General features: G+C 62.1%; 38 protein-coding genes, 2 pseudogenes and 1 riboswitch (1 of these 41 running past the window's edge). Of the genes and pseudogenes, 20 read left to right on the top strand and 20 right to left on the bottom strand.

The window, feature by feature from the left end; translation table 11 throughout:
* The 4 genes from iolD to iolC all read right to left on the bottom strand — a co-directional run.
* Positions 1–691, bottom strand: partial view of a 3D-(3,5/4)-trihydroxycyclohexane-1,2-dione acylhydrolase (decyclizing) gene (gene iolD / locus HBO24_RS24535; protein ID WP_170060494.1) — the beginning only. Its footprint begins 1,241 nt before the window's first position; 691 of the gene's 1,932 nt are visible here — the first part of the coding sequence; it begins with the start codon at positions 689–691; its stop codon lies off the left edge, out of view.
* Positions 692–716: 25 nt separating this feature from the next.
* Positions 717–1,511, bottom strand: coding sequence for a 5-deoxy-glucuronate isomerase (gene iolB / locus HBO24_RS24530; protein ID WP_057959196.1), 795 nt, complete (start codon positions 1,509–1,511; stop codon positions 717–719).
* Positions 1,508–2,401 carry a myo-inosose-2 dehydratase gene (gene iolE, locus HBO24_RS24525; protein WP_057439070.1) on the bottom strand — a complete coding sequence of 298 codons (894 nt, stop codon included), beginning with the start codon at positions 2,399–2,401 and terminating at the stop codon, positions 1,508–1,510. Before iolE ends, iolB begins: the two co-directional genes overlap by 4 nt.
* 87 nt (positions 2,402–2,488) lie before the next feature.
* Positions 2,489–4,426 carry a 5-dehydro-2-deoxygluconokinase gene (gene iolC / locus HBO24_RS24520; RefSeq protein WP_170060493.1) on the bottom strand — a complete coding sequence of 646 codons (1,938 nt, stop codon included), beginning with the start codon at positions 4,424–4,426 and terminating at the stop codon, positions 2,489–2,491.
* Between the two features lie 241 nt (positions 4,427–4,667).
* On the opposite strand from iolC, the gene HBO24_RS24515 reads away from it, so the two are divergent.
* A complete protein-coding gene (locus tag HBO24_RS24515; RefSeq protein WP_057444762.1) occupies positions 4,668–5,588 on the top strand; it encodes a MurR/RpiR family transcriptional regulator in 921 nt (306 codons plus the stop codon).
* A gap of 141 nt (positions 5,589–5,729) precedes the next feature.
* Here HBO24_RS24515 and HBO24_RS24510 read toward each other — a convergent pair whose 3' ends face one another.
* On the bottom strand, positions 5,730–6,617 hold the full coding sequence (locus tag HBO24_RS24510; protein WP_057959194.1) for a hypothetical protein: 888 nt from the start codon (positions 6,615–6,617) through the stop codon (positions 5,730–5,732).
* Positions 6,618–7,014: 397 nt separating this feature from the next.
* Here HBO24_RS24510 and HBO24_RS24505 point away from each other — a divergent pair, with 397 nt between their 5' ends.
* Together HBO24_RS24505 and HBO24_RS24500 are read left to right on the top strand one after the other, a co-directional pair.
* Entirely contained in the window at positions 7,015–7,698 is a 684-nt protein-coding gene (locus tag HBO24_RS24505) for a response regulator transcription factor (protein WP_170060492.1), read from the top strand.
* Entirely contained in the window at positions 7,676–9,061 is a 1,386-nt protein-coding gene (locus tag HBO24_RS24500; protein ID WP_170060491.1) for a HAMP domain-containing sensor histidine kinase, read from the top strand. Before HBO24_RS24505 ends, HBO24_RS24500 begins: the two co-directional genes overlap by 23 nt.
* 19 nt (positions 9,062–9,080) lie before the next feature.
* On the opposite strand, the gene HBO24_RS24495 is transcribed toward HBO24_RS24500, so the two are convergent.
* The 4 genes from HBO24_RS24495 to HBO24_RS24480 form a co-directional block, all read right to left on the bottom strand.
* Positions 9,081–9,497 (bottom strand): SRPBCC family protein, encoded by a 417-nt coding sequence (locus HBO24_RS24495; RefSeq protein WP_057439074.1) that lies wholly within the window; start codon positions 9,495–9,497, stop codon positions 9,081–9,083.
* 71 nt (positions 9,498–9,568) lie between these two features.
* The gene (locus tag HBO24_RS24490) at positions 9,569–9,739 is read right to left on the bottom strand and encodes a metallothionein (protein WP_081044213.1); all 171 of its coding nucleotides are present in this window, start codon (positions 9,737–9,739) and stop codon (positions 9,569–9,571) included.
* A gap of 90 nt (positions 9,740–9,829) precedes the next feature.
* The gene (locus HBO24_RS24485; RefSeq protein ID WP_057439075.1) at positions 9,830–10,285 is read right to left on the bottom strand and encodes a DMT family transporter; all 456 of its coding nucleotides are present in this window, start codon (positions 10,283–10,285) and stop codon (positions 9,830–9,832) included.
* A 4-nt stretch (positions 10,286–10,289) separates the two neighbouring features.
* Entirely contained in the window at positions 10,290–10,775 is a 486-nt protein-coding gene (locus tag HBO24_RS24480) for a DMT family transporter (RefSeq protein WP_170060490.1), read from the bottom strand.
* A gap of 114 nt (positions 10,776–10,889) precedes the next feature.
* Between HBO24_RS24480 and HBO24_RS24475 the strand changes: the two genes are divergently transcribed.
* Positions 10,890–11,822 carry a LysR family transcriptional regulator gene (locus HBO24_RS24475; RefSeq protein ID WP_170060489.1) on the top strand — a complete coding sequence of 311 codons (933 nt, stop codon included), beginning with the start codon at positions 10,890–10,892 and terminating at the stop codon, positions 11,820–11,822.
* A gap of 1 nt (position 11,823) precedes the next feature.
* Here the strand turns inward: HBO24_RS24475 and HBO24_RS24470 are convergent, their stop codons facing one another.
* The 3 genes and pseudogenes from HBO24_RS24470 to HBO24_RS24460 all read right to left on the bottom strand — a co-directional run.
* Positions 11,824–13,143, bottom strand: coding sequence for an Nramp family divalent metal transporter (locus HBO24_RS24470; RefSeq protein ID WP_057444760.1), 1,320 nt, complete (start codon positions 13,141–13,143; stop codon positions 11,824–11,826).
* Between the two features lie 38 nt (positions 13,144–13,181).
* Positions 13,182–14,738: a DUF726 domain-containing protein gene (locus HBO24_RS24465; protein WP_170060502.1), complete on the bottom strand. Its 1,557-nt coding sequence runs from the start codon at positions 14,736–14,738 to the stop codon at positions 13,182–13,184.
* A 93-nt stretch (positions 14,739–14,831) separates the two neighbouring features.
* Positions 14,832–15,050, bottom strand: a pseudogene (locus tag HBO24_RS24460) (helix-turn-helix domain-containing protein); the annotation flags it as partial.
* A gap of 40 nt (positions 15,051–15,090) precedes the next feature.
* On the opposite strand from HBO24_RS24460, the gene HBO24_RS24455 reads away from it, so the two are divergent.
* Together HBO24_RS24455 and HBO24_RS24450 are read left to right on the top strand one after the other, a co-directional pair.
* Positions 15,091–16,899 carry a monovalent cation:proton antiporter-2 (CPA2) family protein gene (locus tag HBO24_RS24455; protein ID WP_170060488.1) on the top strand — a complete coding sequence of 603 codons (1,809 nt, stop codon included), beginning with the start codon at positions 15,091–15,093 and terminating at the stop codon, positions 16,897–16,899.
* A gap of 73 nt (positions 16,900–16,972) precedes the next feature.
* Positions 16,973–17,557 (top strand): hypothetical protein, encoded by a 585-nt coding sequence (locus HBO24_RS24450; protein WP_057439079.1) that lies wholly within the window; start codon positions 16,973–16,975, stop codon positions 17,555–17,557.
* Positions 17,558–17,692: 135 nt separating this feature from the next.
* Here the strand turns inward: HBO24_RS24450 and cobF are convergent, their stop codons facing one another.
* On the bottom strand, positions 17,693–18,451 hold the full coding sequence (cobF, locus tag HBO24_RS24445) for a precorrin-6A synthase (deacetylating) (protein WP_115127943.1): 759 nt from the start codon (positions 18,449–18,451) through the stop codon (positions 17,693–17,695).
* A gap of 47 nt (positions 18,452–18,498) precedes the next feature.
* Entirely contained in the window at positions 18,499–19,065 is a 567-nt protein-coding gene (locus HBO24_RS24440) for a histidine phosphatase family protein (RefSeq protein ID WP_120732530.1), read from the bottom strand.
* Positions 19,066–19,292: 227 nt separating this feature from the next.
* On the opposite strand from HBO24_RS24440, the gene HBO24_RS24435 reads away from it, so the two are divergent.
* The 5 genes from HBO24_RS24435 (at position 19,293) to dkgB (ending at position 28,178) form a co-directional block, all read left to right on the top strand.
* Positions 19,293–23,687: a hypothetical protein gene (locus HBO24_RS24435; protein ID WP_170060487.1), complete on the top strand. Its 4,395-nt coding sequence runs from the start codon at positions 19,293–19,295 to the stop codon at positions 23,685–23,687.
* A 66-nt stretch (positions 23,688–23,753) separates the two neighbouring features.
* Positions 23,754–23,959: riboswitch (cobalamin riboswitch) on the top strand.
* A gap of 90 nt (positions 23,960–24,049) precedes the next feature.
* Positions 24,050–25,990, top strand: a complete 1,941-nt coding sequence (locus HBO24_RS24430; RefSeq protein ID WP_170060486.1) for a TonB-dependent receptor — start codon at positions 24,050–24,052, stop codon at positions 25,988–25,990.
* A complete protein-coding gene (locus tag HBO24_RS24425; RefSeq protein ID WP_057439082.1) occupies positions 25,990–26,349 on the top strand; it encodes a (2Fe-2S) ferredoxin domain-containing protein in 360 nt (119 codons plus the stop codon). The genes HBO24_RS24430 and HBO24_RS24425 overlap by 1 nt, the downstream gene beginning before the upstream one ends.
* Positions 26,346–27,260 carry an ABC transporter substrate-binding protein gene (locus HBO24_RS24420; protein WP_170060485.1) on the top strand — a complete coding sequence of 305 codons (915 nt, stop codon included), beginning with the start codon at positions 26,346–26,348 and terminating at the stop codon, positions 27,258–27,260. Before HBO24_RS24425 ends, HBO24_RS24420 begins: the two co-directional genes overlap by 4 nt.
* Positions 27,261–27,374: 114 nt before the next feature.
* On the top strand, positions 27,375–28,178 hold the full coding sequence (gene dkgB, locus HBO24_RS24415; protein WP_057959183.1) for a 2,5-didehydrogluconate reductase DkgB: 804 nt from the start codon (positions 27,375–27,377) through the stop codon (positions 28,176–28,178).
* A gap of 1 nt (position 28,179) precedes the next feature.
* Here dkgB and HBO24_RS24410 read toward each other — a convergent pair whose 3' ends face one another.
* From HBO24_RS24410 to HBO24_RS24390, 5 genes and pseudogenes are all read right to left on the bottom strand, one after another.
* Complete coding sequence (locus HBO24_RS24410) at positions 28,180–28,614, bottom strand: hypothetical protein (protein WP_057959182.1); 435 nt, start codon at positions 28,612–28,614, stop codon at positions 28,180–28,182.
* Positions 28,615–28,748: 134 nt separating this feature from the next.
* On the bottom strand, positions 28,749–32,387 hold the full coding sequence (locus HBO24_RS24405) for a transporter substrate-binding domain-containing protein (RefSeq protein WP_170060484.1): 3,639 nt from the start codon (positions 32,385–32,387) through the stop codon (positions 28,749–28,751).
* A 1-nt stretch (position 32,388) separates the two neighbouring features.
* A pseudogene (locus tag HBO24_RS24400) lies at positions 32,389–33,014 on the bottom strand (response regulator transcription factor).
* A 326-nt stretch (positions 33,015–33,340) separates the two neighbouring features.
* Entirely contained in the window at positions 33,341–34,057 is a 717-nt protein-coding gene (locus HBO24_RS24395) for an MgtC/SapB family protein (protein WP_057444753.1), read from the bottom strand.
* Positions 34,058–34,380: 323 nt separating this feature from the next.
* Positions 34,381–35,718, bottom strand: a complete 1,338-nt coding sequence (locus HBO24_RS24390) for a SidA/IucD/PvdA family monooxygenase (protein ID WP_170060483.1) — start codon at positions 35,716–35,718, stop codon at positions 34,381–34,383.
* Positions 35,719–36,104: 386 nt separating this feature from the next.
* Here HBO24_RS24390 and HBO24_RS24385 point away from each other — a divergent pair, with 386 nt between their 5' ends.
* The 3 genes from HBO24_RS24385 to HBO24_RS24375 are packed head-to-tail and all read left to right on the top strand — an operon-like array spanning position 36,105 to position 40,665.
* The gene (locus tag HBO24_RS24385; RefSeq protein ID WP_170060482.1) at positions 36,105–37,277 is read left to right on the top strand and encodes an efflux RND transporter periplasmic adaptor subunit; all 1,173 of its coding nucleotides are present in this window, start codon (positions 36,105–36,107) and stop codon (positions 37,275–37,277) included.
* The gene (locus tag HBO24_RS24380; RefSeq protein WP_115127937.1) at positions 37,278–39,251 is read left to right on the top strand and encodes a MacB family efflux pump subunit; all 1,974 of its coding nucleotides are present in this window, start codon (positions 37,278–37,280) and stop codon (positions 39,249–39,251) included.
* Positions 39,252–39,258: 7 nt separating this feature from the next.
* Entirely contained in the window at positions 39,259–40,665 is a 1,407-nt protein-coding gene (locus tag HBO24_RS24375) for an efflux transporter outer membrane subunit (RefSeq protein WP_170060481.1), read from the top strand.
* A 71-nt stretch (positions 40,666–40,736) separates the two neighbouring features.
* On the opposite strand, the gene HBO24_RS24370 is transcribed toward HBO24_RS24375, so the two are convergent.
* Positions 40,737–42,365 carry a PvdJ/PvdD/PvdP-like protein gene (locus HBO24_RS24370; RefSeq protein ID WP_170060480.1) on the bottom strand — a complete coding sequence of 543 codons (1,629 nt, stop codon included), beginning with the start codon at positions 42,363–42,365 and terminating at the stop codon, positions 40,737–40,739.
* 263 nt (positions 42,366–42,628) lie between these two features.
* Here HBO24_RS24370 and pvdM point away from each other — a divergent pair, with 263 nt between their 5' ends.
* The 6 genes from pvdM to HBO24_RS24340 all read left to right on the top strand — a co-directional run.
* Entirely contained in the window at positions 42,629–43,990 is a 1,362-nt protein-coding gene (gene pvdM / locus HBO24_RS24365) for a pyoverdine-tailoring dipeptidase-like protein PvdM (protein ID WP_115127934.1), read from the top strand.
* Positions 43,987–45,258, top strand: a complete 1,272-nt coding sequence (locus HBO24_RS24360; RefSeq protein ID WP_170060479.1) for an aminotransferase class V-fold PLP-dependent enzyme — start codon at positions 43,987–43,989, stop codon at positions 45,256–45,258. The genes pvdM and HBO24_RS24360 overlap by 4 nt, the downstream gene beginning before the upstream one ends.
* A 30-nt stretch (positions 45,259–45,288) precedes the next feature.
* Positions 45,289–46,167, top strand: coding sequence for a formylglycine-generating enzyme family protein (locus HBO24_RS24355; protein ID WP_057439090.1), 879 nt, complete (start codon positions 45,289–45,291; stop codon positions 46,165–46,167).
* A gap of 138 nt (positions 46,168–46,305) precedes the next feature.
* Positions 46,306–47,955 (top strand): cyclic peptide export ABC transporter, encoded by a 1,650-nt coding sequence (locus HBO24_RS24350; RefSeq protein WP_170060478.1) that lies wholly within the window; start codon positions 46,306–46,308, stop codon positions 47,953–47,955.
* Between the two features lie 130 nt (positions 47,956–48,085).
* Complete coding sequence (locus HBO24_RS24345) at positions 48,086–55,963, top strand: non-ribosomal peptide synthetase (protein ID WP_170060477.1); 7,878 nt, start codon at positions 48,086–48,088, stop codon at positions 55,961–55,963.
* A partial coding sequence (locus HBO24_RS24340) for a condensation domain-containing protein (RefSeq protein WP_170060476.1) occupies positions 55,964–57,671 on the top strand: 1,708 nt, incomplete at its 3' end.

Below are 57,671 nucleotides of genomic sequence, written 5' to 3'. Positions count from 1 at the left end.
TGCCCTTGGACTTGAGCAGCGTGACAGCGTCGCGCAGCATCGCTTCGGTGGCCGGGCGGCGCTCCAGACGGTGCACGCGCTTTTGCAGGAAATAATCGGGGTAATCCCAGGCCTCGGCCTGCACGTCCTGGGGCAAGGCCAGGGTCACCGCGCCGGTTTCGGCCGGGTCGGTCAAGACACGCATGGCGTGGATCGCCGCACTCATCAACTGCTCGGGACGGTTGATGCGATCCCAGTACTTGCTCACCGCACGAAACGCGTCGTTGGTGCTGATGCTCAGGTCATGGAATTGTTCGATCTGCTGCAACACCGGGTCCGGCTGGCGGCAGGCATACACATCGCCGGGTAGCAGTAACAAAGGGATGCGGTTGGCCGTGGCGGTGGCGGCGGCGGTCAGCATATTCGCCGCGCCGGGGCCGACCGAAGCGGTGCAGGCGTAGACCTTGCGCCGCAGATGCTGCTTGGCAAAACCAATCGCGGCATGGGCCATGCCCTGCTCGTTGCGGCCCTGGTGCACCACCAGGTCGCCACTGTCTTGCTCCAGGGCCTGGCCCAGGCCCAGCACATTGCCGTGGCCGAAGATGGTGAACACCCCGGCGACAAACTTGCTCTGCACGCCATCGACTTCGATGTACTGGTTATCGAGGAACTTCACCAGGGCCTGGGCCATGGTCAATCGGGTGGTGGTCATGTTGGGTCCCCTCGGCGCCTACGGGTTAAAGATCCAGCAGCCAACTGTGCTGCGGGTCATTGTGAAAGTGCCAGGCGCGCTTGGGGCCGGCCATCACATTCAAGTAATAGGACTCGTAGCCATAGGGCACGCTGACGGGGTGATAGCCCTTGGGCACCACCACCAGGTCGTGGTTTTCCACGGCCATGGCCTGGTCGATGCTGCGGTCGTCGGTGTACACCCGCTGGAACACAAAGCCCTGGGACGGGTTGATCTGGTGGTAATAGGTTTCTTCAAGAAAGCTCTGGTGCGGCAAGTCATCGGTATCGTGCTTGTGCGGCGGGTAGCTGGAAGAGTGCCCGGACGGCGTGCGCACCTCCACCACCAGCAGCGAATGGGCCGGCTCGCTGTCGGGCAGGATGTCGCAGACATAACGCGTGTTGGCGCCCTTGCCACGCACGCTGCGCCGACACTGCTCAGGGCGGATCAGCCGGGGCGTGAAACCGCCGGCCGTGGCGCCCGGCGCGGCGCAGACGGCGATCTGCACATCGCTCAGGGCGGTCACCTGGGCAAGGGTGCCCGGTGGCAGGTAGGCGGCGAACGGCGATTTGTCTTCAAATACCGATTGGCGATCACCCAGGTTCTGCCAACTGAACCCTTCGCCCTCGATCGTGACCCGGCCACTGAGCAGCACCAGGCACAGCTCGTTGTCGTCGGCGCTGACCGGCAGTGTTTGCCCCAGGCTCAGGCGGTAAGCGGCAAACCCTACATATTCCAGGCGCCCCTCTGGCAGTGCGACCATGGTTGGCCCGCGCGGGGTGCTTTTGACCAGCAGGCTCATTGTGCAGCCCTCGCATCCAGCAGCGCGCGCAAGGTATCAAAGCCTTTTTTCGCATAGATATAGCTGGGTGCCACGGCCGGATCCTGCTCGGCTTCCACCACCAGCCAGCCACGGTAGCCGGCGCCCAGCAGCACATCCAGCAACTCGGCGAAATCGATATCGCCATCGCCCGGCACGGTGAAGGTGCCATTGACGATGCAGTCGGGGAAGCTCCACAGCTGGTTGCGCGCCAGTTGCACCACCGCTTTGCGCACATCCTTGAAGTGCACATGGCACACACGCCCCAGATGCTTGCGTAGCACCTCGACCGGCTCGCCGCCGCCCATATAGCAGTGCCCCGAATCGAACAGCAGGCCGACCTCCGGGCCGGTGAGGCGCATCAGGGTGTCAATGTCCTCCGGGGACTCGACGTACGCGCCCATATGATGGTGGTAGGCCAGGCGCACGCCCTGGGACAGGGTAAAACGCGCCAATTCGGTGAGTTTGTCGGCATAGGCTTGCCATGCCTGCTCGCTGTGAAAGCGCGGGCGTTCGATCAGGCGGATCGGCGAGCCCTGGATCGAGTCGGCTACTTCGCCGTAGACCAGCACCGTGGCGCCGTTCTCGCGTAGCAGTTGCACATGGCTGGCGATGGCGTCGATTTCCTCGGCCACCGAGCGTCGGGCCAGGCGGCTGGAGTACCAGCCGGAGACCAGTGCCAGGTCGTAGGGGCGTAACACATCGCCCACGCCCTTGGCGTCCTTGGGGAACTTGCCGTTGAGTTCAAAACCTTCGTAGCCGATGGCCTTGCCTTCGCTGAGCGCGGTGCTCAAGGGCGTTTCGCCGCCCAGGGCCGGCAGGTCGTCGTTACTCCAGGAGATGGGGTTGATGCCAATACGGATTGCGGGCATGGCTGCACCTTTTATTGTTTTAACCTTAAGGCTGCTGATATCTGCTTCTGTGGGCGCTGGCTTGCCAGCTCCCACCTTTGAGCGTGTTTAAATTCTGGAGCTGCGCCAAGCCTGGATCAGTTGTTCGAAGGTTTGCTGCACCTGCTGGATCAGGGTTTCATCATCAATCTCCCCCGCCATCCACGCCCTGCTCGGCTCCTGGAAAATCGTCCGACCCACGGCAAACCCGCGACAGGTCCGGCTCTGGCTGGCCTGCTGGAACCCCTCGGCCAACGCTTGCGCCGAGGCATTCAGGCCCAGCAATACCACGCCCCGGCAATAAGGGTCGCGCTCCTCGATCAGCTCATCAAGCTGCTGCCACTGCTCGGCACTCTGCGCCTCGATCTTCCACCAGGCCGGGTAGATGCCCAGGTTGTACAGGCGCTTGAGGCTGCGATAGAGCACATCCGGGTAGGTCGAGGGATGATCCTTGGGCGGCACCACTTCCAGCAGCAGTTCATGGCCACTGGTTTGCGCGGCCTGATACAGGGCCTTGAGCTGCGCCTCCTGCTCCAGGCGAAGCAGCGGCTCGTCGTCGGGGTGAAACTGCACCAGGCACTTGATGATCTGCTCCTGGGGCCAGGCAATCAGGTTGCTGCCGATCGAGCGGCCATGTTCGAACGCCAGCGGCCGCGAACCCTGTACCTCTACCGGGCGCGCCACCCACCAACCACGGCCGGTGGCGGCGTTCAGCGCATCCTGGCCGAAACGCTGGTCGGCCAAAATGCCCACATCGGCCTCCACCCCCTGCTCGCCCAGCTTGCTCTCCACACGCTCCACTGCCTGGATAAACAGCTGCTTGATCGCGCTGACCCGCGCCGGGTCCTGGCCGCCTTTTTGCGCCAGTTCCAGCAATTGCCAGCGATGGTCAAAAGCGAACACAAACAGCTGCTTCCAGGTTCTGCGCGGCACACTGACCTGATGCAAACGCTGCAGTACCAAATCCTGATCCGGCCGGGTGATAGGCACCGGGCTGTTGAACAGATACTCAAGCTCCGCCGGGGTCGGCATTGCCGGGGCGCAGGCATGGCGCGACACCACCAACCCGCCGCAGGCATTGGCCAGTTGGCAGCAACGCGCGTCACCGGCGTCGTTCAACCAGCCACTGAGGAAGCCCGACATAAACGCATCGCCGGCGCCCAGCACATTCAGCACTTCGACGCGCACGCCGGGATAGATCGCACCGTCTTCGAGGCGCGCCGGTATATCCCCATGAATCACCGTGCACCCTTGCGGGCCGAGCTTGACCACCAGGGTCGCCGCCGTCAGTTGGCGCACGTTACGCAAAGCGCTGAGCAGGTCGTGGCTGGCACCGGCAATCAAAAATTCCTCTTCGGTGCCGACAATCAGGTCAAAGCGCGGCAGGATGCCTTGCAGGTGCTGGCTGACGTTCTGGTCGGCGACAAAACGCGTCTCGCCGTCAGCCTTGCCTGCCAGGCCCCAGAGCACTGGGCGGTAGTCGATATCCAGCACACGCTTGACGCCGTGCTGCTCGGCGTAATCCAGGGCCTGGAGGCTGGCCTGGTACACGCCGTCGGTGGAGAAATGGGTGCCGGTGATCAGCAGCGCCTTGCTGCTGGCGATAAAGGCTTCGCGAATGTCCTCGGCACGCAGGGCCATGTCGGCACAGTTTTCGCGGTAGAACACCAGGGGGAAGGTTTCGCGGTCCTTGAGGCCGAGCAGGACCATGGCGGTCAGGCGCTGCGGGTCGAGCGTGATACCGCTGACATCACAGCCCTCGCGCGCCAGGGACTCTACGAGGAAGCGCCCCATATGATCGTCGCCGACCCGGCTCAGCATCGCCGACTTAAGCCCCAGGCGCGCCGTACCGAAGGCAATATTGGCGGACGATCCACCCAGGTACTTGGCGAAACTGGTGACATCTTCCAGCCGCGCCCCGACTTGCTGCGCGTAAAGATCGACGCCCATGCGTCCAAGACAAATCAGATCCAATTGACGACCACTGGCAAAACGAGTCTGGCCCATGCTGGCTCCTGTTATTTTTATCAGCCCGCGCCTGCCATCGTGACGGCGACGCTCTTGGTGGATGCAGACTAGGACGTCCGGCGCCATCAATCAATATTTATTCTATAAATTTTTTATGTGGAATATATTTTCCATTAAGATATTTTTTGCCGCCTTCCCTGTAGACTTGTGCCCATTGACCTATTGTCAGGGGCGACGTGCCAGCCGCATGCTCCGTAAGAACAAGCCATAAGGATTGCCTATGTCCCGCACCGATCAGCAGGCTCCCGCCGAGACCGAGGTCACCGAGGTTCTCGCCAGTCCTCCGATCAATGCCGAGCGTCTGTTGCAGTTGATCACCGATGAATACGAAAGCCTGCCCCGCCAGCTCAAGCGCATCGCCAGCTATATGAGCCAGCAGAGCGATCGGATCATGGTCGACCGCATCAGCGATATCGCCCGGGAATGCGAAGTTCACCCTTCGGCCATCGTGCGGTTTTCCCAGCGCTTTGGTTTCAGCGGCTTCAGCGAAATGCAGGCGCTGTTTCGCGAGGCGTATACCCACAAGACCACGCCGGTGCAGAACTACCAGCAGCGCATCCGCAGCATGATCGCCAACAAGTCGCAGAAAGCCAGCGGCGGCGACCTGGCCCGTGAATGCGTGAATGCCACGTTGTCGGGCATCGAGCGCCTGGGCCTGGAGCTGGACGACGCGGCCTTCGAGAAAGCCGTGGACCTGGTGGTCAACGCCGACAATATCTATGTGGTCGGCGTACGCCGCTCCTTTGCGGTGGCCGACTACCTGGTCTACAACCTGCAGCACACCAACAAGCGTATCCACCTGGTCTCGGGCCTGGGCGGCAGCTACCGCGAACAGATGCGCAGCGTGCGCGCCAATGACTTGGTGATCGCGATCAGCTTCACGCCCTACGGCAAGGAAACCCAGCACTGCCTGCGTATCGCCCAGCACCACCAGGCCAAGACGCTGATCATCACCGACAGCAACCTGTCACCGCTGGCCAAGCGCGCCAACACGGTGCTGCTGGTCAATGAAGGGTCGTCGTTCGCGTTCCGCTCGCTGAGTGCCACGCTGTGCCTGTGCCAGGCGCTGTTTATTGCGGTGGCGTACCGGCTGGAACTGAAGGTTGATGAGATTCACGAACAGGTAGGGTTTGACGACTAAAAAAGGCCGCCCTGCCATGCAGGAGCGGCCTTGATCAAGCGGGTACGCGGGTTAGTGCATGAAGATCGCGATCAGGATAATGACCGGGATCGGCACACCGAGGAACCACAGCAGTAATGAGCGCATGACGTTCTCCTTGAGTTAACGAATGGTTTCCAGATACACCACGGCGTCGCGGCGGCGACCGCCGAAGGTGGCGGCGAAACTGGCGAAGAAAGCACCGAGCAACAGTGCGACGAAGGTCCACAGCGAGGTCACGGCGGCGATTTTGCTGGCGGTGTCGGCGGCCTGCCTGGCTTTCAACTTGGCCTCTTCCAGGGCTTTGCGGGCGTCACCGTAGACCTGGTCGACGCGCCGTTCGGCATCGGCCTGGCTGAGGTTGGTGCGCTGGCTGATCAACTGCGCCAGGTAGGCACGGTCCTGCGGGGCCAACTGGCCGTCATTGCCCAGGGTGCGGGCGAAGATCCGCGCCACCACCCCATGCACTGCGTCATCACTGGCGGCTGCCGGGCGATCATCGCGGAACAGGCTGTCAACGTAATAGCCGAAATCGTCGCCATTGGCCGCATTGCCGGCGGCCTGGGTCAAGCCGCTGGCTGCGCCCGAGGCCACACTCGCACCGGCCTGCACCCCACCACCGACGATGCTGCTGACCGAGCCGACCACCAGGGTCGCGGTCACCAGCGTGGCCACGGCCCAGGCGAGAAAACCATGGGCGGTGTCGCGAAAGTACACCTCATCGCCATGCATATTGGCCCACTTGACCCGCAGCCGACCGGCGAGATAACCGCCCAGTCCCGCCGCGACAATCTGGGTGAAGGCCAGCCAGACAATCGTGGAAATGCCCAGGCCCTTGGCGCTGATGCCACTGTCGGCCCACGGCGACACCGCCGAAAAGCCCAGGCCGAAGCCCAGCAGCACCAGGACCAGGGACAACGCAGCGGCGGCCGCAGCCCCGGCAAAGATCGCCCCCCAGGAAACCCCGGAGAGCGTGCTCGACTCTTGCAAAGTGGATGAGGATGTCATCATTGTTGTTGTGCTCCAGGCATTGAAAAATGGTGTTACATCTGTCGAAACGGACAGTGCAGACGCCGTGCCAGTCGCCTTAAAAATAAAAACCCATTAATTTCAATCAGATAAGCAAGTTGAACTTCCAAGAATCATGCAACTTGCAAGAACCAGGCATAGAGGGCGGGCGTTATGCACTCCCAGGACCGGCACCGCCAACCCCTGTGGGAGCGGGCTTGCCCGCGATGGCGGCGTGTCAGTCACCGAATGCTTGGGCTGATCTACCGCTATCGCGAGCACGCCGGCTCCCACATTTGACCGAGGCGACCTTGAGAATGGCCTACATGAATTTTCTTTTAGAAACCTCGCTGGCATTTCTTGGCAAAATGCCCCACTCCCGTGTGACCAGGTAACCTGTATGACCCGCATTTTGACCATCGAAGACGACGCCGTGACGGCCCGCGAGATCGTCGCTGAGTTAAGCAGTCATGGACTGGACGTGGACTGGGTCGACAACGGCCGCGAAGGTCCGACGCGGGCAGTCAGTGGCGATTACGACCTGATCACCCTCGATCGCATGCTCCCGGAGCTCGATGGCCTGGCCATTGTCACCACCTTGCGCACCCTCGGCGTGTCGACGCCGATCCTGATGATCAGCGCCCTCTCCGACGTGGATGAACGGGTACGAGGCCTGCGCGCCGGTGGCGATGACTACCTGACCAAACCCTTCGCCTCCGACGAGATGGCTGCGCGGGTCGAGGTGCTGCTGCGCCGCAACAACGCGGTCAAGGCCGCGCAAACCGCACTGCGCGTGGCTGACCTGGAACTGAACCTGATCAGCCGCGAAGCCAGCCGTGCCGACCAGCCGCTGAGCCTGCTGCCGACCGAGTACAAGTTGCTGGAATTCCTGATGCGCAACACCGGGCAGATCCTCTCGCGGATGATGATCTTCGAGGAAGTCTGGGGTTATCACTTCGACCCGGGGACCAACCTGATCGACGTGCACATTGGCCGCCTGCGCAAGAAAATCGACCCGCCGGGCCTGACGCCGCTGATCCGCACGGTACGAGGTTCGGGCTATGTCATTGCTGAACCCGTCTAACGGCTGGCGCTCGTCCAGCAGCCGTCTGCTGGCACTGTACAGCTCGCTGTTCGTGGCCTGGAGCTGCATCCTCATGGGGGTGCTGTATTACGAGGTCTCGGGTTATCTGGGCGACCTATCGCGCCACTCGCTGATGCAGCGTCAGCATCTGTTCCAGCGTTTCAACGGCGCGCAACTGGATGAAGCCCTGGCCACCAGCATGACCTTCGATATGAAGGGCATGGATGCCTATGGCCTGTTCGATGGGCAACAACGCCCCCTCAGCGGCCCGCTCCAGCAGATCCCCGCAGGCTTGCCCCTGGACGGGCGCATCCATGCCTTGGCCAACTGCATCGAATCGGATGACCCGAAACTGCCCCGGGGCAGCTGCGACGCCGTGGCAACCCACACCCAGGATGGCCGCTGGCTGGTGCTGGTGCGCGACAACGGCTCGTTGCTGGGCGTGACGCGGATCATCCTGCAGGCCCTGCTCTGGGCGATCTCCCTGACCATCATCCCCGGCGTCGCCGGCTGGCATCTGCTGCGCCGGCGCCCTTTGCGGCGGATTCGCGGGATCCAGGCCAGCGCCGAAGCCATCGTCGCCGGCGACCTGACCCACCGCCTGCCGCTGTCCAACCGCCGCGATGAACTGGACATGCTCGCGGCCATCGTCAATGCCATGCTTGAGCGCATTGAAAAGCTGATGAACGAGGTCAAGGGCGTGTGCGACAACATTGCCCACGACCTGCGCACCCCACTGACCCGCTTGCGTGCGCAGCTGTACCGGATCAAGCAGCAGACCGATGAAGGTTCGCCGCAGGCCCTGCAGCTTGATGAAGTCATCAGCGAGACCGACACCCTGATGGCGCGCTTTCGCGGCCTGTTGCGCATCTCCGAGCTGGAAGACCGTCAACGACGCTCCGGTTTCCTGGTCTTCGATCCCCTGCCCTTGCTCCAGGAACTGCATGATTTCTACCTGCCACTGGCGGAAGAAGGCCAGTTGGAGCTGCTGCTGCAAGTCCCCGACTCATTGCCGCCGATCACCGGTGACCGCGCACTGTTGTTCGAGGCCCTGGCCAACCTGCTGAGCAATTCGATCAAGTTCACCCCGTCGGGCGGCGAAGTGATTCTGCGCGGGCTCGACCAGGCGGGCAGTGCGCGCATCGAGGTACTGGACTCCGGCCCGGGAATCCCGGAAACGGAACGTGCGGCGGTATTCCAGCGGTTTTACCGGGTCGACGGTGGTCAGCAGGGCAGCTTTGGCCTGGGCCTGTCGATTGTAGCGGCGATCGTCAACCTGCATGGCTTCGGCCTGGAAGTCGGCAGTAGCGAGCGTGGGGGCGCGCGGTTGACCCTGGAGTGCCGCGCACAACAGCCGCTGTAGGAGCCGGCTTGCCGGCGGATCAGGCCGGGAAGTTTTTGCGCAGGGCCTCGACGCCGCCGGTGTAGACGCCGCTGAACAGCTCTTCCACCTCGGCATCCGTCACACCGGCAATCGGAGTGAACACACCCGACCAAGTGACTTTGGCCGAATGCTCACCCAGCGCTTCAACCTGCAATGTCGCCAAATAGGCACTGACCGGAAACGGCGATTCGCTGATGGTGTAGCTGTAGGTGCGCGCAACGTTGTCAAAGGTCTGCAAGTGCTCGACCACCACGGCGCCATCCGCCGTTTGCAGGTGACGCACGCGCCCGCCTTCACCCGGCTCGCTCTTGGCAATCAATGGCAGCCAGTCAGGCAACGAGTTGAACCCGCCGACCAGTTGCCAGACTTGATCGGCCGAGACCGGGATTTCAATGACAGCAGCTGCTTTGGCCACGATAAAACTCCACGACAGGGGAAAAAGTCAGGCAGCTTACGCTGCCTGGTGGTGTTGGCGCTATTGGCCGATCAGCCATGGGCCGACTTGGCACACTCGCAGCCGGTCGCCGATTCGCACGGCTCACCATGGGCATGGTGCTCGGCACAACCCTGGCAGCAATAGCCCTTGCCGTCTTTGATCACAGCGTTCGGCCCCAGTACACATTTGCAATGCGGGCAAGCACAGGTTGGATCTGGCATGTTAAGACTCCTTTTTCATGGTCGTCCTGGTGCAGCGAATGCTGGCACCTTAAGCAGTGACTCCCGCCCGCCACCCAAGGTTCAGCGCCGTTAATCAGCCTGGCGTGCACTGCTGCGGTACATGAACACCAGTGCCAACGCCAGGCACAGCATCGCCAGCACCCGGCTGCCGGACAGTTCGATGGCGGTGTTGCCCAGCCAGCCGAAGTTGTCGATCAGCATGCCCATGGCCAATTGGCCGACGATCACCGCGACCGTCGCCACCGCCGTGCCCACGATCGGCACCGCACCGACCATCACCATCATGTACACCACACCGAACAACGCCCCGGTCAGTTGCCACTTGGGCACCTCCAACAGGCTGACGGCCTGGGCCGGCTCGAAGAACAGGATCAGCAGGCCAGTCACCAGCGTGCCCACCGAGAACGTCACCAGGCTGCTGCGCAGCACACCGACGGTTTGCCCCAGGCGCCCATTGATCGCCGCCTGCACACTCAACACCGCGCCGGCGGCAACCACCAGCACCAACAATAGAAGCAGATTCATTGCCTTAACCCCGCGCAATCAAAACAAGAGCCACCACAATCAACAGCAGCGCAATCCAGCGTTCACCGTTGACCCGCTTGCGGGCAGTGCCGAACCAGCCAAAGTGGTCGATCAGCACACTCTTGCCGACCTGCCCGGAGAGGATCGCGATCATGGTCATGGCAATGCCGATATGGGGCGTGGCCAGGGTCAGCACCACCACATACATCGGCCCCAGGAACCCACCGATCAGCTGCCAGCGCGGCAGCTCGTTGAGGGCCGGACCTTGTTGTGGGCCGCTGAACAGCAGCAGCAACAGGAGGATCGCCGTGCCCACCGCGAAGATGCTCAAGGTCGCCCATAAGTGCCCCACCTGGGCACCCAACGGCCCCAGCAACCCGGCCTCCACCGACAGGCCCATGCCTGCCAGGATCACCAGCGGCAACAGCAGCAGCCCCAGGCGGTTTTTCGGTAGGGCCTGGGTCGCGACCTCAAGAGAAGAACTTTGCATACAGCACCTACAGGTCAGAAGAACAATGACGCGCATTATCCGGTGGCACACCTGTGCGATAAATAGGAGCATGCGGACAACACCTTTGCGCAATACGCACAGCATGGAGTGACGATGCAGGGCTTCAACGAGCTGAGTTTCAAGGCGCTACGCCTGTTTGTCGCGGTGCTGGACCACGGCAGCTTCTCTGAAGTCGCACGCCGCGAAGCCCTGGCGCCCTCTTCCATCTCCCGGCAGATCCAGTTGATGGAACAGGCCCTGAGCCAGCAATTGCTGTATCGGCATACCCGTGCGGTCAGCCCCACGGAAGCCGGGCGCTTACTCGGGCATCATGCGCGCTTGATGCTGCAACAGCTGGAAGAAGCCGGGCAGGCCCTGCAGGAACAGGAAAGCGAGCCCAGCGGCCTGGTGCGCATCAATGCGCCCATGGTGTTCGGCCAGCGCCACCTGTCACCCTGGCTGGCCGAGTTGTGCCAGCGATACCCCAAGCTGCAACTGGATATCCAGCAGACCGACACCTACGTCGATCCCCTGCAGGAAGGCGCCGACTTGTTGTTCCGTATCGGTGTGCTCAACGATTCCGGAATGCAGGCGCGTATTTTCGCGCCCCAGCGCTACCGGATCGCCGCCAGCCCCGACTACCTGGCGCGCTTTGGCACCCCACGCCATCCCGATGAACTGCTCAATCACCAGTGCCTGGCGTACAAGGGCGTGAACGGCCAGCAGCGTTGGTTCTTCCGCCGCGCCCAGGACGACTGGACGCCCTATACGGTCAAGGGCCCGATCACCGGCAACCACGCCGACACCCTGGCGCGCGCCGCCGAACAGGGCCTGGGGTTAGTGGTGTTCCCTTCGTGGCTGATCGGCGACAGCCTGCGCGCCGGACGCTTGCAGGCGGTGCTGACCGAATATGAAGTGGCCACCACCCTGGAGCCGCAGCAGATTGCCGCGCTGTGGCCCGGCAGCCGGCGGTTGTCGGTGAAGGTGCGCACGGTCATCGACTTCTTTGTCGAACGCTTCGGCAGCGTGCCCTACTGGGACCGCTGACTCAGAACAGCCACTGGCCGATCAGCCAGGCGTTGGCGCCGCTGATCACACTAAACAGGCTCCAGGCCAGGATCCTGGTGGGCAGGCGATTGACGAACGGCCCCATCAGTTGCCGGTCGCCGGTCATGCGGATCAACGGGTACAGGGCAAAGGGCAACTGCAGGCTGAGCACCACCTGGCTGAGGATCAGCAACTTGCCAATGGCATCATCGCCCATCAACCACACCCCGAGAAACGCCGGGATCAGCGCCAGGCCACGGGTGATCAGGCGGCGTTGCCAGCAAGGAATACGCAGGTTGAGGTAACCCTCCATGATCACCTGGCCGGCGATGGTGCCGGTGAAGGTCGAGCTTTGCCCGGACGCCAGCAAGGCAATGCCGAACAGGATACTGGCAAAGGCGCCGCCCACCAGCGGGTCCAGCAGGTGGTAGGCATCCTGGATTTCCACGACCTCGGTATGACCGCTCTGGTGGAATGCCGCGGCGGCCAGCACCAGGATCGCCGAGTTGACAAGCAAGGCCAGGGCCAGGGAACCGATGGTGTCGATACGCGCCAGCTTGACCGCGTCCTGGCGGCTGGCCAGGTCTTTGCCGAACAGGCGGGTTTGCACGATGGACGTGTGCAGATACAGGTTATGTGGCATCACGGTGGCCCCGAGGATACCAATGGCCAGGTACAACGGCGCCGCATCGCTGATCGCCGAGAGCGACGGGGTGAAGCCACGCATGACATCCGGCCAATAGGGTTTGATCAACACCAGTTCGACAAAGAAACACACACCGATGGTCGCCACCAGCGCCAGCATGATCGCTTCCAGGCGCCGGAAGCCGCGGTTTTGCAGGGCCAGGATCAGCAGCGTGTCAAACGCGGTAATGACAATACCGGTGGTCAGCGATACCCCCAGCAACAGGTGGAACGCCAGGGCGCAGCCGAGGACTTCGGCCAGGTCGGTGGCGATAATCGAGATTTCCGCCAGCACCCATTGCGTGCGCGCTGAACGCCGGCTGTAGCGCTCGCGGCACAGCTGCGCCAGGTCCTTGCCGGTGGCGATGCCCAGCCGCGAACACAGGCACTGCACCGCCATCCCCGCCAGGCTGGCGAGCAACACCACAAACAGCAGGTTATAGCCATAGCGCGACCCGGCCTCGATGGCCGTGGCCCAGTTGCCGGGGTCCATGTAGCCGATGGAAATCAGCAGGCCGGGACCGGCAAACTGCAGCACCCGTTTGAAAAACGGCGCACGGGGATCGACGGGGATGGTGCCCGCCACTTCCGGAGGGCAAAACGGGGCGGTCGCAATTTTCGGCAGGCTGAATTTCACGCGGGGTACCCGGCAGACACACAAGACAAGGACGCAGCTTAGCAGTCAGGCGAGACCGTGCGCATCAGCGTTTCCCGGGGCAGATCAAGCGCCTCGACCACCTGCACCACCAGGTCCATTTCCTGATTCAACGCCTCGCGCTCCATGCGCTGGCGAATCACCCCCAGCACCAGCACCGCCAGGGTCGTGATGGAGTACGCCGGCCCGGAAAACGCCCGTACCCCGCTCACCAGCAGCATGGCCGCCGCCAGCGCCTGCCCCACCACCGGAATCGCCGTGGCCGCACCGCGCCGCAGGATAAACCCGGTCAACCCGGCCAGCGCCGTTCCGCTCAAGGCGGTGGTGGCCGAGCGGCCGACATCGAAACGGTGGAAAAACCCCTGTTCCTTTTGCGCGGCGGCCCGGAGTTCGGCCTCGAACACCTGGCGGTCGGCCTGGCTGAGTTTGTCCTTGTACTGTTCGATGAGGGTCTCGGCGACCCGCTCTTCCAGGCTCACCAGGGCCACGCTGTCGATGGGCTGGTCAAACTTGATACCGACGCGCAGGGCCACGTCCTGGGCCAATTGGCGGTAACTCACGCCGTGCCCACGGGCCAGGTTCATAAAGCTGTCACCGCCCATGCGCTGCAACTCGATGGCCAACTGCAGTGGGTCGCGCACATCCGCAGCGATGGTCGCACTGCGCTTGGCGGCCATCAGCTCGGCGAGGAACTGCAACTCTGGCGCCCGGGCCTGGAGCAGCACCGGATACAGGTCCACATCCTCTTCGGCAAAGCGCACCTCGGCACTGCGCTGGTCCGCACGGATCATGCCCCGGCGCTCTTGCAGCAAGTCGGTGTACTGCACCACGGTCTGCAACTGCGGCCAGTAGGCAGCGTGGTCGAACGTGACCAGATGCACATTGGTCACTTTGCCCTTGAGGGATGGCGTCAGGGGGATGGCATAGCGGCCAATACAGCGCTCGGTATCCGGCTTGAGCGCCAGGGCCCAGTCCTTGCTGGAGTGGCAATTGATCACGCGCCCCTTGAGCGGTGCCGACACCTGCTCCCAGGGGCTGGACGTGCAAATCGCCCCGCCCATCAACAACAGGTGATTGAGGGGCAGTTCCCGGGCCAGCTCCGGGCTGGCCAACAGGCTCTTGACCAGCAGGCGTGCGCCCAGGGAGTGGCCGATCAGGTTGATCTGACGGACCTCGATCGACTCGGCGTGCAGGTAGTTGGCCAGCTCCGCCAACAGCGTCCTGGCCACCTCGTCCACCCGCGCCTCGACACTTTTGTAGTGATCGAGAAAATAACCCACCGCCTTGCCCAGACCCACGGTCGCCGCGCCCAGGCTGCCGCCGCCGAGCATCGAGGCAATGATGTCCTTGAAGGGGGCGAAGAGGTTTTCCAGGAAATGCCCGGCCGGCCAGAACAGCATCAGGTTGGTCGAACCCTCGATCCCCGCCAGCTGCGCCTGGAAACTGGCCAGTTGTTGCTGGTTGAAAAACGCAGAATAACCATGGACATAGAGATTGAGCACCTGCCCCTGGGGCTCGCCGCACAGCACGAACGAGGGCTTGCGGGTGCGGTGCATTTCATCCCACTGGTGTTGCATGAGGCGTTGGCTCCTGGTGAAAACGCAGGGCGATAGTAACAAGAATTGGCGCAGGACCTGGCCCTGTAAAGGACTGCATCCAGCACAATAGGTGGCGAAGTTGTCGATCTTGACCTGCCCGTCCGGGAACGTCGCCCGGATGTAATTGCGCAAGGTGCTGATGTACCTATCGGTACGACGCTCCATCTTGGAAACCGCCGCCTGGTTGATATCTAATGCCTTGGCCAGGCTTTCCTGGCTCAACAGGCGCTGGCGCAATGCGTCGTGCCTTGGCAAAAATTCAGATTCAACAGCGTAAAAGCGCGCTCTAATAGCGCCCTGTCGATTCGCCTCAAAGATTCTGGAGTAAGCGATGCCCCATGAAGGCAACCTGTTACAAGCGGCCGTAGTTCTCCTGTTGGCGGCGGTGCTGACCGTGCCTCTGGCCAAGCGCCTGCAATTGGGCGCGGTGCTGGGCTATCTGTTCGCCGGTGTGATCATCGGCCCCTCGGTGCTGGGGTTGGTGGGCAACCCGCAAAGTGTCGCGCAGTTCTCCGAGCTGGGGGTGGTGTTGTTGCTGTTCATCATCGGCCTGGAACTGTCGCCAAAACGCCTGTGGGTGATGCGCAAGGCGGTGTTTGGCGTGGGCCTGGCGCAGGTGCTGCTGACCGCGATGGTGATAGGTGCAGTAGCGCTCTGGGCCTTTGGCCAGTCGTGGAATAGCGCGATTGTGCTGGGCCTGGGCCTGGCGCTGTCCTCCACCGCCTTCGGCCTGCAAAGCCTGGCCGAACGCAAGGAACTGAACAGCCCCCACGGGCGCCTGGCCTTTGCGATCCTGCTGCTCCAGGACATCGCGGCGATCCCGCTGATCGCCATGGTGCCGCTGCTGGCCGGCAGCGACCACACCACCACTGCCGCCCAGGACCTGAACCACGGTTTGCAGGTACTGGGCAGCATCGCCGTGGTGATCATCGGCGGTCGCTACCTGCTGCGGCCGGTGTTTCGTATTGTCGCCAAGACCGGCCTGCGCGAAGTGTCCACCGCCACCGCGCTGCTGGTGGTGATCGGCACCGCCTGGCTGATGGAGCTGGTGGGCGTGTCCATGGCCCTCGGCGCATTCCTCGCCGGCCTGCTGCTGGCCGACTCGGAGTACCGCCACGAACTGGAATCGCAGATCGAGCCGTTCAAGGGCCTGCTGCTGGGGTTGTTCTTTATCAGCGTGGGCATGGGCGCCAATATCGGCCTGTTGTTCAGCACGCCCTTCGTGGTGCTGGGCCTGACCCTGCTGCTGATCGCCATCAAGTTGCCGCTGCTGTACGCAGTCGGGCAGATGGTCGGCGAGCTGAACCGCGAGAGCGCGGTGCGCCTGGGCGTGGTCCTGGCGGCCGGCGGTGAGTTTGCCTTTGTGGTGTTCAAGATCGGCCGCGACCAGGGCCTGTTTGCCCCGCACCTGTACGATGTGCTGGTGCTGACCATCACCCTGTCCATGGCCCTCACCCCGCTCCTGCTACTGCTGTGCCCGAAGCTGTTCCGGCCCAAGACCAAGCCGGTGGACGTGCCGGAAGAATACCGCGCGATCGAGAGCGATGCGCCGCGCGTGGTGATCGCCGGGATGGGCCGGATGGGGCAGATCGTGGCGCGGATCCTGCGGGCGCAGAACATTTCGTTTATCGCCCTCGACACCTCGGTGGAAACCATCGATCTGACCCGCAGTTTCGGCGGCATGCCGGTGTTCTACGGCGATCCCCAGCGCCCAGAGATCCTGCACGCGGCCAAGGTCGACCAGGCCGAGTATTTCGTGATTGCCATGGATGATCCGGAAATCAACATCAAGACCGCCGAGCTGGTGCGCAATCTCTACCCGCACATGAAGATCATCGCCCGCGCCCGTAACCGCCAGCACGTACACCGCCTGGTGGACCTGGACGCGTCACCGGTGCGCGAAACCTTCTATTCCAGCCTGGAAATGAGCCGCCGCACCCTGGTCGGCCTGGGCCTGAGCGAGACCCAGGCCGATGCGCGGATCAACCGCTTCAAGCACCACGACCTGCAATTGCTGGCGGCCCAGCACGCGGTGTACGACGACGCGGCCAAGGTGATGCAGTCGGCCCAGGAAGCCCGTGCGGAACTGGCGCGGTTGTTTGAAATGGACCGCCTCGAAGAGGAGTCCGCAAAGGTCTGAGGATGGATCCGAACGAAATTGCGAATTTTCTGACAGAATATGGCGCAATTTCGTTCATCCATTGGAAGACCTCATGCTCACCCTCAGCAAAATCGCCACCCGCCTGGCCCTGGCGCTGACCGTCAGCCTGGGCGCCAGCCCGCTGTTCGCGGCAGCCAAGCCGGCCGCCGCGCCGCCGGACGACTTCCAGATCGTCTCGACCCTGGACGGCAAATTCACCTTCACCCTGCCCAAGGGCTATGTCGCCGATGCCCTGCCTGCCGGCGCGCAAGCCCAGGGCACCGCTGGCGCCAACGGCACGATGTATATCAACCAGGCCTCAAAAAGCGTGGTGGTGGTGGCCCAGACCCTGCGCAATGACGGGATCGACTTGAAGGACGACGAACCGCTGTTTCTCGACAGCGCGGTCGAGGGTTTCCTCAAGGACGTCGGCACCAGCCTGCCGGACTACAAGAAACTGGCGCAGAAGAAACTGCTGATCAAAGGCGTGGGCCTGCGCCAGATTGATGGCACGGCCACCATGGGCGGCGGCAAGACCTTGAACTCGACCTTCCTCGCAGGCTCCGGCAACCGGTTGCTGGTGATCCAGGCTATTTCCCGGGCTGAGGATGTGACGGGGCATGGGCTGCTGGTCAGGCAGATCACCAGCGGCAAGTGACATTCCCCTAAGCACCACACATCCAATGTGGGAGCGGGTTTGCCCGCGATCGCGGTGTTTCAGCCAATACATAGGCTGACTGACACGCCGCCATCGCGGGCAAGCCCGCTCCCACTTTGTTTATTGCATTCCCCCCTACGGCTTGCGTAGCAGGTAGGTATCCATGATCCAGCCATTGGCCTGGCGCGCCGCCTTGCGCACGCGCTCGATTTCCTCGGCCACCTCGGCCACCTTGCCGCTGATCAGGATTTCATCCGGCGTGCCCAGGTACGCGCCCCAGTAAATCTCCAGGTCCTGGTCCGCGACGCTGCGGTAGGAGTCCTCGGCGTCGAGCATCACCACCAGGGTATCGGCATCGCTGGCCTGCCCCGCCGCGAGCCGGCGCCCGGTGGTGATCTCGATGGACCGGCCAATGCGGTTCAACGGCACTTTGTGCTGGGCCGCCAGGGCCTGGACGCTGGTAATCCCGGGGATGACCTCGAACTCAAACTCACTGCCGCCACTGGCCAGGATCGCCTGCAGGATGCGGATGGTGCTGTCGTACAACGCCGGGTCGCCCCAGGCCAGGAAAGCGCCCACTTCGCCGTCGGCCATTTCCTGGTTGATCATGCGCTCGAACGTCTGTTGCTTGTCGCGATTCAGATCCTGCACGGCCGTGGTGTAGTCGATCTCGCCACGCACACGCTCGGGGCAGTCGGCTTCGACAAAGCGGTAGGTGCGGTCGGCGTCGATATAGGTCTGGCAGATTTCCCGGCGCAGGTCGATCAGCTTGTCCTTGCTCTGGCCCTTGTCCATCAGGAAAAACACGTCGGTGCGGTTAAGCGCCTTCACCGCCTGCATCGTGATGTAGTCGGGGTTGCCGGCGCCAATGCCGATGATCAGGATCTTTTTCATGAAGGGGTTCTCAGTGCGGGGCTGCGATTTTGCCATGTTCGCGCGGCTCAGGTCTCGCGTGTTTCCAGGCGCAGGCGCCACACACCGTTGAAACGCAGTTCGGTGGAGGACAACGGCTCCACATCTATCCGGTTGAACATCGCCAGCGGGCCTTGCATGACGTAGAGCAACGCGGCGCGGATCACAAAGGGGTGGGTCACCGCCACGACATGGCCTGGGATCTGCTCCTGGGTGTGCAGCCACTGCCCGACCCGTTCACACACTTGTGCAACGGATTCGCCGCCATGGGGAGCGGCCGTGCTGTCCGTCAACCAGGCCTGCAAAGCCTCGGGTTCGGCTTGCTCTATCTCATCCAGGCGCTGCCCTCGCCATCGCCCGAAATCACAATCGCGCAGGGCCTCGTCTACCTGCGGGTGCTCGCCAAACAGCAGGGCCGTCTGCCGGGTGCGCAGCTCGGGGCCGCACAGCAAACGGGGGGCGCGCTTGAAGCGCTTTGCCTGGGCCAACGGCATCTGCTGCCCCTCCGTCTCCAACGGTTCATCCAAGGCAAAGCGCGTGCGTTTGCGGGCCTGGGTGCTGGCGTGGGCAATCAGGGTCAAGCGGGTGGCCGGCATACAAAGCTCCACGGGTTAAGTGATTTCTAGATGTCACAGCGATCCAGGCAAGTCGCGCCACTGTAGGCCGCCCACACGCCGTAAACCAGCCCCTGTGGATCGCACTTGAAGGCGCTTACAACCTGCAGCGGAACTGATGCTCGTCGCTCATCACCCAGTCATTGCCCTGGCCGCTGAATCACTGCGTTCAAAGAATCATCTCCCCCCTTCTTTCCAAGGACGTGTCCATGAATTCTATCGAATCACGCCTACCTAGTTTTTCCAATGCCACACGCTCCTTCGCAGAACCCCCGCCGGAATCGGGCGCAGCCCGCACGTCAAGTCGATCCCGGCGCGACGCCGTGGATGTGACTGCCCACGAACTGGAGAATGCCCGGCAACTTGTGCAAGACAGTGACCGCGAACTGGCGAAACAGTACGCCCTGACCCTGGCCTTTCACGAGACATCCAACGAGCCTGCTGCAGACTTCGACCCGAGCAAAATGACCGTTAACAACATCCCGCCCTACTCCACATTCGGCAGGGCCTGGAAAAAATTCAACGACGCCTTGAAAGCAGAGCCTTTTGCAACGTTTGCCAAAAACAACACCATCAATACGCAAAACTTTACCTGGACCCCCAGTTCAGCGTCGCTGGACTTCGAAATTCGCGGTGCGTCTGGCCACTTCTCGAAATACACCCCCGGGTGGGAAGCGGCATCCGCAGACGTTGCCGCTGCGGCAAGAGCACTGGAACCCAGCGCTGAGCACTCCTTCGTGCATACCGGGGAACACAGTGCTCCGCTGGCGCTGATCGGCGACTTCTACGGCCATGACGCCTACAGCACCAAAAGCCAGCGGTCAGCCTCAATCGAGCAGTTGCTGACCCAGCAATCGTTTCCCTCCCTCCTGCCGGCAAACACCAATAGCCTGCAAGCTGCACATATCGTCGAACAGCAACGCCAAACCGCAGAGGTCCTCGCCAAAGAACCCGCCTCAGTGCCTCTTGAGCAAACGCCGTCCGCGCAGGTTGATGAGGCTGACCGGGAGTTGGCGCAGAACACCGCGACAGCCCTGCTGACGCTGCGCAAAGAAACGCGCCCCGCTGCTGCCCTGCCCCCTGCCAGGCGCCTGTTTCTGGAACTGCCGCCCCTTTCGACACTGGCCCAAACATTCAAGGCATTTAACGAGGCCCTCTCCAGTGAGGCTTTTTTGGATTTCGTCGAAAAAAACAACCTGGTCGTTGCCAACCTCAGGGTGGACCCGACCACCGGCAACCTGCTGGTCCGCAGCCCCAAAGGCTCCGATGCGCCGCCCAAGATGTTCACGCGCGATGACTCGTCAGGCTGGGCGCAGGTGGCCCCGGCCATAGTGGCGCTGGCAAAAAAACTGAGTGCCGGAACCGGGGCGCTCGTACCGTGCTTCAACGTTGAAACCGCAAGCCTGGGCCAGGTTCTGAGTTTCTATGGCGAGCCGCCAGCGGATCCCAGCCTGCAAGGCGTGCTCAAGCAGAGCTCGGCCCTCAATCGCAACGGCTTCAGCGCGCTGACCAACGCTGCGCACGACCCGCGATCACGGGAGGTCAAGCAAAACCAACTGGCCGTCAAACAACAACTCGATCAGCAAGCTGCCGCCGATAAACCCATCACCATCCCTCCCCGCCGCTCCCCGACCGCCGAGATTGCCAGGCAGCAGTTTGCTGGCGAGCCCGGTTTGCAAGCGGTCGTGGGACGGCTGCTGACGGACGCCATAAAGAGTGCATCACCCGGGCTGGACTTCGACATCAATCAGGTCGACTTGGCCCAGCCCGACCCGGACAACCCGGGTCAGTTCAAACGCAAGCCGCTGACGACGCTGGCCCTGGAATACCTGGTAGACGGTGCGGTCCCCGACTTGCCCGCCAACAGCAAACTGGTCGACACCCGCCCAGACGTCCTGACCCATACCGGCAACACCCCGGACACCCCACTCGCCGTTGACATGGGCGCGATCCAAAGCGCATTCCGTGCGCTGCCAGGCCAACTGGCGCAGGCGTTGACAACCGACGTATCCAACTATTGGGACCAGCCCGCCTTCGGCGCCCCCACCCGTGCAAGCCTCAGCCCGTTTGCCGGCAGTCGCCGGACACTGATCAGTAACCTGTTACGGGACAACCTGCGACTGGCCGCACTCAAGCAGCCGGGCCTGGACGATCTGCAGCGCGAAACCCTGGACCTGGTGGTGCGCTACCCCAACGGATCGACGCGCCCAAGCTCCAACGACAGTGCCGAGGTGACGGTATTCAACCTCGGCAGCATTTCAGAGCCCAACCAGGGCGCGATAGAGTCCACTTCAGCCAACCTGCTGATTCAGCGCCATGTCGGCGAGCGCACGATTCTGCTGCTGTGCGAACCCAGCGGCAAAGTCACCCCCTATGACTCCTACGCGGCGTTCAACGCGGCACGGGAGCGACAGCTCAAAGCGCAGGCCCCTGAACAACGGCTTCTCAACACCTTGCGTAAGGTCGACGGCAATGCTTTCCAGATCCAGGCCGAGACGGTGATCACTCAGCGTCTGGATAACAGCCTTGCTCCCGACCCCAGCTGGCTGAACCTGGACACACTGGATCAGCCTTCACGCAAGACGCCCAACTGGCTCAGCAACGCCACCGAGGCCGAACGTGTTGTCTTGCGTGAACTGAGCCTGCAACTGGCGAGTATCACCCAGCGCAATAAAGGGCGGACCTACAACAGCGATATCCCGGATATCCGGCCCTTTGCCGAACAGGCTTTCGATCAACTGAAGGCGGTGAGCCACCCGGCGAAAAACCTGGAGGTGGTGTTCAAGGCGCCCGTCGGCGGCAACTCGCCAGGCGGGGTGGTCAGCGGCAGCCTCCATCGCGAACGCATGAGCATGACCGACGTGCTCCTGAAAAACCTGTCGGGGCTGCCCAGCCGCGACGTGGAGGTTTATCTCAAACCGGCTAACACGCGGGTTCCGGAGCTGGAAAAGGATGGCGAACTGCAGAAACTGATCGAGAAGGTCGACGTGGGTAAAAACTACCCCGAGCTGCTCAAACGCGAACTGCTGGACGATCCCGTCAAAAAAGCCCAACGCCAGTCCCTGTTTGCCCAGCAAGTCCCCGTGGAACTGCAGATCAAGGCCCTGGAGCTGGCGGTTAACAAACAATCGGGGTTCGATACCACAGGGTTGCGCTACGTGCAGGCGGCCGTCAACCCGCAACCCGGTGCGCAGACCGTCGATGGCAAAGAGATCGTCGTCCGCCCGCTGGCGTTCATTGCCGGGCCAGGCGCCACACCCGAGGTGGTCGACAACATGTACCTGATCGAACCCGAGGACAGCATCAGCGGCCCGCATATTCTCTACCGCCCATTGATCGCCGACGCACCGCTGCTGCAATTTCCCACCCGCCAGGCCTTGCTGGAGGCCATCCAGCAACCGGGGCGCCTGCAAAACGACATCCTGGCCTGGTTTCCCGACAACGCGACCCGCGACTACTACAAGGCATGGAGTTTCAAGGAGCCCTCCACCCAGACCACCAGCCTGTTTGGCGTGGGCGACGGAGAAACCGTTCCCGCTGCGCCCACACTGGCGGTGGGCGGCTATGCCGCTGCCGATGCCCTGAAGGCCAAACTGCAAACCGGGCAATTGATGAACCACCTGTACGACGCCAATGCCCAGGGCGTGATCAGCATGGCCGAACAACAATCTGTCTCCGACGCCGAAAGTCGCTGGGCAACGCTCAAGGAAGGCGGCTATCTGTTGCTCAACGCGGTACTGCCGGCCCTGCGCGGCCCCGGCGCGGCCATTGGCACGGCGCTGCAGTTCCAGGGCATTCTCAGCGACCTGCAAACGCTGGCGGACAACGCCACGCCGGACAAAGAAACGGCCATGGCGGATTTGCTGCTCAACTTTGCAATGCTGGTGACCCACTCTCGAGCACGCTCCTCACGCAGGCCGGTCGATCCCCCACCGACGCCGGAGGTGACCCAGGCAGCGCTGCGCAGTGGCAGCCACAACAGCATCATCGAGGCGCCGAATGGCGAAAAGGTCCGGCGCCTGATCGTGATGAAGGGCAACATGCAAAAGATGCAACTGATCAAAGGCAACCTGTTCAGCTTTGAAGATGAATACAAAGGCAAACCTCGGCTCAACATCAACGCTCATGGCCGCGACCTCAGCTTCAGGGAACAACTGTCCGGTAAAAGCTCGACCATCTTGTATGACGGCGCTGAGCATACCGCCGAGCAACTGCATGCCCACTTGCTCGCCAAAGGCATTGATCCCAGCCAGTTCGACAACGTTCGCTTGCTTGTCTGCTACTCCGGCAATGGCGCCGAGAACTCCTTCGCCGCCGAGTTCCAGCGGCTGATCAACAAGCCGGTAAAGGCCTTCGTGGGCACCGTGACCGTGACCCCGAGCCCCGAGCTGGTCACCGCCGAGTTCAAGACAGGCATCCAGATGCATGGGACGCAGAAAGGCCCAAAACTGGTGAGTGACACCTACGCCCAATACGACAGCGTGGACACGGTCAAGGACCGCACGGGTATTTCCCTGATCCGCAACCCGCTCGAATATATTCTCTTCTCCTACTACCCCGTGTATTTCCCGCCCCGCACCGGCGCCACCGCGGCAAACCGCTGAGCACCAGCACACTGGCGGCACTGCACAATCGCTGCGCCAGATTGACGAAAGGGCCTGCGAATGTTCAGATGCCGCCCTGTTTCAGGTGCCTTATGCCGCCGTGCATAGGGTGAAACGGGAAACCGGTACGCTCATTCGAGCAAGTCCGGTGCTGCCCCCGCAACGGTATTCGCGTGACCCCTTCGACACACCACTGTGGCCAGAGCGCCATGGGAAGGTGAAGGGTTCGATACGCGAGAGCCCGGAGACCGGCCTGGAATTTCTGTTTGGCATAATCCTGCGGTGGGCGGGCATGGGCCGGTATCGGTGTGTGCCCGGTGCCTTCTCCTGCGTGCTTCTGCGAAGATACTTTCGAGAAGACTATGATTTTCCAACGTTGCTCTACCTCTGGCCCGACCCTGCTCCTGGGTTGCCTGTTCAGCCCGCTGCTGCTCGCCGATGACACAGCCCTGGTGCTCAACCAGCAGATCGTCTCTGCGCCGTCGGTGGAATCCACCACCGTGGCCGATATGGCCCAATACGGCAGCAAAGTCGAGATTGTCAGCCGCGAACAGATCGAACGCGCCGGCCCCAGCGCCGATATCACCCGGGCGATGCAGATGTTTATTCCCGGCTTTTACGTTGCGCCGAAAAACGGCCCCTTCGACTACGGCACCTATTCCCTGCTGGGCGGGCGCAATGACGACACCCTGATCCTGCTCGATGGCGTGCGCCTGAACAACCGCCTGTACGGCGGCCTGTACCTGGACACCCTGCCGGCCAACGCCGTGGAGCGCATCGAAGTGCTCAAGGGCGGCCAGAGCCTGTTGTTCGGTACCCAGGCGGTGGCGGGTGTGATCAATATCGTCACGCGCAGCCCGCAGACCCGTGACGTGTCCGGCGAAACCAACCTGGGCATCGATACCTTTGGCGGCACCACCGGCGATGCCCGGGCCGAGCGGATTTTCACTAACGGCCTGGGCGACCTGGGCCTTATGGCGTACGTCAGCCACAACGTGTCCGAGGGTTACCAGCCGTTTCGCAACCGTGACATGAGCAACGTCAGCGACAAGAAACGCTCCTACGAAGTCACCACCTTCGGCGCCAAGGCCATCCAGTCCCTGGGCGATGATTCGCGCCTGGAGCTGTTCTACCAGTACTCCGACGCCAACCTGGACTTCGCCGGCGCCACCAACAACCGCAAGACCACCAACGACCGCGTGCAACAGATCGCCACGGCGACCTTCGAGCAACGCCTCAATGAACGGCTGAGTTACTTCGTCAAGGGCCATATCAACGATTGGGACACGCGTTACTCGCGGGTCAACAACACCGCCGACGGTGGCACCGTGGTGCGTAACCGCGATGACTACTGGGGGTTCACCGACTGGGGCGTGCAGGCCGAAGGCAAGGCTGAGCTTGAAGGCGGCCATGTGCTGGTGTTCGGCTCCGACAACCAGTGGTTCAAGGGCCAGGACGATGTACTGATCATCGACAACAACAAGGCCGAAGCCCACGCCCTGTACAGCCAACTGCGCCCGCAGATCGACGCCCTGCCCGACTGGCACCCGAGCATCGGCCTGCGCCACGAAACCATGAGCGGCGGCGACAGTGCCACGGTCGGCATGCTCACCTCGCTCTACGACCTCAATGCCAACTGGGCTCTGCGCGGCCAGTACGGCAGCGCCTACAAGCTGCCGAATGCCGAGCAATTGTTTGTCAATGAACCCGGCGACGAGATCGGCAACCGTAACCTCAAGCCGGAAAAAAGCCGCAACGCCGAGCTGGGTCTGGACTACAAGGGCCTGCTGGCCGACCGCGAGTTCAGCGCCAGCGTGACCTTGTTCAAGCGCAAGATCACCGACCTGATCACCCTCGACGATAGCCACTGGGTCAACGGCCAGGGGCAGATCCAGGTGCGTGGCTTCGAGGCCGACGCCAAGCTGGCGCTCAACCAGCAGTGGAGCCTGCAGGCGGACATGACCCGCAACCTGACCGAGTCGCGCGCCGGCGTCACTCTCAATGATGTGCCAAGCTTCTTCGCCCGTTCACGGGTGGGTTTCGAGTCGCAGAATCGCCTGTGGGGCGCCGGCGCGGCCATCCGCTATATCCACGATGTGATCAGCTCGAAAAGAGTCGAATACGGCCACTATTCGGTGGTGGACGCCGACGCCTACCGCTACCTCGACAACGCCCACCAACACCGCGTGAGCCTGCTGGTAGAGAACCTGTTCGACCGCGACTATGTCACCAGCCGCTCCAGCAATGTCGACAACCTGGGCCGGCCGTTCACTACGGAGGTGCGTTACACGTATCGCTTCTGATGACTGAAATCACACAAATCGACGGGGTGGACAGCCACCCCGACTGGTCCCATATCCCCGAGCATGCCCGCCATGTGCTGCTGTGCACCGGCCCGCGCTGCACCCAGCGCGGCGCCCTGCAGATCTGGAAAACCCTGCGCCGACGGCTGCTGGAACACCAGCACATCGAAGTGCCCGGCGGCGTGCTGCTGACCCGCACCCATTGCCAGTTCCCCTGCAACCTGGGGCCGGTGCTCACGGTGTACCCGGAGCGCTGCTGGTACGGAGTGCGCAGCAAGGCCGATGCCGTACGCCTGGTGGATGTGCACCTGGTGGGCGGCGAGGTGCTCGAAGAGTTATTGATCCGGGAGCGCCCATGAAACGCTTGGGAGGATTTGCCATCGCCCTGGTGTGCAGTGCCTCAGCCCTGGCGGACAGTTATCGCAATTGCCAACAGGAGTGGCACCTGCCCCATACGCCGCCGGCGCGGATTGTCGCCCTCAACCAGCACGCCGCCGATATGCTGCTGGCCCTGGAGGCCGGCCCGGCGCTGGTGGGCGTGGCGTACCTGGATGACAACGGCGCCGCGCATAAGCAGGGCACATATTTCGCTGTGCCGGTGATTGCTCCGCGCTACCCGGCCAGCGAGGTGCTGTACGGGCAACAGCCGGACCTGGTAGTGGGCGGCTTTGCCACGGCTTTTGGCAGCGGCATTACTTCACGCACCGGGCTGGCAGGTAATGGCGTGGCTTCGTATCTGCTGGAATCGGCGTGTGCCGGGCATTCCCTGGATTACTTCGGGCACATTCGCAATGACCTGCTGACCCTGGGCAAGCTGCTGCGTAAACCGCAGCGGGCCCGCGAGCTGATTGACGCCCTGGACGCCGACCTGGCCAGTGCCCAGGCATTGGCCAAGCCCGCCAAACCCCTGTCGGTGTTTTACCTCGACAGTGAAGTCAACGGCCTGGACAGCGAAGGACGGCAAGGTTTCGTCACCACCCTGCTGGCGGCTGCCGGAGCACACAATATATTGGCTGGGATCAACCAGTACCGGGTCACGGTCAGCAGTGAGACGTTATTGATGAGCGACCCGGATGTGATCCTGCTGGCCGACGCCGTGTGGTCCCCTGCCAGCCGTAAACGCCAGTTGCTGACCCGCGACCCGGTGCTGTCGCGCCTGCGGGCGGTGCGGGAAAACCGCATGATCGATATCCCGTTTACGCACCTGGTGCCCACTGTCGGCAGCGGCAAAGTGGTGCTGGAGTTGGCCCACGAGCTCAACACCTTGTAGGCGCGGGCCACTCATGACTTCTGGTCAAGAGTCATTTGAACAAGCATGGGTGTTTCACCTGGCGCCGGCAGCCGATACTCAACGCCATTGTCCATGCCACAACAGGAGTTACTCATGTCTATTCCCGCATTCGGCCTTGGCACTTTCCGCCTGCAGGGCCAGGTGGTCATCGATTCCGTCAGCACCGGCCTCGATCTCGGCTACCGGGTCATCGACACCGCGCAGATCTACGACAATGAAGCCGAGGTCGGCCAGGCCATCGCTGCCAGCGGTATCCCCCGCGATGAACTGTTCATCACCAGCAAAATCTGGATCGCCAATTTTGCCGAAGGCCAGTTGATCCCCAGCCTCAAGGAAAGCCTGCGCAAGCTCCAGACCGACTACCTGGACCTGACCCTGATCCATTGGCCGTCGCCAGAAAACCAGGTACCCGTCGCCGAGTTCATGGGGCAGTTGCTGGAAGCCAAGCGCCTGGGCCTGACCCGGCAGATCGGCATCTCCAACTTCACCGTAGCGCTGATGGAAGAAGCCATCGCCGCCGTCGGTGCCGAGAATATCGCCACCCACCAGATCGAGCTGCACCCCTACCTGCAAAACCGTAAGGTGGTGGATTTCGCCACGCGTCACGGTATCCAGATTACGTCCTACATGACCCTGGCCTACGGCGAAGTGCTGAAAGACCCGGTGATCCAGGCAATCGCCACACGCCACCAGGCCACACCGGCACAGGTCGCCCTGGCCTGGGCCATGCAGCTGGGGTATGCGGTGATTCCGTCCTCGACCCAGCGCGCCAACCTGCAGAGCAACCTCAAGGCTGTACAACTGACGTTGAGCCAAGCCGATATGGCGCAAATCGAGGGCCTCGAGCGCGGCCATCGCCTGACCAGCCCCAAGGGTATTGCGCCGCAGTGGGACTGAGCTAAACCGCCGGGTTGCGCGCCAGCTCCCGCAGCCAGGGCAAGACCCGCAAGCCACTGGCTGGTGACGGCGGGTCGACGATGTCCATAAAGTGTTCCAGGGTGATGCTGTCGGGCGCTCCCGGCAAACGCACCAGGGCCAGGGGCACCACGCAAGCAGACGGCCCCAGGTCCTGGTCGTCATACACCAGCACATGGCGCACCTGCGGATGTTGCTGTTGGAACGCCAATGCGCCGCCCGCGGCGGCAGCCAGTCCGGCATGGATAATCAACACGTCAAATGGCTCAGCCGGGATATCCGTCAGGATCAGCACTTCATCGAAGGTCTGCACCGGGACGATCCGGTAATAGCCCAGCTGGTTGAGCATTTTTTCGATGTGCAACCGTTGCAGGTGCCGTTCATCGGCAATCAGGATGGTCAGTGCTTTGGTTGGCATCGCAAGTCCCTGAGCAGGCATCGCTCGCGGAAGGAAGGAGCGGCCTACTTTTCCAGACATATTTCGACGAAAAAATCAGCGTAGTTCCCTCTACATGTAGGAGTTCTCCCAAATTCCCTGCGCCGGACCTGCCTCTATGCCTGGTTGCAGTAATCCGTCAGGGCTTGATGCAATTGATCAATGGCCTCTTGCACAGCCGCCACTGCGCAAACCAGCGCCTCGGGATCGCGCTGTTCACAGGCCGCTTCCAGCGCTTCGCAGTGGTTCACCAAGGTCTGCGCCTCGACCAGACGCGCCCCGCCCTTGGTCCTGTGGGCCAGGTCATGTAGCTGGGCGTAGTCGTGCTTTTCAAGCAATGCCTGAAGTTGCGTACGGTCTGCAGCAAGGCTGTCGAGCAGTTGTGCCAGCAGCTCCTTGACGGCCCCCGTGTCGGAGCCGGTCAGCTTCAACAAGCGGCTCAAGTCGAGGGCCTTGACCGGGTCCGCCTGCACCGGCTCATTGACCGAAGGCATGGCCGTGCGAGAAGCCAGTGCGGCATGCAGATCCTCAAGCCCGGTGGGTTTGAACAGGCAGCCGTCCATCCCCGCCGCCAGGCAACGCTCGGTTTCCTCCGGCTGTGCATTGGCGGTAAACCCCAGCAACAGGCAAGGGGCCAAGCCGCGGGCCCGCTCATCGGCACGGATGTCTCGGGCCAGCTCATAGCCATTTTTCAGCGGCATGTTGCAGTCGGTGATCACCCCATCAAAACGCTCGGTCTGCCAACGCTCCAGGCCCTGCACACCATCGTTGGCGGTAGTGATCCGGTGCCCCAGGAAACTCAGTTGGCGGGTCAGCAATTGACGGTTGGCGGGGTAGTCGTCCACCACCAGGATATTCAACGCATGGGCTGGCGGCGCCTCCAGGGCAACCGGTTCGGACGGTGCGCTGGCCGAGGTGGCCACCGCCAATGGCAGTGTGACCTCGACCCGTGTGCCCTGCCCCAGCACGCTGCTCAATTTCAGCTGGCCACCCATCATTTCACACAGGCTGCGGCTGATAACCAACCCAAGCCCTGAGCCACTGCGCGCCGACTGGTCAGTGTTACGCCCTTGAATAAACGGGTTGAACAGGCGCATCTGGTCCTCGACGCTGATCCCGATGCCGCTGTCTTCTATCACCAGCCGCAGGCTCAGGTAACCATTGGCAACTGCCGGCGAGCCACTGGCACTCAAGCGCACATGGCCCTGGGCGGTGAACTTGATGGCATTGCTCAACAGGTTAGAGACCACCTGCTTGAAGCGCAGCGGATCAATCAACACGTAGCGATCGACCAGCGGGTCCAGCTCCACCTGCAACACCAGGCCCTTGGTGCGCGCCAGCCCTTCGAAGATTCGCCCCACCGAAGCCAGCAGCTCGCGCAGGTTCGACGGCTCCAGGGTCAGGGACAAGTGGCCGGATTCAATCCGCGCGATGTCGAGAATATCGCCGATCAACTCCAGCATGCCGCGCGAAGCGTCGGAAGCCACTGCCAGGGCGTCATGGTCGATACGCCCTTGCTCGGCATTTTTCAAGGCCAGCTCGATCATGCCGATCACCGCATTCATCGGCGTGCGGATCTCATGGCTCATGGTCGCCAGGAAGGTGGTCTTGGCGCGGTTGGCGGCGTCGGCCCCCTCCTTGGCCTCCTGCAACTGCCCCAGCAAACGCTGGCGCTCGCTGACATCGACCCAGCCGGCAATCATGCCCACGACCCTTTCGTCCCCGTCGCGGTACGGCAGCATCCAGTGATAAATGGTCAGGGTCGCGCCGCCGGGTACCTTGAGTACCCGGTCGTGAATCTGCGGTTCGCCGCGCTCCATCAAGCGCAAGTAGTCTTCATGGTAGGACTGGGCCTGGGGCTGGTTCCCCGTATCGGTCTCCATCACGGTCTTACCGATCACGTCTTCGAGGCGGAAGCCGAAAACATTGAGATAGGCGCTGTTACAGGCCATCAACCGCCCCAGGCGATCACGCACGTAGATCGGGTGCGGCGTACCGTCGATCAGCACGCTCATAAAGCGCATCTGGTCGCTCAGGGCGCGCTCGGCCTGGGCACGTTTGCGGATCAGGCTGCGCAGGTAAATGGCCCAGCCCAGGGTGATCAGCAACAACACGGCGGCCAGGGAGAAGCCCTGGATAATCGTGTTGCGGTGGCGTAGCCAATAGCTGTCATCGATCAACAACTCGCTGCGCCAGCGGTTGGTCAACTCATCCATCTCCTGGGGGGTGATGCTCAATAGCGCCTTGTCCAGGATCGAATACAACTCCAATTGGCCGCGCCCCACGCCAAAGGCGATTCGCGCCGGCTGCGAGCCCACCGTACTGGTGATGCGCAGGCGGTCACGGTATTGATGGGCAATCATGTAGCGCGCAATGATCAGTGCGTTGACCGAGGCATCGACACCCGCGTTGGCGACCAAAGCCATGCCCTGTGCGGAGTTCTCCACGTCCACCAACACAATATTGGGGTAGTCGCGGCTGATGATTTCCCGCTGCACGCTACTGCCAATGACCGCCAGACGCTTGCCCGCCATATCGTCGAGGGTGACCGGACTGCTGCCATCGTCACGCGTGATCAGCACGAATGGGTTGCTCAAATAGGGCCGGGAAAAACGGACCTTTTCCTCGCGGGTCGTACTCGGTGTGATGAGCGCGATCATCTCTGCCTCGCCATCGCTGACCTGCTGGATTTGACGGGGCAACGAACCTGCGCGCACCACATCGAACTTCAAGCCCGTACGCAGGCTGATCTGGGCCAGGACATCGGCACTCAAGCCCCGGAATTGCCCTCGATCATTGAAAAACGACAACGGCAGGAACTTGTCCAGTGCCGTCACCCTGACCCTTGGATGCTTGTCCAGCCAGCGCTGCTCACTGTCGCTCAGACGCAGGCGTTCACGACCAACGATCCCCAGATTACCGGCACTCCAGCGGCGCAGGATCTCCATCTGTTCATTGGCCGGAATCACCGCCAGTGCCGCATTGATGATGTTCAGCAGCCGGATATTGTCCCGGGCAAGCGCGAACGCGAAAGGGTTGACCTCCAAGCTGGAAAAGTCCGCCATCCGCACGTTGTTGAGGTTGTTCTTGTTAATCAGATAGTTGGTGCTGATTGCATCGCCCAGATAGACATCCGCCTGGCTAAAGGCCACGGCCCCAATCGCCTCGAAAGTCGACGGGTAGGTCTGCAAGGAGGCATTGGGATAAAAGGCCGCAACCACCTCAGGCTGCATGTAGTGGGAGAGCATGGCCAGGCGTTTACCGTCGAGATCGGCACTCAGCGCCTGACTGTCATCAATACGCGTCACCAGGGTTGGCTGGTCGTTGGCGTACGAGCGCGAAAGCGCCAACTGAGGGTCCGCCGCCTCGTAGCCATTAGCCGTGCCTACAAAGTCCACCTCGCCGCGTTTAAGGGCTGCGATGAGTTGATCCCGGTGCTCGTAACACTGCACCTGGATCGGGATACCGAATAGCTTAGCGAGCAGCGCCGCATAATCAGCGGTGATCCCCTCCAGTTCGCCGTTGCTGCCCGTCACATCGAAGGGGACATAGTCGGGGGCGGAAACCCCCATCACCAACGTGCGGCGTTCGCGCAGCCAGCGCCAGTCCGCCTCATCCAGGTTCACTTGCAGTGTGTCAAGGGTGGAATGCCCCACCAGAGTCAGTGGGTGTGGCTCACCCTGAGCCACACTGACGGTGAGCGCCAGACCCACCAGCCAGAGTGCGGTGAGCCATTTCCCCAGAGATCTCGACATGTCAGATCAGATGATTACGCTGGGCGAACTTGGATAAGTGCACCACCGAAGACATACGCAGTTTCTCCTTCAACCGGGTTTTATAAGTACTGATGGTCTTGTGACTCAACAGCATGTCCTTGGCGATTTCATTGTTGCCCAAACCCAGTGCCAGCTTCTGTAGCACCATCAACTCCCGGTCAGAGAGCGCTTCTACCAGTTGCTGTTCCGTGGTTTGCAAGCGTCCTTGCGTACGGAACTGGTGGGCAGGCTGGGGAAGCAGCTGTAATTGGACATGACGGCCTTGATGGCTTTTTGTAGCTCATCCAACTCGCCGGTTTTCGCGACAAACCCCATCGCCCCGGCCCGCATGCAACGCGTCGAAAAAAACACCGCCAGATAGGAGGTCAGGACCAGTATCTTGCAGGGCAGGCCCAAGGCCTTGATCCGGCTGATCACTTCCAGCCCGCCCAGCTTGGGCATGGCCAGGTCGAGAATGACCAGGTCTGGCCGTTCCTCCCTGGCAATCTGTAATGCATCGGCACCATTGGCAGCCTCGAAAATCTTCTCGAAGCCCTCCTGGCGCAACAGGTACTTGACGGTTGCACGAATGAACGGATGATCATCCACAATTAGCGCTTTGCTCATGCGACTCCCTGGCAGAACACCACGACTGTTTAGTTGCTTCATTGGCGACCACTCATTTCAGGGCGCCAATACCCTTACACATCACACGAAACCCCTGTACCTGTGAGAAGTACCAGTTCCGACCAGCGGTACTGTCTACACAGAACGTTTCAACGGAATTTGGTTAGGTGCAACGGCTCAACATTAACAACGGAATGATGTTTCGCCCGAAGGGAAAATCCGGCGCATATGTAGGATTAATCCTCACTAAAGCGTAGTCAAAATCACCGAAAAAAACCGCCCCCCATGACGGGGGGCAGCTTTTCCAGCCGAACAGAGAGGGATTGTCAATCAGTGGTGCTGGGACTCCAGAAGGCTTGCACCACCAGGGTCGACTGGGAGATCCGCGCCACCAGGGCATCCAGTTCGTCACCATCGACCGAGTTGGCCGCCAGGGTGGCCTCGATCTCCACTTCCTCACTGCCAAAGGGCCGCACATCGACATCGCTGGCCGGGTAGTTACAGCGCGCCAGTTCCGACTCCAGCAAAGCCATTACCGCCTGCTGCTGGGCACGCCGCGCAATCACGTAGAGGATATTGGTGACCTCCGCCGACACCACGTCCAGGGGCTGGCGATTGATGTTGTTGACGATCGGACGCAGCAAGGTGTTGGCCGCCAGCACAAAACAGGTGCCCAGGAACGCCTCGAGGATCAGGTCGGCACCGGCGCAGGCGCCCACGGCGGCAGAAGTCCACAGCGTCGCGGCGGTATTGAGCCCGCGTACGTTGCCCTCCTCGCGCATGATCACCCCGGCGCCGAGAAAGCCAATCCCGGACACTACATACGCCACTACCCGCACGGCCCCTTCGGCCCCGGCCAGGCGGTTGGCCATGTCGACAAAGATCGCCGCCCCCACCGCCACCAGCACATTGGTGCGCAGCCCCGCCGTGCGCTGGCGGAACTGGCGCTCAAAGCCGATCAGCCCACCGAGGATAAAGGCCGCACTGAGGCTGACCACGGTGTCGATCAAGGAATCCAGATTGATATTGTTGAGGGCTTGCATGGTAAATCTCCCTTTGATTGCCCGCAGAATCAGCGTCGAAAAAAGGGGGATCAGGCAGGAACCAGGACGGTTCGCTACCGAAAGGCCGCTTCTCGCTTGATCGGCGAGGCAACGGCATGGAGATGCGCGTCAGCTGGCCAAGCCTGGTCGACAACTGTCACTCGAAAGTCTGTTCACGAAGGTCTGCGCTATGGTTGAAAACCGGCGCAGCTTACGCCTGCAGTCTGCAGGAGGAAAGTGACAGCGCGGCGAATCGTCGGGTTCTTCAGCAAGGGTTCAGCCAGGGTCGCCCCCGCAGGCGCGGGAGCGACCGGCAGCCGGTATCAGCTCGCGGTGGCCAGCAGCACGTCACGCACCGAACGGTCCTGGCCGCGGCTGCGATCATGCTCATGCAGCGACGCGGCAATCTCGTCGGCGCGAATCGGCAGGATCGACAGCAAGGTATCGCTCAAACCATGGCTGGCCTGGCTGAAGCCCTGCATGTAGATACCCGCCTTGCAACGCTCGTCGGTGACCACGCGGTAGTCGCGGTTCACTTCAAAGTCACCCATATAGGCCTCGAGCGGCGCCAGCAACTGGCGATGCATCTGGCGCTCATAGCCGGTGGCCAGGACCACCGCATCGTAGTGATTGAGCACCGTCTCACCGGTGGCGTTATGGCGCACCAGCAACTCGATGCCCAGGGGCCCGGCGCTGGCTTTTTCCACGGTGGTCAGGGTGCAGAAGGCGTGACGGGCGATGCCGGAGACTTTCTGGCGGTAGAAAATCCCGTAGATGCGCTCGATCAGGTCCAGGTCCACCACCGAATAGTTGGTGTTGTGGTACTCGTTGACCAGGCGCTCGCGCTCGCTGCTGGGCTGCTGGAACACCAGGTCGGTGAACTCCGGGGAGAACACTTCATTGACGAACGGGCTGTCGTCGGCAGGCTTGAGGGCCGAACCGCGCAGGATGATATCCACCTGCACCGAGGGGAAGCTGTCATTCAGATCAATAAACGCCTCGGCCGCGCTCTGCCCGCCACCGATGATTGCAATGCGCATCGGCTTGCCCTCGACACACGGCTGCTGGGCCATGCGCGCCAGGTACTGGGAATGGTGGAACACCCGCCCATCGTCCTTGAGCGCCTTGAACGCCTCGGGAATCCGTGGCGTACCACCGGCGCTGACCACCACCGAGCGCGCGGTGCGTACCAGTTGCTCGCCCTGGGCATCACGGGAGATCACCCGCAGCGCCTCGACCTGCTGCTGATGCAGGATCGGCTCGATGGCCAGCACTTCCTCGCCATAGCGGCTCTGCGCGGTAAATTGCCCGGCGACCCAGCGCAGGTAGTCGTTGTACTCCATGCGGCACGGGTAGAACGTGCCCAGGTTGATGAAGTCCACCAGACGCCCATGGACCTTGAGGTAGTTGACGAAGGAATAAGGGCTGGTGGGGTTGCGCAGGGTCACCAGGTCCTTGAGGAAGGAAATCTGCAGCTCGCTCTGGCTCACCAGGGTATTGCCGTGCCAGCGGTAGTCGGCCTGCTTGTCGAGAAACAGCACATCGAGCTTGCCCTGGGCTTTCTCGCGCTCTTGCAGGGCGATGGCCAGCGCCAGGTTCGAAGGACCGAAACCAATACCGATCAGGTCGTGAACCGCGGGCGATGCAATTGCCTGTGTCATTCCAGTGTCCTCTGGATAAGCCCCGTGGCAGTGGGGCGGAAAGCCTGGGCGACCTGCTGAACAACAGGCCATGTGTTGATAGGAAACGAGGACAATGAAAAAAAATTTAAGCCCGGTGCAGGATTCGTCCGGGCAGGCGTGGCGGCGACGGCTGTGGCAATGCAGTAATGGCAGTTTGAAGTCATCTAACTTAGAATTATTCTCATGTGGCTTTAAACAGACTGGTAAACGCGCTCGAATACTGGCGTTTCGCCCAGCTGTAACGCCGTATGTAAGCACTTAAATTTCAGGGCAAATACCTCGTTTACCTGACAGCTTCCCGCTTCTGTCTCTGCCCTCAAGGGCGTTTGAGCAGCGGTCCGAACTTTCCTGGCTGGAACCCGTGCATGAACCGTCCTCGACACACCCGGCGCGCGCTGCTGGCAGCACTTTGCCTGATCCCCGTGGTCGCCTTCGCCGCCTGGCAACTGATCCCGCCCGGCCGCGATCAGTTCCCCACCCTGGAAGTGCGCCGGGGCGATATCGAAAGCAGCGTGACCGCCCTCGGCACCCTGCAACCACGGCGTTACGTGGATGTCGGCGCGCAGGCGTCCGGGCAGATCCGCAAGATTCACGTTGAAGCCGGCGCCCAGGTCAAGCAAGGCGATCTGCTGGTAGAGATCGATCCGGCCACCCAACAGGCCAAGCTCGACGCCACCCGTTATTCCATCGCCAATCTGCAGGCGCAACTGCAGGAGCAGCACGCGCAAAACCGCCTGGCACAGCAGAAATACCAGCGCCAGCAACGCCTGGCCGCCGGTGGCGCGACCCGCGATGAAGACGTGCAGACCGCCCAGGCCGAACTGGACGCCACCCAGGCGCGCATCAACATGTTCAAGGCGCAGATCAGCCAGGCCCAGGCCACGCTGCGGGTTGATCAGGCCGAGCTGGGCTACACGCGCATCTATGCACCGATTTCCGGCACGGTGGTCGCCGTGGATGCCCGCGAAGGCCAGACCCTCAACAGCCAGCAGCAGACGCCGCTGATTTTGCGCATCGCCAACCTGTCGCCCATGACCGTCTGGGCGGAAGTTTCGGAAGCCGATATCGGCCATGTCAAACCGGGCATGCAGGCGTATTTCACCACCCTGAGCGGTGGCAACCGGCGCTGGACCAGCACTGTGCGCCAGATCCTGCCGGTGCCGCCCAAGCCCCTCAACGAAACCAGCCAGGGCGGCGGCAGCCCCAGCAGTTCGAGCAAAAGCGGCAGCGGCCGGGTGGTGCTGTACACCGTGCTGCTGGATGTGGATAACGCCGATAACGCACTGATGGCGGAAATGACCGCCCAGGTGTTTTTCGTCGCCAGCCGCGTCACCGATGCGCTGACTGCGCCCGTCGCGGCCCTGCAAGGCAGCACCCGCCCCGACACGCAACTGGCGCGAGTGGTGGCCAAGGACGGCAGCATCGAAGACCGTGAAGTACGGGTGGGGATCAGCGACCGCCTGCGCATCCAGATCCTCGATGGCCTCAACGAAGGCGAGCACCTGCTGATCGGCCCCGCCGAAAGCAGCGGAGGCTGAATGTTGACGCCACTGATCGAACTTCGGGATATCCGCAAATCCTACGGTGGCGGTGATACGCCCCAGGTCGACGTATTGCGCGGGATCGACCTGTCGATCCATGCCGGGGAATTCGTGGCGATTGTCGGGGCCTCCGGCTCAGGCAAGTCGACCTTGATGAATATCCTCGGCTGCCTCGACCGCCCCACCGTCGGCCAATACCTGTTCGCCGGGGAAAACGTCGCGCAACTGGACACCGACGAACTGGCCTGGCTGCGCCGCGAAGCCTTTGGTTTTGTGTTCCAGGGCTACCACCTGATCCCGTCCGGCTCGGCCCAGGAAAACGTCGAGATGCCGGCGATCTATGCCGGCACGCCGGCCGCCGAACGCCATGCCCGCGCCGCCGCCCTGCTCACCCGCCTGGGCCTGGCCGGGCGCACCGGCAACCGCCCGCACCAGTTGTCCGGAGGCCAGCAACAACGGGTGTCGATTGCCCGAGCCTTGATGAACGGCGGGCATATCATCCTCGCCGACGAACCCACCGGCGCCCTCGACAGCCATAGCGGCGCCGAGGTCATGACCCTGCTCGACGAACTGGCCAGCCAGGGGCACGTGGTGATCCTGATCACCCACGACCGCGAAGTGGCGGCCAGGGCCAAGCGCATCATCGAGATCCGCGACGGCCTGATCATCAGCGACACCCCCAACCCCCACTCCCACGCTAACGCCGACGCCAACCCCAAGGCCTTGCAAGCCGTGGACCTGCGCCAACGCCTGGCCGATGGCGCCGAGCACAATGGCGCGTGGAAAGGCGAACTGCTGGACGCGGTACAAGCAGCCTGGCGGGTCATGTGGATCAACCGTTTCCGCACCGCCCTGACCCTGCTGGGGATCATTATTGGCGTGGCCTCGGTGGTGGTGATGCTGGCCGTGGGCGAAGGCAGCAAGCGCCAGGTCATGGCGCAGATGGGCGCCTTCGGCTCCAATATCCTCTATGTCAGTGGCTCGGCGCCCAACCCGCGGACGCCGCCCGGCATTATCACCATGAACGACGTCAGCGCCATGGCTGCCCTGCCCCAGGTCAAGCGCATCATGCCGGTCAACGGCGCGGAAGCCGGGGTGCGCTTCGGCAATGTCGACCACATGGCCTATGTCGGCGGCAACGACACCAACTTCCCGGCGATCTTCAACTGGCCGGTCGTCGAGGGCAGCTACTTCACCGAAGCCGACGAACGCAGCGCCGCCACCGTCGCGGTGATTGGCAAACGGGTGCGCGACAAGCTGTTCAAGGACCTGCCGAGCCCCATCGGCCAATACATCCTCATCGAAAACGTGCCGTTCCAGGTGATCGGCGTCCTCGCCGAAAAAGGCGCCAGCTCCGGCGACAAGGACAGCGACGACCGTATCGCCATCCCCTACTCCGCCGCGAGTATCCGCCTGTTTGGCACCTACAACCCCGAATATGTAGTGATTGCCGCCGCCGACGCACGCAAGGTACATGAAGCGGAAAAAGCCATCGACCAACTGCTGCTGCGCCTGCACAACGGCAAGCGGGATTTCGAACTGACCAACAACGCCGCGATGATCCAGGCCGAGGCCCGCACCCAGAACACCCTGTCGCTGATGCTCGGCTCGATTGCCGCCATCTCGCTGCTGGTGGGCGGCATTGGCGTGATGAATATCATGCTGATGACCGTGCGCGAACGCACCCGGGAAATCGGCATCCGCATGGCCACCGGCGCCCGGCAGCGGGACATCCTGCGCCAGTTCCTCACCGAAGCGGTGATGCTCACGGTGGTCGGCGGGGTGGCGGGGATCGGCCTGGCCCTGCTGGTCGGCGGCGCGCTGATCCTCAGCAGCGTGGCCGTCGCCTTTTCGCTGCCAGCCGCCCTTGGCGCCTTCGCCTGCGCGCTGGTCACCGGCGTCATCTTCGGCTTTATGCCGGCCCGCAAAGCAGCCCGGCTCGACCCGGTCACGGCCCTTACCAGTGAATGATCGCCCTATGAAAGCGCACTTGACCCTCGTTGCCGCCAGCCTGCTGCTGGCCGCGTGCAGCAGCCCGGCGCCGCGCCCGGAGAGCGGTTTGCAGCCACCGCCCGCGTGGGACACGGCGAGCAAGGCCCAGGCCCAGCATGTCAACCAGCAATGGTGGACGGCATTTGCCAGTCCGCAACTCGACCAATTGATCGAACAGGCCCGCGCTGGCAGTTACGACCTGGCCAGTGCCATGGCCCGGGTACGCCAGGCCCAGGCCAGCGCGGTGGTCGCCGGCGCGCCCTTGCTACCCGCGCTCACCGGCGGGCTCAACGCCAGCCGGCAGAAACAGCTGCGTGGCACGGGCAACAACCCACCGCAGAGCAACAGCAACAAAGACGCGGGGGACTACTTCAGTACAAACCTCACCGCCACCTACGAAATCGACTTCTGGGGCGGCAAGCATGCTGCACGCGACAGCGCGGAACTGGCCGTGCGCGCCAGCGAATTCGAGCGCGCCACGGTGGAGTTGACCCTGCTCAGCGGCGTGGCCACGACCTACACCCAACTGCTGGCACTGCATGAACAACAGCGTATCGCCGAACTGAACCTGGCCAATGCGCAAAGCGTCCTCAAACTGGTGCAGACCCGCCAGAACGCCGGCTCTGCCACCCAGCTGGAACTTGCGCAGCAAAAGAGCCTGGTCGCCGCGCAACAACGGCAGCTGCCAGAAGTCCGTCAACGCACCGAAGCCGCCCGGATCAGCCTGGCCGCCCTGCTCGGCCAACCGGTACAGACCCTGCCATTTACCGATCAATCCTTTGACCAACTGCGCTGGCCCAGCATTGCCGCCGGAGTACCCAGCGACCTGCTCAGCCGTCGCCCGGACATCGCCAGCGCCGAAGCGCAACTGGCGGCGGCCCAGGCCGATATCATCGTCGCCCGCGCCGCCATGCTGCCCACGGTCACCCTGACCGCCAACCTCGGCTCCGGCGCCAATCGCACTGCCGATATGCTGCGCAACCCGTTCTATAACCTCGCGGGCGGGCTGGTCGCGCCAATCTTCAACAACGGTCGCCTCGGCGCCGAACGCGACAGAGCGACGGCACGCCAGGATGAATTGCTGCACACCTATCGCAGGGCGATCATCAATGGCTTTGCCGATGTGGAAAAGGCCCTGAGCAGCATTCGCCAGCTCGACGAACAACGCCAGTGGCAGCGTGAGGAGCTGAGCCAGGCACAGACCGCCTTCCGCATCGCCCAAAGCCGTTATGAGGCCGGCGCGGAAGACTTGCTGACGGTGCTGGAAACCCAGCGCACACTGTATGCCGCCCAGGACCTGAACGTGCAACTGCGCCAGGCGCGGCTGGAGGCCAGTGTGGCGCTGTACAAGGCGCTGGGTGGAGGCTGGCAGGCACCCGACCTTCAACGATGAAGATCTAATGTGGGAACTGGCTTGCCAGCTCCCACATGGTTTAGTGTGCATTCAGGTTGATGGCGCGCCGGTCAAATGATCCGTTCCCTGACCTTCAAATGCCGCGCATACCACGGCCGTTTCGGCACCTTGCGGAACAAGTCCTTTAACTTGTCATCATCAGCGCCAAAGGTGATGCGCAAGGCCAGCTTCATGGTTTCCGGATCCATTTCCACAGTGCGCCCCATCTGCAATCCCGGGGTGGTACTGCAACCATGGGTGTCCGGCCCCAGCCACGGATCACCCACCTCGACCCAGCGCCCCGGCGCAAACCAAGGCACACCGTTGACCTCCAGGCGACTCAGTTCACCCGGGTGAAAGCGCTCATGGGCGCGAAACCAGTCCTCGAGCCGATCATCGATCCAACCATGAAAATGCCAGAACACCGGGTTCACATGGGAGGAAAACGGGTCGCCCAAAAAGTCATTCTCAGGCTCATACCAACGCGCCGCGAAGTCCGCCGGATCTCGCGCAAATGGCACGGGCGCACCATTGGAAGGATCGCGCGGCACCGAAGCCCAGCGCATATGCAACCAATCGTGCAACCCCAACTCAAGCTCCGAGCCGAACTGACCCAGAGTCAACTTGGCCAGGTAACGCGGGTCACGGTATTGCGACTCCCACACCTGGAAGTTGCTGTGGTAAGTCTCGGCCGCCTTGATCTCACTGACCCACTGGGTGTACTGCTCGTCACCGCTGGCCATCCAAGTGGGTGGCAGCGCAAAGCCATCGTGATTGTCGAAGTAGCGCGCAAAACCCCGGCGATCAGCCTCAAGTGCCGGCTGCGGCCCAGGGAAACGTGGCCATGACGGCAAGTCCTGCATCGAGCGCGCAGTACCGAGCATGTGCCGATGCATAAAGAAAAAGTCGATCCCCGAACCGTTGCGGTCCTTGCGCGGGCCACGGGCGTCGCGCTCTTTATCTCGTGGCCCGGGCTGCCAGCCGATACCGCGCAGGGCATTACGCTTGTCTTCAGGGAGCTTGTGCCACTGGTCCCGCGAGGCGTGCCAGAGCTGATGAAACAGGCGGTGCTCGGGCGCAACCAACCACGCCAGCAGCGTCGGGTTCAGGCCGATACGCTCGCGGGCTTCGGGAAAAAGCTGTTTGGTAGCGACAAAACGGTTGTCCCGCTCCAGCAGCGCCAGCGGGCGATCGAGGCTGAGGACCTGCCCGCTTAGGGTGCCGCTACCGGCATTGCCGAAGCTGCCCCAGACTTCGTCCAGGCGCATCTTGAATTCATAGGCCGGCCTGCCGTCTGGCGAGTCGCGGTCAATCAGGCGCCAGTACAGCAGCGCCGCATTGCCTGGCGCCAGGTCGCCGAGCACCTGATAGCGCGGCTCACCCTCTGCGCGCAGTTGCCCGGCCGTATCCAGGTAGCCACGCAGGCCTCGGCCACGCGGCGCAATATCAAGAAACAGTTCCAGGCCGTCGAGGGGCAAGCCTTGCAGCCCGGCATCAGCCCCTTCCAGGCGCAGGCTCCAGACACCCCGCAGGCTGTCCGCCAATTGCTGGCCGGCGGTGTCCGCCAGGTCTACCGTGGCCTCTTCGGGCGTGATGGGGAATTCCTCACGCGTCAACTCACGATGGGCATAAAAGGCCGCAGGTACGGCGGCGCCGGTCAGCGCCAGGCCTGCGATAAACCCTCGTCGAGAAATCGTCATGTTCCTACCTGTGTCAGCCTTGGAGCAGGCTTTATCCAAGCTAGAACGTTTAGCCGGGTGGCAAATTTACTGTAGGCGCCGACTGCCCGGCGATGGCGGTCTTCCTGTCGATGCATCACTGCCTGACCCACCGCTATCGCCGGCAAGCCGGCTCCTGCAGGTGATCGTTGGCGCGCTTAAATTTCCCTGCCCATCACTCGTTCTTCCCAGATAGCAAAGGCCCCTTGCGCCTGCACCTCAAAGGCGAACCGACTGAGATGGCAATGACAAAACCACGTTCGAAAAAGGCTCTATACATCGGCCTGCCCTTGGCCCTGGCCATTGCTGCCGGCGCAGGCTTTGCCTGGGATCACTGGTTTCGCGGCAATGCCGGCTACCCGCTGGAAGTGATCAAGCAAGCCAATGAACTGCAAGATCGGTTGATCTCGTTCGACAGCCATATCACCGTGCCCCTGGACTTCGGCACCGCAGGCCATGAAGCGGACAAGGACGGCAGCGGCCAGTTCGACCTGGCCAAGGCCAGTCGCGGACGCCTGTCGGGGGCGGCGCTGACGATTTTCGGCTGGCCCGAACTGTGGAACGGCGCCAACGCGCCCCACAAACCGACTGCAGGCTTTGTCGACGAGGCCCGGCATCAGCAAGAGGTGCGCTACAAGATCATCGCCGGTATGGTCCGCGACTTTCCCAACCAGGTCGGCATTGCCTATACCCCCGCCGATTTTCGCCGCCTGCATGGCGAAGGCAAGTTTGCGATTTTTATCAGCATGCTCAACGCCTACCCGCTGGGCAATGACCTGAACCTGCTGGACATGTGGACCGCACGCGGCATGCGCATGTTCGGCTTCAGCTACATCGGCAACAACAGCTGGTCGGACTCTTCGCGCCCACTGCCGTTTTTCAACGATTCACCGGACGCCCTCGGCGGCCTTTCGGATATCGGCAAGCAAGCCGTACAGCGCCTGAACGACCTGGGCGTGATCATCGACGTATCGCAAATGTCGACCACCGCCCTCGAGCAAGTCGCCCAGCTTAGCCGCACCCCCATGGTCGCTTCCCACTCTGCGCCCCGCGCATCGGTGGATATCCCACGCAACCTCAGCGACAAAGAACTGCAACTGATCAAAAACAGCGGCGGCGTGGTGCAAGTGGTGGCCTTCGGCGGTTACCTGCGACCGTTGAGCCAGCCGATCCAGGACAAGCTCAACGCACTGCGCGCGCGTTTCGACCTACCGCCACTGCCCAACCTGGCGATGGCATTGATGCCGGGGGATCCGATCATCGCCGCCTGGCCAGAACAGAAGTTCGGTGAATACGCCAGCGAGCTCTACGCCATTCTCGAAGAGGAACCCAAGGCCAGCCTCAAGGACCTGGGGGACGCCATCGACTACACCGTGCGCAAGATCGGCATCGACCACGTCGGCATTGCCTCGGACTTCAACGAAGGCGGCGGCGTCAAGGGCTGGAACGATGTCAGCGAAGTACGCAACGTGACCGCCGAACTGATCACCCGCGGTTACTCCGAAGCCGATATCGCCAAGCTGTGGGGCGGCAATTTCCTGCGGGTGTGGGAGCAGACGCAAAAATCCGCCAAACCTGGCGTCTTGCCAAGCGAGCCGACGCCATGACCGACCGCCGTACCTTTCTCAAGCAGGCCGGCATCCTCGCCGCCAGCCTGCCGTTGGGGGCCGGCCTTGAGGCCCAGGCAGCCCCCATCCAGGCACCCGCAGACAAATGGACGGGCCTGCGCCACCTGTTCGACCAGGACCCAAGCTACATCCACTTCTCCAACTTCCTGATCACCTCACACCCAAGGCCCGTGCGCGAGGCCATCGAACGGCACCGCGCCGCCATTGACCGCAACCCCGGCCTGACCATGGACTGGGACCTGCAGGAACCCTGGAAACGCGAACGCCAGGTGCGCGAATGGGCAGGTCGTTACCTGCAAGCCAAACCCGGCCAGATCGCCCTCACCGGCAGCACCACCGAGGGCTTGGCGATGATCTACGGCGGTATCCATGTGCGGCCCGACCAGGAGATCCTCACCACCGAGCACGAGCATTTTTCCACCGACAGCATCCTGGGGTTCCGCACCCGGCGCGACGGCACTCAGGTGCGCAAGATCAAGCTGTTCGCCAACGCCAATCAAGTGTCGATCGATGAAGTGCTGGCGGCCATCGAGCGCAATATCCGCCCCAACACTCGGGTGCTGGGTATGACCTGGGTGCAATCGGGCAGCGGCGTGAAGCTGCCGATCGGCGAAATCGGCCAACTGGTCAAACGCCATAACCAGGGGCGCGAAGAAAAAGACCGCATTCTCTACGTGGTCGATGGCGTGCATGGCTTTGGCGTCGAAGACCTGGCCTTCCCCGACATGCACTGCGATTTCTTTATCGCCGGCACCCATAAATGGATGTTCGGCCCACGCGGCACCGGCCTGGTATGCGCCGTGTCAGAGCAGGTGACCACCCTCACCCCCTGCGTGCCGACCTTCTCCGAAGACAGTGATTTCGCCACCTCGTTCTCCCCCGGTGGCTATCACGCCTATGAACACCGCTGGGCGCTGGACGAGGCCTTCAAGCTGCACCTGCAGCTGGGCAAGGCCCAGGTTCAGCAGCGTATCCACAGCCTCAACACCTACCTCAAGGACCGCCTGCAAGCGCGACCGAACATCGAGCTGGTCACCCCGTACAACCCGCAGCTCTCAGCCGGCTTCAGCTTCTTTCGGGTCAAGGGCCAGGACAGTGACAAGGTGGCCGCCTACCTGATGCGCAACCGTGTGGTCAGCGACGCAGTGAACCGCGACGTCGGCCCGGTGGTGCGCACCGCACCCGGCTTGCTCAATACCGAAGATGAAGTCGACCGCTTCCTGGTCCTGCTCGACAAAGCCCTCTGACACCCTTTTTTCTTGCCCACGAGACGACTCATGAACGATGAACCGCTCACCCCGACGCTCCTCAAATCCCTGGCCCTGACGGCATTGATGGCCTGCCTGTTGCCGTCCGCCCAAGCCGCGACGCCGCCCAAGCCCGGCACCGTGTTCAAGGACTGCAAAAACTGCCCGGAAATGGTGGTGCTGCCTACCGGCACGTTCAAAATGGGCACCCCGGATGATGAAGTCGGTCGCCAGCCCGATGAAGGGCCGATGCATGACGTGACCTTCGCCAAACCCGTGGCCATCAGCCGCTTCCAGGTGCTGGCCGGCGAATGGGACCGTTACGTACAAGAAACCGGCTACAAGATGCCCGACGGCGACGACCGTCCAGGGCGCAAATGCACGGCCGGCAAACCCACCTACAAGACAAGCCCCAAACATCCGGCAGTGTGCATGGACTTTGCCGAAGCCAATGCCTATGTCGCCTGGCTGTCGAAGAAAACCGGCAAGCAGTACCGCATGGTCAGCGAGTCCCTGCGTGAATACGCCGCCCGTGGCGGCACCTCCGGCCCGTTCCCATTTCCATTCGATGAAGGCAAGGAGTACAGCATCGCCAAGCACGCCAATACCTACGGGCCGGCGGATGGCTACAGCTATACCGCCCCGGCCGGCAGCTATGCGCCCAATGCGTTCGGCGTGTATGACATGCATGGCAACGTCTACGAATGGGTCGAAGACTGTGAAAACGACAGCTATGTCGGTGCGCCCAGCGATGGCAGCGCCTGGCTGACCGGGCAGTGCGAAGTGCGGCAGATTCGCGGCAACGACTGGGGCGAAGCGCCGGTGTTTTCCCGCTCCGGCAACCGCAACAGCCTCAACTCCAACGTGCGCGGCGACTGGCTGGGCTTTCGCGTGGCACGGGATCTCTGAGCCTACGCACCTCGGGACGCGGCTAAATCGCGCCCCGCCCGACTCGTCCTCCTACTATCGGCCTGCCAACGGTAAACCTCCGCGCGCAGGCCTTCACTTGCCCACAGCACGTAGCCACGTCGCGATCGAGGTAGTTTCATGACCGCAGCACCGCGCAGCGCCATTCGAGAACTCTTGAGCCTGCTCAAGCCCTATCGGCGGATTGTTATTTCTTCCATCACGCTGGGCATCGTCGGCGGCCTTAGCGTCACGGCGCTGCTGGCCACGGTCAACCGCGGCCTGCACAGCGCCGACGGCATGGGCACCGGCGTGGTGCTGGCCTTCGCCGGGCTGTGCCTACTGGCCCTGCTCAGCAGTATCGGCGCCGACATCGGCACCAATTTCGTCGGTCAGAAGGTGATTGCCAAACTGCGCAAGGACCTCGGCGCCAAAGTGCTCGCCGCCCCCATCGAACAGATCGAGCGCTACCGCACTCACCGCCTGATCCCGGTGCTGACCCACGACGTGGACACCATCAGCGACTTTGCCTTCGCCTTCGCCCCGCTGGCGATTTCCACCACAGTGATCCTGGGCTGCCTGGGCTATCTGGCGGTGCTGTCCTGGCCGATCTTCCTGATGACCCTGCTGGCCATCGGCATTGGTTCGGCGGTGCAGTACGTGGCTCAAAGCAAAGGCATCAAAGGGTTCTACGCGGCACGTGACGCCGAAGACAACCTGCAAAAACACTATTCGGCGATTGCCGAGGGTGCCAAGGAACTGCGCATCCACCGCCCACGTCGGCATGCCATGCACACCCGTAATATCCAGGGCACCGCCGACAAAATCTGCGACACCCACATCCGCTCGATCAATATCTTCGTGATTGCCAAGAGCCTGGGCTCGATGCTGTTTTTCGTGGTTATCGGTCTGGCCCTGACCCTGCAACAATTCTGGCCCAGTTCGGACCCGGCGGTGATGAGCGGCTTTGTCCTGGTGCTGCTGTACATGAAAGGTCCGCTGGAAAACCTGATCGGCAACCTGCCGATCATCAGCCGCGCGCAAATTGCCTTCCGCCGCATTGCCGACCTGTCGGAGCGTTTCTCCTCGCCGGAACCACACCTGCTGCTCGATGACGCCAACAAAACCGTGCCCGTGATGAAGCACTTGGAACTGCGCAACGTGCAGTACGCCTTCCCAACGGTCGAAGGCAGCGAGCCGTTCAAGCTCGGGCCGGTCAACCTGAGCATCGAGCCTGGGGAAATTCTGTTTATCGTCGGTGAAAACGGTTGCGGCAAGACCACCCTGATCAAGCTGCTACTGGGCCTGTACACCCCGCAGCAAGGTGAAATCCGTCTCAACGGCCTGCCCGTGGACGCCCTGGGGCTGGATGACTACCGGCAGATGTTCACCACGATTTTTGCCGACTACTTCCTGTTCGACGACCTGGTGCAGAACGACAAGGCCTTGCCCGACGACGCCACTCAATACCTGGAGCGCCTGGAAATCGCCCACAAGGTCAGCGTGCGCGACGGCGCGTTCACCACCACCGACCTGTCCACCGGGCAACGCAAGCGTCTAGCCCTGGTCAACGCCTGGCTCGACGAGCGCCCGGTGCTGGTGTTCGACGAGTGGGCGGCGGACCAGGACCCGACCTTCCGGCGGATTTTCTACACCGAGCTGCTGCCGGACCTCAAGCGCCTGGGCAAGACCATCATCGTCATCTCCCACGACGACCGTTACTTCGACGTCGCCGACCAACTGGTACGCATGCAGGCCGGCCGAGTCATCACTGAAAAAGCCTGCGCCTGACCTCCCCTGTAGCAGCCGGCTTGCCGGCTACTACAACGCTCCCCGCCTGCTATTGCACCTAAATCTCATTGATCGAACTTCGTCTTCCTGACACAGCTTATTTCCTCTGCCGACGGCGACGAGATCGATCATGAACCAATTGAACCAACTTCCCGATGACGACCTGCTGGCCTTGTTGCTGGCCGATGAAGCCGGCGCCGGGCAGTCCATCCAGAGCCTCGCCGGGCGTGATCCGGTGCCGCTGTCGTTCGCCCAGCAGCGTCTGTGGTTCCTGCAACAGTTCGATCCGCAAAGCCATGCCTATAACCTGCCACGGGCGATTGCCATCAAGGGACCGGTGGACGCGTGCGCCCTGGAAGCGGCCCTTAACCAGGTGATCAATCGCCACGATATCCTGCGTACCGCCTTTCGCAACACCGACGGCACGCCCCTACAAGTCATCGACCAGGGCGCACAGCTGAACCTGCTCGAAGAGGACCTGAGCGCCCTGGACAGCGTCCAGCGCGAACAGCAAGTGCAAGATCGCATCCGCCAGCACGCCACCCAGCCCTTCGACCTGAGCCAGGCGCCGCTGATTCGTAGCACCCTGCTCAAGCGCGCCACGCAGGATTATGTGCTGCTGCTCAATATGCATCACATCGTCTCGGACGCCTGGTCCAATCCGATCCTGATGCACGACCTGGCAAGCGCCCTTGGCCAACCAGGCCGGGCCCTGCCGCGCCCGTCCATCCAGTACGCCGACTACGCCCAGTGGCAACGCCAAGACTACCCGCTGACACCGCAACACGCCGCAGCCGCCCAGTATTGGAAGGCCATCCTTGGCAATGATATCCCGGCCCTGACACTGCCTCGCGAGCGCCTGGAAAACCACGCAGGTGCCGGCCATCATGCCCACACCCTGCCTGCATACTTGAACGAGCAGCTCCAGAGCTTTTGCCAGCAACAGGGCCTGACCCCGTTCGTAGTACTGCTCGGCACCTGGCAATTGCTGCTGGGACGCTACAGCGGCCAGACCGACTTCACCGTCGGCGTGCCCAACGCCACACGCAACCAGGCACAGATCCAGGACCTGGTGGGCTTTTTCGTCAGCAGCCAGGTGTATCGCGCGCGACTGGCACCCGAGCAATCGTGCAGCGCGTTCCTCCAGGCCCTGCGCCAGCAATCCCTCGCCGCCCTGGAACATGCCGACTACCCCATCGAGCTGATCCTCGAAGACCTCCACCTGCAACGCAGCCCCCAGGCCAACCCGCTGTTCCAGACCCTGTTCAACTGGCGCGCCGGCGCCGCGCAGGACGCGCCCCTGCACCTGGGCCCGTTGCAACTGACGTTTATGGACAGCCACCCGTTGCAGGCCAAGTTCGACCTGTCGCTGGACGTGGAGTACAGCCAGCAGCAGATCACCGCGCATTTCGACTATGACGCCGGGTGCTTCACCCCGGCGACCATCGCCACTCTGGCCGGGCACTGGCAGAACCTGTTGCAAGCCATGGTTGAGCAACCGCAGGCACTGATCGGCGAGCTTGCGATGCTCAGTGATGAGGAGCGTGAGCGGCAGTTGGGGCAGTGGAATACCACGGCCGTCCACTACCCCAACGCAGCCCCTGTGCATGTGTTGGTCGCGGAGCAAGCCGAACGCCTGCCACATGCCGCCGCTGTGGTGCTCGGCGAGCAGCAGTTGACCCTGGATCAGCTCAACCGTCGCGCCAACCAACTGGCTCACAAGCTGCTGGAGCTGGGCGTTGGCCCCAACGTCTGCGTGGGCCTGGGCCTTGAGCGCAGCCTGGAAATGGTCATCGCCCTGCTGGCCGTGCTCAAGGCAGGCGGCGCCTATGTACCGCTGGACCCGGCCTACCCCGCTGACCGCCTGGCCTACATGATCAACGACAGCGGCATCGGCCTGCTGCTGACCCAAAGCAGCCTGGCATTGCCCGCCCCGGACAGCCTGCCGTCCCTGTGCCTGGACCAGGACAGCGACTGGCTGGAAGGCTATGACAGCGCCAACCCGCAGCTAACAGTCAGCGCCGATAATCTGGCCTACATGATCTATACCTCTGGCTCCACCGGGCAGCCCAAGGGCGTGCAGGTGCGCCACGGCGCTCTGACCAATCATATGCTGTGGATGCAGGGCGAATTGGGCCTGAACGCTGCGGACCGGGTCTTGCAAAAAACCGCCTTCAGCTTCGACGCCTCGGTGTGGGAGTTCTGGTTGCCCTTGCTCAACGGTGCGCAGTTGGTCCTCGCCTCCCGCGAGTTGTCCGACGATTTGTCAGTGCTGTGGTCGGAAGTAGCCGCCCAGCGCATCAGCGTGCTGCAAATGGCCCCTTCCCTGCTGCAAGCCTTGCTCGTCGACGAACAGGGCGCGCAGATGCAATCCCTGCGCTTGCTGCTGCTGGGCGGCGAAGCCTTGGGTACTCCGCTGGTCGCACAATTGCGCGAACGCTGGAACGGCCGCCTGTGCAACCTTTATGGCCCAACCGAAGCCACTATCGACACCACCTTCTTTGATGTCGCCAGCCTGCCCGAAGGCGCCATCGCCCCTATCGGCCGCCCCCTCGCCAACGTGCGTACCTACCTGCTCGACCACGACCTGCAGCTGTGCCCGGTGGGCACCAGCGCCGAACTGCTGATCGGCGGCGACTCCCTGGCACAGGGCTACCACCAGCGCCCAGGGCTGACCGCCGAACGCTTTATTCCCGATCCGCTTGCAAGTAATGGCGCACGCCTGTATCGCAGCGGCGACCTGACGCGCTACCGTGCCGATGGGGTCATCGACTACATCGGGCGCATCGACCATCAGGTAAAAATCCGCGGCCTGCGTATCGAACTGGGAGAGATTGAAGCGCAACTGCTGCGACACAAGGCGGTGCGCGAAGCCGTGGTCATCGCCCACCCAACCCCGCGCGGCGCGCAGTTAGTGGGTTATGTGGTGCCGACGGAACCGGCAACAGACATTAACCGCCAGGACGCCTTGCGCGAGGTCTTAAAAGCCTGGCTCGGCGAACAGCTGCCAGACTATATGGTCCCAGGTCATTTGCTGATCCTGGCGCAACTGCCCCTGACCCCCAACGGCAAACTCGACCGCAAGGCCCTGCCCGCCCCCGACGCGAGCCAGGCCCTGCACGCCTACGTGGCCCCGCAAAACGATCTGCAACAACGCATCGCAGCCATCTGGCAAGACGTGCTCAAACTTGCAAAAATCGGCCTGAACGACAACTTCTTCGAACTGGGCGGCGACTCGATCATCTCCATTCAGGTGGTCAGCCGCGCCCGCCAGGCCGGCATCCACTTCACCCCCAAGGACCTGTTCCAGCACCAGACCATCCAGAGCCTGGCCAGCGTGGCGAAAACCCACGGCCAGGGCCTCGCGATCGATCAAGGTCCGGTCACCGGCAGCGCACCACTGCTGCCGATCCAACACCTGTTCTTCGATACCGAGATCCCCGAGCGCCACCACTGGAATCAATCGGTACTGCTCAAGCCCGCCACGGCCCTGGACCCGCACCTGCTGGAACAGGCCCTCAACGCCCTCATCCAACACCACGACGCCCTGCGCCTGAGCTTCACTCAGGCTGATTCTGGCTGGAACGCCGAATACCGCCCGGCCACGGCGTCGGTGTTGTGGCAGACCCGGATTGACGACGCAACGCAACTGCAATCTTTGGGCGACGAAGCCCAACGCAGCCTCAACCTGCAAGACGGACCGCTGCTGCGCGCGGTGCTGGTCAGCCTGGGTGACGGTAGCCAGCGCTTGCTGCTGGCGATTCATCACTTGGTGGTGGATGGCGTGTCGTGGCGGATTTTGTTTGATGATTTGCAAACCGTGTACCGGCAAGTGCAGGCGGGCCAGGCGATTGAATTGCCGGAGAAGACCAGTGCGTATAAGACATGGGGAGAAAGGTTGCGGGGCTATGGGCAGAGTGCCGAGTTGCAACAGGAACTGACGTACTGGGAACAGCAACTGGACGCCGCCAGCCACGACCTGCCGCAATCCAACCCTGACGGTAGCCAGCAGCATAGCCGGTCAACGACTGTCGATATCCTATTGAGCAAAACCCTGACCCAACAACTGTTGCAAGTCGCGCCCGCGGCCTATCGCACGCAAATCAATGATCTGCTGCTGACGGCCCTAACCCGTGCAGTCAGCCAATGGACCACGCGCGACAACGTGCTGATCCAACTGGAAAGCCATGGCCGCGAACCCCTGTTCGATGACATTGACCTAACCCGCACCATCGGCTGGTTCACCAGCCTGTACCCGGTCAAGTTGAGCGCCCATCCGGATTTGGGCGAAGCAATCAAACAGGTCAAGGAACAACTGCGGGCCATTCCTGACAAAGGCATTGGATTTGGCGTTCTACGCTATCTGGGTGACGCTCAGACTCGGGAACGCCTGAGCGCATTGCCCGTGCCACGTATTACCTTCAACTACCTGGGCCAGTTCGACGGTAGCTTCGACAGTGCCGAAGGCGCGCTGTTTGTGCCTACTGGCGAGGAGCGTGGTGCCGAAAAAAGCAGCGAAACGCCTTTGGGCAACTGGCTGACCATCAATAGCCAGGTCTATGGCAGCCAGTTGAGCATGAGCTGGACGTTCAGCGACGACGTCTTCCCTGTTGAAGTCATCCAGAACCTCGCCAACAACTGCCTGCATGCGCTCGAGCAACTGATCGGCTATTGCTGCGATACCGATCACCAAGGTGCAACACCCTCTGACTTCCCATTGGCTGGGTTGAGCCAGGCACAACTGGACACACTGAGCATCCCGGTCCAGCAGATCGAAGACATTTACCCGTTGTCGCCGATGCAGGAAGGCTTGCTGGTGCACACGTTACTGGAAAAAAACTCCGGCATTTACTTCATGCAAGAGTGCTACACCATCAAGGAAACGCTGGACTATCCGCGCTTCGAGGCGGCCTGGCAGCAGGTGGTAAAACGCTATGAAGCGATTCGGGCGTCATTCCTGTGGAATACCGGCGGCACGCTGCTGCAAGTCATCCACAAAAACAGCAACGTGCAGGTCGAACGGCTGGACTTGAGCCATGTGCCGATGGACCGGGTACAAGCACAGATCGAACACTTGCTCAAGGTAGAGCGGGAAGCCGGCTTCGATCTAGCCTTGCAGCCTCCGATCCGCTTCAAGCTGATCCTGCTGGCCGACCACTCCCACCGGTTTGTCATGAGCAACCACCATATCCTGCTAGATGCCTGGTGCCGCTCGTTGCTGATGTCGGACTTCTTCGAGATCTACCACGCCATGTTGGCGGGTAAACCCTGTGAGCTCGCCACGCCCTACCGCTTCCGCGACTTTATCCAGTGGTTGCAACAACAGGATCGCACCGCCGCCACGACGTTCTGGCAAGATCAACTGGAGGGCCTGGAGCACACCACGTCACTCCCGGTGGATCATCCGCAAGTGCCTGCGCACTCGGTGTCGGTGATTGGCGACAACTACACCTGGCTCAGCCAGCAAGACAGCACCGCACTGCAAGAGGCCGCGACGCGCCACCACCTCACGCTCAACACCTTCGTCCAGGCTGCCTGGGCCTTGACCCTGCATAACCACAGTCGCTCGCGGGACGTAGTGTTCGGTGTTACGGTTTCCGGTCGCCCAGCGCATATTCCCGAGATGCAAAATACCGTAGGGCTGTTTATCAACAGCGTACCGTTGCGGGTCGCTATCCCCACCCCGGACAGTCAACTCAGCACCCTCGCCTGGCTGCAAACCATCCTGCACAAGAACGTGTCAGTGCGTGAATATGACTATCTGCCCCTGGTCAACATTCAGGAGTGTAGCCAGATCCTCAAAGGCCAGCCGCTGTTCAACAGCCTCTTCGTCTACGAAAACGCGCCGATGGAAGACTCCGTCGGCCAGGACGCTCAGGACATGGGCGTAATCTCCGAATCTTCGCGGACCCACACTAATTATCCGGTGACCGTGGTGGTCTACCCAAGCGACAAGATTGGCCTGCATCTGTCATACGACACCCGCTTTTTCGAGCAGTCGACCATGGACAGCTTGCTCGAAGAGTTCAAGCAATGGCTGATCGCCCTACGTCATCACCTGCACCAACCGTTGGCCCAGATCACTCTGGTGGCTCCGGAACGTCTAAGTGAGTGGGCCCTTGAACACAATCAATCGCAGGTGCCCCACGATCTGCAGCGCTCATTTGTCGAGCAGTTCGAACAGCACGTCGATGCCAGCCCGCAACGCGTGGCAGCGGTTTGCCAGGACCGTGCCTGGACCTACGAGCAACTCGACCATGAGGCGAACATCCTCGGCCATCGCTTGATCGAGCGCGGCGTGGGCCTGGACCAACCCGTGGCCCTGCTGGCCGACCGCGACCTGGAGCTGCTGGCAATGATTGTCGGCACCTTCAAGGCCGGCGCAGGATATCTTCCGTTGGACCCAAGCCATCCTGGCGAACGGATCAAGAGCGTCCTGCGCCTTAGCAAGACGCCACTATTGGTCTGCACGGCCAAGTACCGCGAGCAGGCCCAGATGCTGCTTGGCGAACTGGCCATCAGCGCCCCCGAACATAGCGTGGGCCTGCTGGTCTGGGAGGATCTGCCGCCTGATTTGGCCAACCGGCAACGCCCAGGACGCTACAGCGGCCCGAACAATCTGGCTTATGTGATTTTCACTTCAGGCTCCACCGGGCAGCCCAAGGGGGTCATGGTGGAACAGGCCGGCATGCTCAACAATCAGTTGAGCAAAGTGCCTTACCTGCAACTGACCGAGCAGGACATCATCGCGCAGACCGCTTCCCAGTCGTTCGACATTTCTGTCTGGCAGTTCCTCACCGCACTGCTGTGCGGCGCCAAGGTATGTATTTTTGCCGACGACATTTCGAAGAACCCTCAGGCTCTGCTCAAGCACGTTGAAGAACAACGTATTACCGTGCTGGAAATTGTCCCGGCGCTGATCCAGGCGCTGCTAATCGAACAACACAGCGACCTTCCCGACCTGCGCTGGCTACTACCAACGGGCGAAGCGCTGCCGGCAGAAACTGCCGCCGACTGGCTGGCACGCTACCCGGCCATCAAGCTGATCAACGCCTACGGGCCGGCTGAGTGTTCTGATGATGTGGCGTTCTACAACATCGACCCGGCCTCGACTCAACGCACCTACATCCCGATCGGTTACCCAACCGATAATAATCGTCTGTATGTGCTGGACGGCGACCTGTCGCCGATCCCCACCGGGGCAACGGGTGAAATCTGCATTGCCGGCGTCGGCGTAGGGCGCGGCTACTGTGGTGACCCGGTGCGCACCGCCGCCAGCTTTGTGCCCAACCCCTTTGCCCTGATACCGGGCGAGCGGTTGTACAAGAGCGGTGACCTGGCGCGCCGACGCAAGGAAGACGGCGCCCTGGAGTACCTGGGGCGTGTGGACCAGCAGGTAAAAATCCACGGATTCCGTATAGAGCTGGGCGAGATCGAGGCGCAAATCGCGCTGTTCCCCGGGGTTCGCGAAGCGGCCGTACTGGTCGGCGAGAACCCGCTGGGCAAGCAGTTGATTGCCTATCTGACCCTGGAAGAAGGTGACACTCACTCAGGCATCGATGCGCTGCGGGCCTTCCTCAAGGCCCGCCTGCCGGCCTACATGATTCCTGCCCAGGTGCATGTGCTGGAGCAGATGCCACGCAACCCCAACGGCAAGCTCGACCGCAAGGCTCTGGCCTGCGTAGACGTGCAAAGCGAAGCCCAGGAACACCGTGAACCGCAAAGCGGGTTGCAGAGCGACATTGCCGATATCTGGCGAGCAGTGCTGAAAATCCAGCGTATTGGCCTGGATGACAACTTCTTCGCCCTTGGTGGCAATTCGCTGCTGGCCACGCAGGTGACGTCCCGCGTGCACCTGCACCTGGGTATTGAGGTACCACTGGCCACGATTTTCGAAAGTGCCTCGCTGCAAGACTATGCATCCCGTATCGAGCCCGCTGGCGAACAAGCCCCTGATGACTCATTGAATGATCTGTTTGATCTGCTCGATGTGCTGGAGACCCAATAAATGCAAGCCAACGCCCTGAATGACTTGATAGACCGCTTTATCAAGTTGCCAGTTACCCAGCGCAAAACCCTCTATGAGCAAATGAGCGCCAAGGGCATGAGCTTGTCGCGCTTGCCGATCCCACAAATCCGGCATTTCTTTGCGCAAATACCCTTGTCGTTTGCCCAGGAGCGCCAGTGGTTTCTGTGGTTGCTCGATCCTGCCAGCGCCGCCTATAACCTGCCAACCGCACTGCGGTTGCGGGGACCACTGGACGTCGATGCATTGCAACGCAGCTTCGATACCCTGATCGAACGCCACCAAAGCTTGCGCACCCGATTTGTCGAAGAACCTCAAGGCGTGATGCAGGTGATCGCCCCCCTGAGCGGCCTGTTCCTCGACGTCATTAGCAAGAACGGCGCCACAGATAGTTTTATCAAGGACTTCGTTGAACAGCAGAGCCGTCAACCCTTCGACCTGCGCCGTGATCAGTTACTGCGGGTGAAGTTAGTACGCATTTCTGAAGAGGATCATGTCCTGCTGCTGGTCCAGCATCATATTGTCTCCGATGACTGGTCAATGCACATGATGGTCCAGGAACTGGTTCAACTGTATGGTGGCTATTCCCAGGGCCTATCCGTCGAGCTGCAAGCACTGCCGATTCAATACACCGATTATTCGATCTGGCAGCGCCGCTGGATGGAGGCAGGGGAAAGTGAACGCCAGCTGGCTTACTGGAAGGGCCAACTGGGCGGCGAACAGCCGGTCCTGGAGTTGCCCACAGATCGTTCGCGACTTGCCGTGCAGAGCTATCGTGGGGCGAACATCACGGTCACGGTTCCCCCGGCGCTGGCACAAAAACTCAAGCAGCTTGCCCAGCAGAGCAATGTGACACTGTTCATGCTGCTGCTCGCCTCGTTCCAGGCACTTTTGCACCATTACAGCCGTCAGGCCGACATTCGTGTCGGCGTGCCTGTGGCCAATCGCAACCGGGTAGAAACCGAGCGTTTGCTGGGCTTTTTTGTTAACACCCAAGTGCTCAGGGCACGCTTCGATGAACCGCTGTCCTTCAGCGAACTGTTGGCACAGGTCAAGCAAACTGCGCTGCAAGCCCAAGCCCACCAGGACCTGCCCTTCGAGCAACTGGTCGAAGCCCTGCAGCCGGAACGTAACCTGAGCCTCAACCCTTTGTTCCAGGTGATGTTCAACCACCTCAGCGAACACCAGGGCGCCTCAGCCGGCCAGCCGTCATCACCTTCCGCCTTGCACGTCGAGAGTCTGAGCAGAGAACACCATACCGCTCAATTCGACCTGACCCTCAACACCTTTGAATCAGCACAGGGTCTGTCTGCAACGCTGAACTATGCCACCGACCTGTTTGACGCCAGCACCATTGAGCGCTTTGGGAAACATTGGCTGAACTTGCTGGAACACTGCATTGCAGCGCCACAGCAGCCAATCAACAGTATGTCGCTGCTCAGTGATATGGAAAGACAGCAGATCCTACGAGGTTGGAACGCCAGCACTGCCGACTACCCTCGCGACAGCGCCATCCACCACCTGATCGAAGCCCAGGCCGCCCGCACCCGGGATGCCGTGGCGTTGGTCTTCGACACCCAGTCATTGACCTTTGCCCGACTCAACCAGCAGGCCAACCGCCTGGCCCATCGCCTGATCGCGGCCGGTGTCGGCCCTGATGTACTGGTGGGAATTGCGGTGCAACGCAGCG

It is taken from the genome of Pseudomonas sp. WS 5410, from assembly GCF_012985645.1.
Taxonomy (GTDB): Bacteria; Pseudomonadota; Gammaproteobacteria; order Pseudomonadales; family Pseudomonadaceae; genus Aquipseudomonas; species Aquipseudomonas shahriarae.
The sequence above is the reverse complement of the archived record's forward strand: the minus strand, read 5'-3'. Positions and strand labels throughout refer to the sequence as shown.

Bases quoted from the DNA above. Each gene is read 5' to 3' on its own strand.
- iolB (WP_057959196.1), bottom strand. From the start codon at position 1,511: ATGAGCCTGCTGGTCAAAAGCACCCCGCGCGGGCCAACCATGGTCGCA.
- iolE (WP_057439070.1), bottom strand. From the start codon at position 2,401: ATGCCCGCAATCCGTATTGGCATCAACCCCATCTCCTGGAGTAACGAC.
- iolC (WP_170060493.1), bottom strand. From the start codon at position 4,426: ATGGGCCAGACTCGTTTTGCCAGTGGTCGTCAATTGGATCTGATTTGT.
- HBO24_RS24515 (WP_057444762.1), top strand. From the start codon at position 4,668: ATGTCCCGCACCGATCAGCAGGCTCCCGCCGAGACCGAGGTCACCGAG.
- HBO24_RS24510 (WP_057959194.1), bottom strand. From the start codon at position 6,617: ATGATGACATCCTCATCCACTTTGCAAGAGTCGAGCACGCTCTCCGGG.
- HBO24_RS24505 (WP_170060492.1), top strand. From the start codon at position 7,015: ATGACCCGCATTTTGACCATCGAAGACGACGCCGTGACGGCCCGCGAG.
- HBO24_RS24500 (WP_170060491.1), top strand. From the start codon at position 7,676: ATGTCATTGCTGAACCCGTCTAACGGCTGGCGCTCGTCCAGCAGCCGT.
- HBO24_RS24490 (WP_081044213.1), bottom strand. From the start codon at position 9,739: ATGCCAGATCCAACCTGTGCTTGCCCGCATTGCAAATGTGTACTGGGG.
- HBO24_RS24485 (WP_057439075.1), bottom strand. From the start codon at position 10,285: ATGAATCTGCTTCTATTGTTGGTGCTGGTGGTTGCCGCCGGCGCGGTG.
- HBO24_RS24480 (WP_170060490.1), bottom strand. From the start codon at position 10,775: ATGCAAAGTTCTTCTCTTGAGGTCGCGACCCAGGCCCTACCGAAAAAC.
- HBO24_RS24475 (WP_170060489.1), top strand. From the start codon at position 10,890: ATGCAGGGCTTCAACGAGCTGAGTTTCAAGGCGCTACGCCTGTTTGTC.
- HBO24_RS24465 (WP_170060502.1), bottom strand. From the start codon at position 14,738: ATGCAACACCAGTGGGATGAAATGCACCGCACCCGCAAGCCCTCGTTC.
- HBO24_RS24455 (WP_170060488.1), top strand. From the start codon at position 15,091: ATGCCCCATGAAGGCAACCTGTTACAAGCGGCCGTAGTTCTCCTGTTG.
- HBO24_RS24450 (WP_057439079.1), top strand. From the start codon at position 16,973: ATGCTCACCCTCAGCAAAATCGCCACCCGCCTGGCCCTGGCGCTGACC.
- cobF (WP_115127943.1), bottom strand. From the start codon at position 18,451: ATGAAAAAGATCCTGATCATCGGCATTGGCGCCGGCAACCCCGACTAC.
- HBO24_RS24440 (WP_120732530.1), bottom strand. From the start codon at position 19,065: ATGCCGGCCACCCGCTTGACCCTGATTGCCCACGCCAGCACCCAGGCC.
- HBO24_RS24435 (WP_170060487.1), top strand. From the start codon at position 19,293: ATGAATTCTATCGAATCACGCCTACCTAGTTTTTCCAATGCCACACGC.
- HBO24_RS24430 (WP_170060486.1), top strand. From the start codon at position 24,050: ATGATTTTCCAACGTTGCTCTACCTCTGGCCCGACCCTGCTCCTGGGT.
- HBO24_RS24425 (WP_057439082.1), top strand. From the start codon at position 25,990: ATGACTGAAATCACACAAATCGACGGGGTGGACAGCCACCCCGACTGG.
- HBO24_RS24420 (WP_170060485.1), top strand. From the start codon at position 26,346: ATGAAACGCTTGGGAGGATTTGCCATCGCCCTGGTGTGCAGTGCCTCA.
- dkgB (WP_057959183.1), top strand. From the start codon at position 27,375: ATGTCTATTCCCGCATTCGGCCTTGGCACTTTCCGCCTGCAGGGCCAG.
- HBO24_RS24410 (WP_057959182.1), bottom strand. From the start codon at position 28,614: ATGCCAACCAAAGCACTGACCATCCTGATTGCCGATGAACGGCACCTG.
- HBO24_RS24405 (WP_170060484.1), bottom strand. From the start codon at position 32,387: ATGTCGAGATCTCTGGGGAAATGGCTCACCGCACTCTGGCTGGTGGGT.
- HBO24_RS24395 (WP_057444753.1), bottom strand. From the start codon at position 34,057: ATGCAAGCCCTCAACAATATCAATCTGGATTCCTTGATCGACACCGTG.
- HBO24_RS24390 (WP_170060483.1), bottom strand. From the start codon at position 35,718: ATGACACAGGCAATTGCATCGCCCGCGGTTCACGACCTGATCGGTATT.
- HBO24_RS24385 (WP_170060482.1), top strand. From the start codon at position 36,105: ATGAACCGTCCTCGACACACCCGGCGCGCGCTGCTGGCAGCACTTTGC.
- HBO24_RS24380 (WP_115127937.1), top strand. From the start codon at position 37,278: ATGTTGACGCCACTGATCGAACTTCGGGATATCCGCAAATCCTACGGT.
- HBO24_RS24375 (WP_170060481.1), top strand. From the start codon at position 39,259: ATGAAAGCGCACTTGACCCTCGTTGCCGCCAGCCTGCTGCTGGCCGCG.
- HBO24_RS24370 (WP_170060480.1), bottom strand. From the start codon at position 42,365: ATGACGATTTCTCGACGAGGGTTTATCGCAGGCCTGGCGCTGACCGGC.
- pvdM (WP_115127934.1), top strand. From the start codon at position 42,629: ATGACAAAACCACGTTCGAAAAAGGCTCTATACATCGGCCTGCCCTTG.
- HBO24_RS24360 (WP_170060479.1), top strand. From the start codon at position 43,987: ATGACCGACCGCCGTACCTTTCTCAAGCAGGCCGGCATCCTCGCCGCC.
- HBO24_RS24355 (WP_057439090.1), top strand. From the start codon at position 45,289: ATGAACGATGAACCGCTCACCCCGACGCTCCTCAAATCCCTGGCCCTG.
- HBO24_RS24350 (WP_170060478.1), top strand. From the start codon at position 46,306: ATGACCGCAGCACCGCGCAGCGCCATTCGAGAACTCTTGAGCCTGCTC.
- HBO24_RS24345 (WP_170060477.1), top strand. From the start codon at position 48,086: ATGAACCAATTGAACCAACTTCCCGATGACGACCTGCTGGCCTTGTTG.